This window comes from Paenibacillus sp. CB74 (genome assembly GCF_055687625.1).
Genome location: NZ_CM146009.1, coordinates 4,208,759 through 4,266,429 on the forward strand (window position 1 = coordinate 4,208,759; position 57,671 = coordinate 4,266,429).

General features: G+C 41.5%; 48 protein-coding genes (2 of these 48 running past the window's edge). 14 read left to right on the top strand and 34 right to left on the bottom strand.

Annotated features, from left to right (window positions below):
• On the bottom strand, positions 1–916 hold the 5' portion of the coding sequence (locus tag ACX9NY_RS18715; RefSeq protein WP_472474335.1) for an alpha/beta hydrolase-fold protein. 464 nt of this gene lie to the left of the window's left edge; only the first 916 of its 1,380 coding nucleotides appear in the window; its start codon is at positions 914–916; its stop codon lies off the left edge, out of view.
• 446 nt (positions 917–1,362) lie between these two features.
• Between ACX9NY_RS18715 and ACX9NY_RS18720 the strand changes: the two genes are divergently transcribed.
• Entirely contained in the window at positions 1,363–3,519 is a 2,157-nt protein-coding gene (locus ACX9NY_RS18720; protein ID WP_339259033.1) for an alpha-amylase family glycosyl hydrolase, read from the top strand.
• 188 nt (positions 3,520–3,707) lie between these two features.
• Here ACX9NY_RS18720 and ACX9NY_RS18725 read toward each other — a convergent pair whose 3' ends face one another.
• The 4 genes from ACX9NY_RS18725 to ACX9NY_RS18740 form a co-directional block, all read right to left on the bottom strand.
• Positions 3,708–4,994 carry an MFS transporter gene (locus ACX9NY_RS18725; protein WP_472474337.1) on the bottom strand — a complete coding sequence of 429 codons (1,287 nt, stop codon included), beginning with the start codon at positions 4,992–4,994 and terminating at the stop codon, positions 3,708–3,710.
• A gap of 148 nt (positions 4,995–5,142) precedes the next feature.
• Positions 5,143–5,979: a sugar ABC transporter permease gene (locus tag ACX9NY_RS18730; RefSeq protein WP_091015889.1), complete on the bottom strand. Its 837-nt coding sequence runs from the start codon at positions 5,977–5,979 to the stop codon at positions 5,143–5,145.
• The gene (locus ACX9NY_RS18735; protein WP_339239848.1) at positions 5,976–7,331 is read right to left on the bottom strand and encodes a sugar ABC transporter permease; all 1,356 of its coding nucleotides are present in this window, start codon (positions 7,329–7,331) and stop codon (positions 5,976–5,978) included. Before ACX9NY_RS18735 ends, ACX9NY_RS18730 begins: the two co-directional genes overlap by 4 nt.
• A gap of 138 nt (positions 7,332–7,469) precedes the next feature.
• The gene (locus ACX9NY_RS18740) at positions 7,470–8,756 is read right to left on the bottom strand and encodes a sugar ABC transporter substrate-binding protein (RefSeq protein ID WP_472474340.1); all 1,287 of its coding nucleotides are present in this window, start codon (positions 8,754–8,756) and stop codon (positions 7,470–7,472) included.
• A 445-nt stretch (positions 8,757–9,201) separates the two neighbouring features.
• On the opposite strand from ACX9NY_RS18740, the gene ACX9NY_RS18745 reads away from it, so the two are divergent.
• On the top strand, positions 9,202–10,236 hold the full coding sequence (locus ACX9NY_RS18745) for a LacI family DNA-binding transcriptional regulator (protein ID WP_472474342.1): 1,035 nt from the start codon (positions 9,202–9,204) through the stop codon (positions 10,234–10,236).
• A 167-nt stretch (positions 10,237–10,403) separates the two neighbouring features.
• On the opposite strand, the gene ACX9NY_RS18750 is transcribed toward ACX9NY_RS18745, so the two are convergent.
• Positions 10,404–11,162 (bottom strand): SDR family oxidoreductase, encoded by a 759-nt coding sequence (locus ACX9NY_RS18750; RefSeq protein WP_472474344.1) that lies wholly within the window; start codon positions 11,160–11,162, stop codon positions 10,404–10,406.
• A gap of 192 nt (positions 11,163–11,354) precedes the next feature.
• On the opposite strand from ACX9NY_RS18750, the gene ACX9NY_RS18755 reads away from it, so the two are divergent.
• Both ACX9NY_RS18755 and ACX9NY_RS18760 read left to right on the top strand, forming a co-directional pair.
• Positions 11,355–11,954 carry a TetR/AcrR family transcriptional regulator gene (locus tag ACX9NY_RS18755; protein ID WP_339239843.1) on the top strand — a complete coding sequence of 200 codons (600 nt, stop codon included), beginning with the start codon at positions 11,355–11,357 and terminating at the stop codon, positions 11,952–11,954.
• 141 nt (positions 11,955–12,095) lie between these two features.
• Positions 12,096–12,623, top strand: a complete 528-nt coding sequence (locus ACX9NY_RS18760) for a hypothetical protein (protein ID WP_472474346.1) — start codon at positions 12,096–12,098, stop codon at positions 12,621–12,623.
• 121 nt (positions 12,624–12,744) lie between these two features.
• Here ACX9NY_RS18760 and ACX9NY_RS18765 read toward each other — a convergent pair whose 3' ends face one another.
• The 5 genes from ACX9NY_RS18765 to ACX9NY_RS18785 all read right to left on the bottom strand — a co-directional run bounded on the left by ACX9NY_RS18765 (position 12,745) and on the right by ACX9NY_RS18785 (position 20,025).
• Positions 12,745–13,884: a toxic anion resistance protein gene (locus ACX9NY_RS18765; protein WP_017690481.1), complete on the bottom strand. Its 1,140-nt coding sequence runs from the start codon at positions 13,882–13,884 to the stop codon at positions 12,745–12,747.
• Between the two features lie 19 nt (positions 13,885–13,903).
• Positions 13,904–15,592, bottom strand: coding sequence for a vWA domain-containing protein (locus ACX9NY_RS18770; protein ID WP_339239839.1), 1,689 nt, complete (start codon positions 15,590–15,592; stop codon positions 13,904–13,906).
• A 12-nt stretch (positions 15,593–15,604) separates the two neighbouring features.
• A complete protein-coding gene (locus tag ACX9NY_RS18775; protein ID WP_342573271.1) occupies positions 15,605–16,336 on the bottom strand; it encodes a hypothetical protein in 732 nt (243 codons plus the stop codon).
• Between the two features lie 717 nt (positions 16,337–17,053).
• Positions 17,054–17,620 carry a Uma2 family endonuclease gene (locus tag ACX9NY_RS18780; protein ID WP_339239834.1) on the bottom strand — a complete coding sequence of 189 codons (567 nt, stop codon included), beginning with the start codon at positions 17,618–17,620 and terminating at the stop codon, positions 17,054–17,056.
• Positions 17,621–17,703: 83 nt separating this feature from the next.
• Positions 17,704–20,025, bottom strand: coding sequence for a beta-L-arabinofuranosidase domain-containing protein (locus ACX9NY_RS18785; protein WP_339239832.1), 2,322 nt, complete (start codon positions 20,023–20,025; stop codon positions 17,704–17,706).
• Positions 20,026–20,226: 201 nt separating this feature from the next.
• Between ACX9NY_RS18785 and ACX9NY_RS18790 the strand changes: the two genes are divergently transcribed.
• Both ACX9NY_RS18790 and ACX9NY_RS18795 read left to right on the top strand, forming a co-directional pair.
• Positions 20,227–20,991 (top strand): helix-turn-helix transcriptional regulator, encoded by a 765-nt coding sequence (locus tag ACX9NY_RS18790; protein WP_339259021.1) that lies wholly within the window; start codon positions 20,227–20,229, stop codon positions 20,989–20,991.
• Positions 20,992–21,120: 129 nt separating this feature from the next.
• Entirely contained in the window at positions 21,121–21,633 is a 513-nt protein-coding gene (locus ACX9NY_RS18795) for a GNAT family N-acetyltransferase (protein ID WP_472474349.1), read from the top strand.
• 200 nt (positions 21,634–21,833) lie between these two features.
• Here ACX9NY_RS18795 and ACX9NY_RS18800 read toward each other — a convergent pair whose 3' ends face one another.
• Complete coding sequence (locus ACX9NY_RS18800; RefSeq protein ID WP_472474351.1) at positions 21,834–22,877, bottom strand: 2,3-butanediol dehydrogenase; 1,044 nt, start codon at positions 22,875–22,877, stop codon at positions 21,834–21,836.
• A gap of 116 nt (positions 22,878–22,993) precedes the next feature.
• Here ACX9NY_RS18800 and ACX9NY_RS18805 point away from each other — a divergent pair, with 116 nt between their 5' ends.
• Positions 22,994–23,905: a LysR family transcriptional regulator gene (locus tag ACX9NY_RS18805; protein WP_472474353.1), complete on the top strand. Its 912-nt coding sequence runs from the start codon at positions 22,994–22,996 to the stop codon at positions 23,903–23,905.
• A gap of 176 nt (positions 23,906–24,081) precedes the next feature.
• Here the strand turns inward: ACX9NY_RS18805 and ACX9NY_RS18810 are convergent, their stop codons facing one another.
• Entirely contained in the window at positions 24,082–25,836 is a 1,755-nt protein-coding gene (locus ACX9NY_RS18810) for a methyl-accepting chemotaxis protein (RefSeq protein WP_472474355.1), read from the bottom strand.
• Between the two features lie 295 nt (positions 25,837–26,131).
• On the opposite strand from ACX9NY_RS18810, the gene ACX9NY_RS18815 reads away from it, so the two are divergent.
• The 3 genes from ACX9NY_RS18815 (at position 26,132) to ACX9NY_RS18825 (ending at position 27,935) form a co-directional block, all read left to right on the top strand.
• Positions 26,132–26,479: a winged helix-turn-helix transcriptional regulator gene (locus tag ACX9NY_RS18815; protein ID WP_339239823.1), complete on the top strand. Its 348-nt coding sequence runs from the start codon at positions 26,132–26,134 to the stop codon at positions 26,477–26,479.
• Positions 26,480–26,634: 155 nt separating this feature from the next.
• Complete coding sequence (locus tag ACX9NY_RS18820) at positions 26,635–26,976, top strand: antibiotic biosynthesis monooxygenase (RefSeq protein WP_472474357.1); 342 nt, start codon at positions 26,635–26,637, stop codon at positions 26,974–26,976.
• A 68-nt stretch (positions 26,977–27,044) separates the two neighbouring features.
• Complete coding sequence (locus tag ACX9NY_RS18825) at positions 27,045–27,935, top strand: SDR family oxidoreductase (protein WP_472474359.1); 891 nt, start codon at positions 27,045–27,047, stop codon at positions 27,933–27,935.
• A 274-nt stretch (positions 27,936–28,209) separates the two neighbouring features.
• Here the strand turns inward: ACX9NY_RS18825 and ACX9NY_RS18830 are convergent, their stop codons facing one another.
• Entirely contained in the window at positions 28,210–29,562 is a 1,353-nt protein-coding gene (locus tag ACX9NY_RS18830) for an amino acid permease (protein WP_472474361.1), read from the bottom strand.
• Positions 29,563–29,984: 422 nt separating this feature from the next.
• Positions 29,985–30,440 (bottom strand): GNAT family N-acetyltransferase, encoded by a 456-nt coding sequence (locus tag ACX9NY_RS18835; RefSeq protein WP_472474363.1) that lies wholly within the window; start codon positions 30,438–30,440, stop codon positions 29,985–29,987.
• A gap of 180 nt (positions 30,441–30,620) precedes the next feature.
• Here ACX9NY_RS18835 and ACX9NY_RS18840 point away from each other — a divergent pair, with 180 nt between their 5' ends.
• The gene (locus tag ACX9NY_RS18840; protein WP_472474365.1) at positions 30,621–31,196 is read left to right on the top strand and encodes a GNAT family N-acetyltransferase; all 576 of its coding nucleotides are present in this window, start codon (positions 30,621–30,623) and stop codon (positions 31,194–31,196) included.
• Complete coding sequence (locus ACX9NY_RS18845; protein ID WP_472474367.1) at positions 31,193–31,540, top strand: DUF1801 domain-containing protein; 348 nt, start codon at positions 31,193–31,195, stop codon at positions 31,538–31,540. Before ACX9NY_RS18840 ends, ACX9NY_RS18845 begins: the two co-directional genes overlap by 4 nt.
• Before the next feature lie 631 nt (positions 31,541–32,171).
• Here the strand turns inward: ACX9NY_RS18845 and ACX9NY_RS18850 are convergent.
• From ACX9NY_RS18850 to ACX9NY_RS18880, 7 genes are all read right to left on the bottom strand, one after another.
• Positions 32,172–33,476, bottom strand: coding sequence for a DUF1963 domain-containing protein (locus ACX9NY_RS18850; RefSeq protein WP_472474369.1), 1,305 nt, complete (start codon positions 33,474–33,476; stop codon positions 32,172–32,174).
• Positions 33,477–33,626: 150 nt separating this feature from the next.
• Entirely contained in the window at positions 33,627–34,802 is a 1,176-nt protein-coding gene (locus tag ACX9NY_RS18855; RefSeq protein ID WP_339239805.1) for an alanyl-tRNA editing protein, read from the bottom strand.
• 500 nt (positions 34,803–35,302) lie between these two features.
• Positions 35,303–36,358 (bottom strand): hypothetical protein, encoded by a 1,056-nt coding sequence (locus ACX9NY_RS18860; protein WP_339259001.1) that lies wholly within the window; start codon positions 36,356–36,358, stop codon positions 35,303–35,305.
• 515 nt (positions 36,359–36,873) lie between these two features.
• Entirely contained in the window at positions 36,874–38,748 is a 1,875-nt protein-coding gene (locus ACX9NY_RS18865; RefSeq protein WP_472474372.1) for a TniQ family protein, read from the bottom strand.
• Positions 38,749–38,862: 114 nt separating this feature from the next.
• A complete protein-coding gene (locus ACX9NY_RS18870; RefSeq protein WP_472474374.1) occupies positions 38,863–40,623 on the bottom strand; it encodes a TniQ family protein in 1,761 nt (586 codons plus the stop codon).
• Between the two features lie 44 nt (positions 40,624–40,667).
• Complete coding sequence (locus ACX9NY_RS18875) at positions 40,668–41,660, bottom strand: DGQHR domain-containing protein (protein WP_472474376.1); 993 nt, start codon at positions 41,658–41,660, stop codon at positions 40,668–40,670.
• 38 nt (positions 41,661–41,698) lie between these two features.
• Positions 41,699–42,091 carry a hypothetical protein gene (locus ACX9NY_RS18880; RefSeq protein ID WP_472474378.1) on the bottom strand — a complete coding sequence of 131 codons (393 nt, stop codon included), beginning with the start codon at positions 42,089–42,091 and terminating at the stop codon, positions 41,699–41,701.
• A gap of 128 nt (positions 42,092–42,219) precedes the next feature.
• On the opposite strand from ACX9NY_RS18880, the gene ACX9NY_RS18885 reads away from it, so the two are divergent.
• Positions 42,220–42,546: a helix-turn-helix transcriptional regulator gene (locus tag ACX9NY_RS18885; protein ID WP_472474380.1), complete on the top strand. Its 327-nt coding sequence runs from the start codon at positions 42,220–42,222 to the stop codon at positions 42,544–42,546.
• Positions 42,547–42,590: 44 nt separating this feature from the next.
• Here ACX9NY_RS18885 and ACX9NY_RS18890 read toward each other — a convergent pair whose 3' ends face one another.
• From ACX9NY_RS18890 to ACX9NY_RS18900, 3 genes are read right to left on the bottom strand one after another with little or no spacing between them, the layout of a single operon-like run.
• On the bottom strand, positions 42,591–43,526 hold the full coding sequence (locus ACX9NY_RS18890; RefSeq protein ID WP_472474382.1) for a TniB family NTP-binding protein: 936 nt from the start codon (positions 43,524–43,526) through the stop codon (positions 42,591–42,593).
• Entirely contained in the window at positions 43,513–45,612 is a 2,100-nt protein-coding gene (locus tag ACX9NY_RS18895; protein ID WP_472474384.1) for a transposase, read from the bottom strand. Before ACX9NY_RS18895 ends, ACX9NY_RS18890 begins: the two co-directional genes overlap by 14 nt.
• Positions 45,609–46,370 carry a TnsA endonuclease N-terminal domain-containing protein gene (locus ACX9NY_RS18900; RefSeq protein WP_472474386.1) on the bottom strand — a complete coding sequence of 254 codons (762 nt, stop codon included), beginning with the start codon at positions 46,368–46,370 and terminating at the stop codon, positions 45,609–45,611. Before ACX9NY_RS18900 ends, ACX9NY_RS18895 begins: the two co-directional genes overlap by 4 nt.
• 242 nt (positions 46,371–46,612) lie before the next feature.
• Here ACX9NY_RS18900 and ACX9NY_RS18905 point away from each other — a divergent pair, with 242 nt between their 5' ends.
• Complete coding sequence (locus ACX9NY_RS18905) at positions 46,613–47,107, top strand: helix-turn-helix domain-containing protein (RefSeq protein ID WP_472474388.1); 495 nt, start codon at positions 46,613–46,615, stop codon at positions 47,105–47,107.
• Between the two features lie 47 nt (positions 47,108–47,154).
• Here ACX9NY_RS18905 and ACX9NY_RS18910 read toward each other — a convergent pair whose 3' ends face one another.
• The 9 genes from ACX9NY_RS18910 to ACX9NY_RS18950 all read right to left on the bottom strand — a co-directional run.
• Positions 47,155–47,334, bottom strand: coding sequence for a hypothetical protein (locus tag ACX9NY_RS18910; protein WP_472474390.1), 180 nt, complete (start codon positions 47,332–47,334; stop codon positions 47,155–47,157).
• A gap of 103 nt (positions 47,335–47,437) precedes the next feature.
• A complete protein-coding gene (locus ACX9NY_RS18915; RefSeq protein WP_472474392.1) occupies positions 47,438–48,601 on the bottom strand; it encodes an FRG domain-containing protein in 1,164 nt (387 codons plus the stop codon).
• Positions 48,602–48,651: 50 nt separating this feature from the next.
• Complete coding sequence (locus ACX9NY_RS18920; protein WP_472474394.1) at positions 48,652–50,013, bottom strand: UvrD-helicase domain-containing protein; 1,362 nt, start codon at positions 50,011–50,013, stop codon at positions 48,652–48,654.
• A complete protein-coding gene (locus tag ACX9NY_RS18925) occupies positions 50,004–51,764 on the bottom strand; it encodes an ATP-dependent nuclease (RefSeq protein ID WP_472474396.1) in 1,761 nt (586 codons plus the stop codon). The genes ACX9NY_RS18920 and ACX9NY_RS18925 overlap by 10 nt, the downstream gene beginning before the upstream one ends.
• A 183-nt stretch (positions 51,765–51,947) precedes the next feature.
• Complete coding sequence (locus tag ACX9NY_RS18930) at positions 51,948–53,411, bottom strand: phosphoribosyltransferase-like protein (protein ID WP_472474398.1); 1,464 nt, start codon at positions 53,409–53,411, stop codon at positions 51,948–51,950.
• 180 nt (positions 53,412–53,591) lie between these two features.
• Positions 53,592–54,653, bottom strand: coding sequence for a DUF3298 and DUF4163 domain-containing protein (locus ACX9NY_RS18935; protein WP_472474400.1), 1,062 nt, complete (start codon positions 54,651–54,653; stop codon positions 53,592–53,594).
• Complete coding sequence (locus ACX9NY_RS18940) at positions 54,650–55,828, bottom strand: ATP-binding protein (protein WP_472474402.1); 1,179 nt, start codon at positions 55,826–55,828, stop codon at positions 54,650–54,652. The genes ACX9NY_RS18935 and ACX9NY_RS18940 overlap by 4 nt, the downstream gene beginning before the upstream one ends.
• A 563-nt stretch (positions 55,829–56,391) precedes the next feature.
• Entirely contained in the window at positions 56,392–56,628 is a 237-nt protein-coding gene (locus tag ACX9NY_RS18945) for a PTS sugar transporter subunit IIA (RefSeq protein ID WP_472474404.1), read from the bottom strand.
• A 470-nt stretch (positions 56,629–57,098) separates the two neighbouring features.
• A protein-coding gene (locus ACX9NY_RS18950) for a toll/interleukin-1 receptor domain-containing protein (protein ID WP_472474406.1) crosses the window boundary here: on the bottom strand, positions 57,099–57,671 show its 3' portion. 471 nt of this gene lie beyond the right edge of the window; the window shows 573 of its 1,044 coding nt (coding positions 472–1,044); its start codon lies beyond the right edge, outside the window; it ends in the stop codon at positions 57,099–57,101.

A 57,671-nucleotide genomic window follows, 5' to 3' on the forward strand; every position in this document is an offset into this window, starting at 1 on the left:
GACTCCGAACCCATCCGCTCTCGTAGTGCATTAGTGCATTGATACACACGGTCATTCCACCCTGTAGTCCGATGACATCCCTGCCAAGCAGTTGAAGCGAGGTGGGTTTACCTACGTGGCCGAACATGTATAGTAACGGGAGATGAACGCGTGCTCCCCAGTCACCTTCCTGATGACAGGCATCCGGCTGTTCCAGAAATGCCAATTCCTCATCCGATCTGACTCCGCGTTCAAGTAATTGATGAGCTACCCTTCTGACCTGGGAAGGCAGAAACAGGCCTTCCGTGTCTCCAATATCTATCCACATCCGAACGTCGGGTACCTCTTCTGGCAAGCGATACATGTTTTCTTCCAACAGCCCGCTTTCCGATGTTTCGTCCAGCTGCACATCCACATAGAATGGCGACATCATGATCAGTTTTCCGAAAACATCCGAATTTCGCATCCCCATGTGCAATGTACAAAGTGCCGCAGCAGATGAACCCAACAGCCCGGTATTCTCCTTGTCCGGCAACGTCCGGTACCGATGATCAATGAGCGGCTTGAGTTCATGAATGATAAAATGCTCATAGGTGATGCCTGAGCACCCCACACTCACGGCCTCTCTCTCCGGAGCGATGAAGTGATAGAATTCGTTGTGCGTGACTGGACGGACATGCGTAATGCCGACAATAATCAGTGATTCAATCTGCCCAGAAGAAATAAGACCGTCTGCTGCCTGATCGATATTCCATGTTTCATTGCCTGGCCCGGACGGACCAAAAGCCCGCTGCCCTGCATGAACGTACAGAACCGGATAACGCCGAGCTGTATGCTCATGGTAACCGGGCGGGAGATACACATAAATGTTGCGGATATTGCCCAGCCGTGACGCCTGAATGCCTTCCAAACATTCGATGACAGAATGGGTACTCAACGATCATCAACCGCCTCTCTTCTCCCGATTCGACTGCATAATACAAATAACCCCGCCTCAGAAGAGACGGGGTTGTCCCATAACACACGTGCGTGTCCCGGGATACATAGCCCTTATATTGTGAATCTGCGAATAGTTTAATGCGCGAACGTGCTTTTGTAAACATAAAAATAGAAAATAAATGCTCTCAAAAAAGTTATTGACATAAGATCCAATATTTCTTACGATAACGTTGTGATCATAACTCGAGGGCCATGCTTTTAAACCAGAGCGGTTTAGGACAACCCCGGTAACTCCCGAAGGAGATGCCGGGGTTGTTGGCGTGTCAAAAGGAGGGAAGTCTTCAATCCACTGCGTATCATTCCATTGTATTGAAAGCGCTATTATTCAAAAGCCAGGTTGGTTGTTTATCTAAACTATTACATTCACGAGAAGGGTGGATTACTATGTTTCAAATGGCCAAACGCGTACTCCTCAGCACAACACTGACACTCAGTTTACTTGCAGGAGGCGCACTTCCCTATCTGCCTGCTTCCGCGATCTATGCCGATGCGGATACCGCAGTTACCAACAAGCAGAACTTCAGTACAGACGTCATCTATCAGATCTTTACGGACCGCTTCCTGGACGGCAATCCTTCCAACAATCCCACTGGAGCTGCCTACGATGCCACTTGCAGCAACCTGAAGTTGTATTGCGGAGGCGACTGGCAAGGCCTGATCAACAAAATCAACGATAACTATTTCAGCGATCTGGGCGTTACCGCATTGTGGATCTCCCAGCCGGTTGAGAATATCTTCGCCACGATCAACTATGGCGGCGTAATCAACACAGCATATCATGGCTACTGGGCACGTGATTTCAAGAAGACCAATCCGTATTTCGGAACGATGGCTGACTTTCAGAATCTGATTACGACCGCTCACGCCAAAGGCATCAAGATCGTCATTGACTTTGCACCGAACCATACGTCTCCTGCCATGGAAACCGATACGTCCTTTGCTGAGAATGGCAAGTTGTACGATAACGGTAATCTGGTTGGCGGATACACAAATGATACGAATGGCTATTTCCATCACAACGGCGGCTCCGATTTTTCCTCCCTGGAGAATGGTATCTACAAAAACCTCTATGACCTCGCAGACCTGAATCACAATAACAGTACTATTGACCAATATTTCAAAGATGCAATCAAGCTATGGCTTGATATGGGCGTGGACGGCATTCGTGTTGATGCGGTGAAACATATGCCTCTCGGCTGGCAAAAGAGCTGGATGTCCTCCATCTATGCACATAAACCTGTATTCACCTTCGGTGAATGGTTCCTGGGATCTGCTGCATCCGATGCGGATAACACGGAATTTGCCAATGAATCCGGGATGAGTCTGCTTGATTTCCGCTTTAACTCTGCCGTACGTAACGTCTTCCGGGATAACACATCCAACATGTATGCTCTCGATTCGATGATTACAGGCACAGCGGCAGATTATAATCAGGTAAATGATCAAGTTACGTTTATCGACAACCATGATATGGATCGCTTCAAAACAAGTGCCGTCAATAACCGTCGTCTGGAACAGGCGCTGGCCTTCACGCTGACTTCACGCGGCGTACCTGCCATCTATTATGGTACCGAACAGTATCTGACAGGTAACGGGGACCCTGACAATCGGGCCAAAATGCCTTCTTTCTCCAAAACAACAACGGCCTTCAACGTCATCAGCAAGCTGGCCCCTCTTCGCAAATCCAATCCGGCTATTGCCTACGGCTCCACGCAGCAACGCTGGATCAATAATGATGTGTATATCTATGAACGCAAATTCGGCAAAAGTGTAGCTGTTGTTGCCGTGAACCGTAATCTCTCCACACCAGCGAGCATTGCGAATCTAAGCACTTCACTGCCAACAGGCAACTACACCGATGTACTGGGCGGCGCACTGAACGGTAATAACATCACTTCCACCAATGGTACCGTCTCTTCATTCACGCTTGCTGCCGGGGCAACCGCGGTCTGGCAGTATACAACAAGCGAAACAACACCAACGATTGGACATGTAGGTCCGGTGATGGGCAAACCAGGTAATGTTGTTACCATTAGTGGACGTGGATTTGGCTCCACCAAAGGTACCGTATACTTCGGTACAACAGCCGTTACCGGTGCAGCCATTACATCCTGGGAAGATACACAGATCAAAGTGACGATCCCGGCTGTTGCCGCAGGCAATTATGCTGTGAAAGTAGCTGCGAATGGCGTCAACAGCAATGCCTATAACAACTTCACCATCCTTACAGGTGATCAGGTCACTGTACGATTCGTCATTAACAACGCTTCCACCACACTGGGTCAGAACATCTATCTGACAGGTAATGTGGCAGAACTGGGCAACTGGAGTACGGGCACAACAGCTATTGGGCCTGCATTCAATCAGGTTATCCACGCCTACCCAACTTGGTACTATGATGTGAGCGTTCCTGCCGGTAAACAACTGGAGTTCAAATTCTTCAAGAAAAATGGGGCAACCATTACGTGGGAAGGTGGTTCCAACCACACATTTACTACACCAGCCAGCGGTACAGCGACTGTAAATGTAAACTGGCAATAGAATATTCTGTCCACAAGTTAACCCGGAGTAGTTACGCTAACGCAGCGTGTGCTCCGGGTTTTGTTCTGTTTTGTTTTGCTTAGCCAGAATGCTTAGGTTCTTCATAAACTGCAAGATTACCTCTATCCCACTCTCTGTTGATGTGTACATGTGGTTCAATCCATATCATGGATACTCCCTAATACATTTTATTGATAAATTCGGATCGACTTCAAGGTTGTAGCGGCCAGAATACCTGTCGCCAGCAGCAGTATGCCCACGCCTTGCAGTACAGAAGCTGCCCCCCACTGATCTGCCAATACGGAGACAACCGTCAATCCCAGAATAGGCGCTGTACTGGTGATTGTTCCAACGACACCATAGACCCTTCCTTGCAGCTCGTCCGGTACGGCTGTCCTCAGCATAATTTGGGTGAGCATCGTACAGCAGGCGAACATCGCTCCTCCGCCCACGATTAACGGCAACGCCATGATTGGTGAGGATACATTCGCCAAAAAAATATAGAGTGGGCCTAAAACAATCAGACCGATAAATACCCATCTCCCTCTTCGCTTCAATCGTTTTCCCGAAGCAATCAGCAGTGCAGAGCCCATCATATATCCAAGTGGAATACAGGTCTCAATTAATCCAAACTGTACCGGATTCGCCTCCCATACCTTAACTGCCATCACTTGAACCAGCATCATGGCTGACATGAAAAACAAGATTAGCACCGGATTAAGCAGTACAATGGATCGAATTAGACGATTCCGATAAATGTAGCTGAACGAACTGCGCCATTCCTGAACAAACGTGGCCTGCTGACTAATGGATCGCTGTACTTCAGGAAAACGGCTCGCCATCAGCACACAGACTGCGGACAACAGAAAGGTTGCCCCTGTAATTAATATGGCGACGAACCCTCCAAATGCAGCCACAGCAACGCCCGCTGCGGCCAGACCGCTGATTCGGGCAAGATTATCCACCATATGAATGGTTCCGGTTGCTTGTTGAATATGCTCCCTGCCTACCATACTTGCTACTGAGGCGTGGAATGCAGGTGCCTGAAACAGACTTGAAAACATGGAGAGTGAGAGCAACAGCAGTACCACCGCGAACGGCGCATGCCAACCGAATAAGCTAATCGCAATCAGCACAGCCATTACGCCGCGGAATACATCCGAGGCCAGCATCAGCTTCCTGCGATCCAATCGGTCTGCAACCGTACCCGCCACCGATCCGAATAAAAAACTGACGGCCATATTGCAGATCTGTACGGCCGCCATGCTCTTCGCACTCCCTGTGGTCTGTAACACCCACAGACTGATCGCAATCCCATTAAAGCAATCCCCGAATACGGAGATACCATAGCCGTACAATATCCTCCGAAAGGTAACATTACGCCAAAGCGTTCGCGGAGTCTTGGCATTTTGCAATGCAGCTTGTCCTCCTTGATATCCCATAACCTCGGGCTCACTGGACGGGTTTATGCCCATACATCACGTTCCTCCCTAATCATGATTCAAGCCCATATAGAACCAGGCACTTCCGCAGCAATGGCTGTCGACAAAGACAGGACATTACGGAAGTGCCTGGTTGAAGTGCCGCATTTACCGCGGCTGACTATGCTGTTATGGCACGGCATTACCCTTTGGAAGCACCTGCTGTCAGCCCTTGAACAAGGAATCGCTGGAGGAATACAAACAGCAGGGTAATTGGAATGGCGATCAGTACCGCCCCCGCAGCAAACATCGTAAAGTTACTGTCCTGATACCGGTTGACCAGATCCCACATCCCCACCGCCAGCGTCCAGTTTTCCTTCGTCCGCAGCACCAGCCGGGCGAAGATAAAGTCCATCCACGCACCGGTAAAACTGGTTAGTGCCACATAGGTTAGCATCGGCTTGGATAAGGGCAGGATGATGCTGGTAAATACCCGCAGGTGACTGGCACCATCCATGCGAGCAGCTTCGTCCAGACTGCGAGGAATCGTATCAAAGAAACCTTTGACGATAAATCCACCCAGTACTGCTCCGGATGAATAGACCAGGATGAGAGCAGCGTGGGTGTCGAGCAATTTAACTTGCAGCAAAATGATATAGATCGCAATCATGCTCATAAAGCTTGGGAACATGCCAAGAATCAGCATGGTGGAGAGAATGGTTTTACGTCCACGGAAGCGGAAGCGGGACAGTGCGTACATCCCGAGTGTCACCATCAACGTGGAGAAGATCATCGTGAAAAAGGCAATTTTCAGCGTATTCATATACCATCTTCCGTACATAAAAGACGGGTTATTGAATAACTCACCGTAATGAGTCAGCGTGAATGCTTCGGGCCACAACCGTTCACTGAACAATGCCGCACCCGGTCTCAGGGAAGAGAGAAAGATCCAGAGTACCGGGTAGATGGAGACAATAGCGATAATCACCAATAACACATAACTCAGAGCCAGTCGTAGCGGATTATTACGTGTCTTCATTGAATCATGTCCTCCTCCTTGAATGATTTGGAGCGGCGGAAGTTCCAGATGGAGAATGAAGCGATGATAAGGAAGATAATAATCCCTACCGCTGAAGCCATATTGAACTTGTTATTGTCGAGCGTGAGCTTGTAGAGCCAGGTTACCAAGAGGTCCGTCGCCCCCGCGTACTGATAATCTCCGCGTAGCGGATTTCCGTTCGTCAGCAGGAAGATGACATTGAAGTTGTTGAAGTTTCCGGCGAACTGCATGATGAGTACCGGAGTTGTAGCAAAAAGAATGAATGGCATCGTAATAATTCGGAATTTCTGAAATGCGGATGCTCCATCCACTTCGGCAGCCTCGTAGAGATCGCGAGGGATGGCCGTCAATACACCCAGAATGAGCACCATACTGACGGGAATACCGATCCACATGTTGACAACAATGACGGTGACTTTCGCCCAGAACGGATCTGTCAGCCAAGGTAATCCCTCCAGCCCAAACGCTCGCATGTACGTATTGATTGGTCCAAACTGGCCATTGAACAGATTACGCATGAGCAGCAAAGAAATGATCTGCGGGATCGCATAAGGCAAAATAAAAATCGTGCGCCATAGCTTCTTGAAGCGTATGCCCCGCTGTTCTATCAACAGTGCCACAAGCACACCGCCAAAATAGGTGGTGACTGTCGCCAGAATGGCCCAGATGACCGTCCAGGTCAGTACGCCATAGAAGGTCTGGCTCCAGGATTTCAACTGAATCAGATCACTGAACGTCTTGAAGCCAACCCAGTCCACGAGTTTGGCTGGCGGAATATGATCCGGGGCTGAGTAGTTGGTAAATGCAATCGTGATCGTAAACAGAATCGGCATAACGGTGAAAAACAGAATGCCCAGTGCCGGAATGGACAGAAACAGGTAGGGAAAGTTTTTGTCCATCATGTTTCGAAGCGAAGCCCCTGCACCCAGGGTCTTCTTCCCTTCTTCCCTGGCGACTCCCGTGACGTATGCATCCCGAATATTCAGGATGTAGATCAGAATAAACACAAAAAACACCAGTAGTACGATAATGCCATCCAACAGTAAAAAGATGGAATGGTCTCCCCTTTGAAGTACGGTGGACCCATTCACTTTGACAAAACGCTGTGTATTTTCCCCCAGTGTCCATATGCCCCATACAGCCTGTGACAGACGAGGAAGCAGGTACGCAAGCCCTGCTCCCTCCAGTAACAACAGACAAATTCCCTTAATCCACTGTCGATTGTACAGCTGTCCAAGACCTTGCAGTATGATGGAACATATAGCCGCTGTCATCCGGTGTTGTCTTTCCCTGTTCGGTCCAACGGGCACCGGGACATGCTGCTGCTGCATTTGCTCTCTCCTCCCCGCCTATTGCTAACGTGTATACATTGAACAAAGTGTGCTTACACTGTACCTCTCCGTTGTTGTATAAATATGAAGTTCAATCTATACAATTCTTATGCATATCTTCTGATTCGTCGTTCGTCCCTATTGGACGGTAGCAAGGCTTTCCTGGATCTGTTTCACGGCATTGTCCAGCGATGCCTTCACGTCCTTATCGGTATCCCATATATCCGTAATCGCAGACGTGATTGGTCCCCATACGCTGTCCATGGCAGGAAGGGAAGGCATTGGTGTAGAGTTGTTGAACTGTTCCAAGAACGCCTTATTGATTGGGTCCTCCTGCACCTTCGAATCAGCAGCCACGTTTTTGTTCGCAGGGAGTGTACCGTTTAGATCAAAGTTCTCCATCTGAGCCTCTTCATTGGAAAGGAACGCTGCCAAAAGCTTCGATGCATTCGGGTATTGTGTAAATGCATTTACATAATAGGCTTTAACACCTGAGAAGGAGGTCATCGGTTTGCCATCAATTGCCGGAAGCGGAGCAACGCCAAAATCAATACCGGCATTGCGATAATCGGCAATGGTCCACGGACCGTTAATATCCATAGCCAGCTTGCCGCTGGAGAATAATCCTTTTTTGATATCATAGTTCACGTCACCCATCTTGAGCGGCAGTACTTCCGACTTCAGCTTCTGCAAGAACTGTCCACCCTTCAGGGCTCCTTCGTTATTCAGACCGAGATCCGCGCTATCCATCCCGTTGTCCCCAAAAATATAACCGCCCTGTGAAGCCAGGAATGCATAGTTATAGTAAAATTGCTGCAATTCCCACATCAGCGCATATTGATTGGATTTCACGTTATTGAACGTCTTGGCGAAGCTGATAATCTCATCAAAGTTTTTCGGAGCTTCTGGATACAATGCTTTGTTGTAAAAGAGAGCATACGTCTCCACGCTGTACGGATAGCCGTACAGGATATCCTTGAACGTTACCGCCTTCAGGGCGTTGTCGCTGGTGTTCTCTGCGGTCTCTGCTTCGAATATGTCATTGGGCAGAATAAGTCCCGCCTCTGAAGCGCTACCAATCTTATCATGTGGGAAAACGACAACATCTGCCGCGAGACCCGCCGGGCCATCCGTCGTTAGTTTGGTGACCTGATCGGTTGGAGGTAGCTCCTCCATTTTGACCGTTACCCCGTACTTCTCTTCGAATTTTTTGGCTCTTTGCTCAATAAAACTGCTTTGATTTTTGTCCTCCCAGATCACCAGGGTTGCCCCTTCTTCCGGTTGAAGATTCTCGGCTGTCAGCTCTACCACTTCCTCCGGATTTTCACCTGCCGTAGTTGGAGATGGACTTCCGCCTCTAGCCCCGCATGCAGCCAGTGTGAAAGCCATCATGACGGACAATGTTGCCCCTTGCCATTTTCTCATGTAAAATGTCCCCTTCCCTCTGCTTGGTCCAACAATGTTCGCGCTTTTCACCCTTTTGTCTGCGTATGTTGTCAGGTTTTGCATTCCATGTTCACTTTTGTACAAACGTTTGCTCAAATGGAAGACAAGATGACTCCTTCGTTCAATATGTAGGGGGAAATAAGTCAAGAAGTATGTAAATTCATAGATGTAAGCGCTACAATAACAATCACATCATACAATACCTAACTTTCTTTGCACAAACGTTTGCACAAGCCATATTTGCTCAATTTCAACCAATTTACCTCTTCTACCTACAGTAATTTCCTATTTCCTTGTTCAGACTCTTTCTTCCTTTATTTTACTTCCTGTGCAACTCATATGTGGCAGTTAGCAATTGATTTATCGTATCCTTTGGATTACCATAGGAGAATATTTATACGATTGTTCAGAAGGGATTTTTTACATGATTACGATCAAGGATATTGCCAAATTGGCGGGTGTTTCCCCTTCTACAGTGTCACGAGTGATTTCCAACCATCCCAGAATCAGCACCAAGACGTCTCTCAAAGTGAAGCAAATCATGAAAGAATTAAACTACCATCCCAACATCATGGCAAAGAGCCTGGTTTCCAAAACGACCCATACCCTTGGCATTATGCTTCCGCGTCCTGCTGAAGAGTTGTTTCAGAATTACTTTTTCGGGGAACTGCTGCGGGGTATTATTACACATGCCACCCGTATGAATTATGAATTGCTGCTAACTACTGAAACTTCATCAGACAATGAACTGCACGCGATCTCCCGTCTTGTTCATGGTCGCAGAGTGGATGGCATTCTGTTGCTTGGGTCCAAACGAGACGATCCCATCATCACATTTTTGGAAGCGGAAAAGTTTCCTTTTGTGTTAATCGGTCGTAGCGAAGCTCATCCTAATGCCCCCATGGTGGATAACGATAATGTACAGACTGCTTATGATGCGACACATCATCTGATCGCCCAAGGGCATACGCGAATCGGATTTGTCAGCGGCCCACCGGACATTACGTTATCGCATGATCGCATGCTAGGATACCAAAAAGCGCTTGCCCAAGCCGGGCTGGATGCCGATAGTGACTGGATTGTGGAAGGTGAATTTCTACAGGAAAGTGGATTCAGGGCGATGTCGCTGTTCATGTCCTTGCCGAACAGACCCACCGCAATCGTTGTCATTGATGACAATGTGGCCTTCGGGGTACTGAGAGCTCTTGCTGAGCTTCATTATCTGGTGCCTGAGGATATCAGCGTGGTCAGTTTTAACAATATTGCTTTATCGGAGCTGGCTTCACCACCCTTAAGCTCTATAGACATTGGAACCTATCAGCTGGGCTATACAGCCGTTCAGGTCTTGTTGAAAATTCTAAGCGGGGAACCACAGCCTCATAATCCGGTCATTATTCCCCATCGTCTGATCGTGCGTGAATCCTCACTCTTTTCCAAACCAAAACCACCGTCAAATTGATTCATTTCAAGCATCCGTGTAGAAATGCAAACGTTTGTCCTATACAGGATATGGCGCTGTGATCCACCGTTCTCGGAGTAACACAAAAAAGAAGCCGCATATGGTTATGCGGCTTCCTGACTGTTCGCACTATTTCGGTACTCCATGCTCGACTGCGCTTGAATGGATTAATAGGAACTCCAACCTGCATCAGCTGTAACGACGGTTCCGTTCACGAAGCTGGACTCGTCCGACCCAAGGAACAAGGCCACCTTGGCGATCTCTTCACTCGTCCCGATGCGTGGGTTGATTGCCATGCCCAGCTGTTGCCGTCCTGCACCGTATGGGCTAATGTCGGCCATGGATGCGCTGATGTTGGTTGCCACGGCACCTGGGGCGATCGCATTACAACGAATGCCTTGCTCAGCATACATATACCCTGTATTTTTGGTGAAGCCCACGACCGCATGTTTGGAGGCCGTATAGGCTGCTCCTGCACGTCCGCCGTGCAATCCACCTGCCGAAGCAATGTTCACGATGACGCCTTTTTGTTTTTCTAGGAAGATAGGTAATACCTTACGCGTTGTCCGCATCACACTGGTTGTGTTCACAGCGAACAATCTCTCCCACTTCTCATCCGTTATATCCGCTGCAGGCTCCATGCCATCCATAATGCCCGCATTGTTAATCAGAATATCTACTGTACCGTATGTGCTCACCGTTGTATCAATCAGATTCTGCACATCTTCTTCTTTGGCTACATTGGCCAGAACCACAATCGCCTCCCCGCCCTGTGCCTTAATATCATTCACAACCGCCTGTGCGGGTTCCTCGTTAATATCCGATACGACTACTTTTGCACCCTCTTGGGCGTATAACGTCGCGATCGCTTTCCCCATACCTGAACCAGCACCTGTAACAACTGCCACTTTATCTTGAAGTTTCATTCCATGTATCCTCCTTTGTGTATTCGTTTACAATAAGTTAACAAACAAATGTTCATTAACTCTTATCCTTAGTATAATAAGTCATAGCAATTCACTTCAATCAGTAAAAGCTTGTCCAGTTGTACGTTAAACAACACTACTAAGCCCAAATGTACTTTAATTAATAAAGTGAACTCGCGAGGAGGAAAATAGATGTCTGAAACTCCAAATTCGATGGACCGAAGAATCAAGAAATCCAAAGCTGCGCTGAAGGATGCTCTCATCCATCTAATGCAAAAACATCCCTTTAAAGAAATATCCATTACGGATATTGTCGAGCGCGCCGACCTGAATCGAGGTACTTTCTACAGGCATTATCAGTACAAAGAAGACCTGTTCAACGAAATCATCGATGATGTGATTCAGGATCTGGTGACTTCTTTTCGCAAACCCTATCAAGGGTTGAAAGAGTTCGAGGTAGGTCTGATGCCCTCTTCGGCCATCACCATATTTGAACATGTGCACCAGCATGCACAATTCTACACACTGGTTGTACAGTCCGAGGCTTCGTCCAACTTTCAACGCATGATCTGTGATGTTCTTCGCGATCTCTCCTTACAGGATCTGAACCATATCTTCCCGCAGCACATTAACCATGAACTGTTGGCAAGTTACCAGTCTCATGCGATATTCGGCATGATCATGGAGTGGATCAGGCAGGATTTCAAGCACAGCCCCGCCTACATGGCCGAGGAGTTATTCAAGATCATTCATTACAGACCTGACAATGTCGTGTTAAAAGATGATTATTGAGGGGGATTTTGAAAAAAAGCGGCAACTCTATTTTTATGTAAATGTATTCCTGTAATTTCTGATAATGATATGTTAGGTTATCCAGTGGAATACAACCAAAGGAGGATGACAATACATTTGAAGAAGTCGTGGATTATATCATTGATTACCAGTTTTGTTTTGCTTGGAGGAGTTCTTTTCTCTCCAGCCGCTTCTGCTGATGCAGCCAAAGTAGCAACCTCTACATATTCAGATTCAGATTCAGATTCAGATAAGAGTTATGAAGAATTTAAAGAATACACTACTCAATTATTTGCTCTTGAAACTTATGAGGCCAAAGCGTTTACCGCTCTGGAAAGCATCGACACTCAGGTAACTTCAACGAACCGCAAGTCCATGTATCTTAAACTTACGAATACAGTGATCCCCAATTATACGAAATTGGTATCCAGGGCAAAACAAATCAAGCCTGCCAACCCGCAAATTAAGAAAATTCACGCCACATTTATCAAAGCAAGCTACACTCAGCTCGAAGGGTACCTGTTGTACCAAAAAGCAGTCTCCAAGAACAAAGTGAATTACACATTACTGAAACAGGGAAATGCAAAAGTAAACACCGCTGCTGTTCTAATGGACCAGTGTGAACAACAGTTATATGCTTATGCGAGAAGTTTAGGATATGACAGTTAGTAACTAATTATAGAAAACCAAAAAGCGACCATTCCCCATGCTTAATGAGGAACGATCGCTTTTTCTAATTATACAAATGATAGCCAGCGAACAAGTGACATTGTATTTCTTTCTCTTCTGTTTACAGCCCTAGCTTCTGCCCCTTCTCCAAACGCTGAATCTGTTGCTCTCCAGTATCTGCAAGCTCACGGAACTGGTTAATCGTTTCACGCATTCTTGGCAAGGCTTCCTGCTTATACAGACTGATTGAATCGAGTGCTGACAACACATCGGTGAACGCCTGTTTCATCGTATCCACGGAAATGCTGGCTTCATATGCCTGCTTCTGAATGGCAATCCCCTGATCCTTGAGCATTTTGGATGTACCGGCAATCAAATCATTGGTTGTCTGGTTCAGCAATTCAATCTTCTGCAATACAATCTTCTGATTATACAAAGCACTCGCTACCGTAACGGCAATTTTCAGTGCTGAGATCGTTACATTCTTGGCCCGGTCTACCCCTCGAATTAGCTCCTTGTTGTTACGGATGACCACTTCAATCGCCATGATACCCTGCTGGTTCACGACTAGCATTTGTTGCAGGTCCATGACCCGCTGACGGAGTGGGAACAACACTTCCTCTGTAATAAAGCGGACTTTCTCTGGGTCCTCATTGCGGACCTTGGCTGCTTCAATCTGCGCGTCGATGGACTCATCCATGAGCACGCCAAGCTGAATCTCCTTTTGCAGTCGTTTGGTGAGTTCTCTCAGGTTCTGTTGTTCGATCTCCAGGGTTGTATTATCGTTACGCAGGGTGGATCTGCCTTTATCCAAAGAGGTTACGATGTCAGCGATGACTGCGTCAGCCTTCTGGTATTTCAGGAAATAGGCGCGAAGCGGATTGAACAATTTCCCAAGGAAACCGGTCTTGGCAAAGTCGACCACGCTCGGGTCGAGATCCTTCAGTTGCATATGCAGCTCGGTCAAACCTTTGGCGACCTGACCGCCTTCGTCTCCCGTCTTGGACAGATGTCCAACGGAGACTTGAAGCAAGGCGTTTTTCTCGGAAGAGGATCTCATCGTGTTCATGCCAAAGCCGTCAATGGATTGCAGAATCTCTTTGCGCTTCTCCAGGGATTCGAGATCCAGTGTCATGATCATCTCTACGTTGGCATTCGCCACTTGTTGAAGCTCCGCGACCTCGGCGGGCACGGGTTTCACCTCTTCTTCAATCACCTTCTGAATTTCCTTCTGGCTCGGTATTTCCATTGAAAATGACATCTAAGTTCCCCCTTTAAATTTACATCTGTACGTTAAACAGGTTCCCGATCTTGTACACGACATCGTCGGTATCGGCATTGATGCTTGCCGCTTCGTTAATGCTGGAGATGCTCTCCAGAGCCTTAATGTCCGCGTTGTACCCAATCGTATAGATCGGCACTTGGTACGTCTCGACCAGATCCCGGATATCCTTCAGGGTATGACCTTCATTGGTCTCGCCATCACTCAGGACAAAGATTAACGGCTTCACGTTTGGATTAGCAACCATGTAATCTTCCAACATCTTCATCGCTACCACGATCCCGTCAAACGTCGCCGTCCCTCCGCCAGCTTGCAGACTATCCACTGTTCCGACAAACATGGACTGTTGGTTCGTATCATACTTGGCAATGGGCAGATTCACGGTTACCCCACTGGAGTATGAAACCAAGCCAATACTGTTGTCTGTACCCAGGTACTTCTGACCTTTGCGCAGGGACTCCTTCAGTCGGTTAAGCGGTTCGCCGTCCATGCTTCCGGATACATCCGTCACGAACACAGCGGCAATCGGTTTGCTACCGTTTTTCTTTTCTTTCCATACTTTCTGTGCAGACAACAACGTGCCGCCATCCACGGTGGCCAGTTCGGATTTGTAATCCTGCAACCCGTTGAAACCAAACTCTTCCGCTGATTGTTGATACTTCGCCTGAGTTACAAATTCCGCAAACTTTTGGATAATCTCCTGTTTGTTCTTCGGCAATTGTCCCAGTGCATACAGCGGGCTGTCATGTCTCACGCCAAAAGGTGTAAAGACGTAACCACTCTTCAGATCGGCGGTATTCACATATGTCTGGTATTCGAGTACAAAGGCATCCAGTCTGCCTGACTTGGCCGCTTCCCGCATCTGAATGGTTGTCGAGGCTGTAAACGGTACATTCGTCTGGAATTTCTCAAATCCCTCAATAGCTTTCTCGCCCAGTGGATTGGCGCTATCATACGTATTCAGTGCAGTCACCAGGAAGTTCAGTCCTGTGGAGCTGGCAAATGGATCGGTATATCCCATCGCGAGTTCATTATTGGCAATCGCTTCGGTTACGGTTTTTACATTCACAGAGCCATAGGTATCAACCAGTGCATCATACTTGGCTTTGGAAATGACAATACCAGGGACATTCCCAACCAATCGCTTGGAAACCATCTCTGTTTTCACCCCACTGGCCTCAACCATCTCGCCCCACAGTTCATTGGAAGGCGTGAATGCATCAGGTATATACTTGCCCGACTTGATATAATCGGTAGCCGTTCCGGAGGCAATGTTGCGGATTTTGACGGATACCTGTTTCCCGCCAACGGTAATTTTTGCTTTGTTGAATTCCTCGCCCACTTCAGTTAACCAGCCATCTACCCCGCTGCCTGACTTCTCCGTGGAAGAGAATATTTCGACGTAATCATTCGTTGTATTCTCTACGGCAATTGCGAATTTCGAGATATCCGGCAGCGATTCCGCTACGTCGACCGGATCGAGATCAATCTGTCCTTTGACCGGTTCTGCCGTCGCTGGTGCAATGTTTGCGTACAGTTTGCCCAGTTCCTTACCTGCATTCTCTGTGCTCACCTGTGTGGTCGACTTGCCAAAGTTCGATGTTAATGTTATTCCTGCATAGACCAGACCAAATACGAGTACCAGCATTACAATCGATATGAAAAAAAACTTTCCCTTCTTGGCCATACGAGCAACCCCTCACTGTCTGTATAATTTGGTGTGCTTGATTAACTGATCAATCTCCTGCATACAAGGCATCTGTTCAATATCTCCTGCTTCAAAGCTGTCGAGGCGTGAAATCTCAAGTAACAACTGATCCAGCTTGAGCAAAATTTCCTCATTGGTGTGTAATGCATTCTTCACATAAGACAGATAATCGTTGTATACCTTGGTTTTTTCCTGAAAAAGTTTCTGGGGAAGGTTTGAGGATTTGGATTTCATCATGTTGGCATAGTCGGCTTCATCGAATACATTCAACCGATTCAGTACACTGCGGATATTCAGGTATAACAGCTTCTCCACTTCCATCGTGACTGATGCGAATTTTTTGTAGCTTAGTTCCCCCGGATCAAACCGCTGATGAAGCACATTCAGAAGTGTTTCTTTCTTCTTTTTCATCCGGCTAAGTTGAGACAGCCCCAGCGTAATATCTTCTTCGAGTACTTTGATGCGTCTATAAAAAGATAAAGCTTCCACATAATCTTCATGTGTTTCGATATGCTTCACGGGCAGAACCACCGGCTGTCTGAACAGCATGGTGTAACTGCCATATAAGAGTGCCATTGCACTGCCGAACAACAGGGTAACGGATAGCGAAGTTGTGAATGCACCCTCCCCGAAATTCAGCCCGATAAAGCCGGGTGAGAATGCCAGAACATTCACAGCAACAACAACGAGGATTAATCCCATGAATTGTATGTACTTAATCATGTTCAATCATCCGACCTCCTTTCATGTTATATATTGAAGCTATATGTCGTTATTTTCCTGTTCCACTTTTTCTATTGTACATGATGTTAACGCTCTCAGGTGGATAACATTGGATATTGGGATACTCATAATATACGTGGTTTGGGCTTATCCCATTTCATATTTTCAGGGACAACGTGGAACTCGGCAGGAAATGTTGTGGTCAATCCATACAAAGTGAGTTTTACAAGACAGCAGATTGTGGATAAGAAATGTTATCAGGTAATACGTGGAAAATGGCTATGCGTGTCATTTTTTATATAAGACTTGTCTGAAAATAAGCAATGTAAAACAGGGGTCACAAGAACACTCACACAACATGTTAGAACTACAAACACTACTGAAGCATAAAAAAAGACGAAACGGAGATCATCCAATTTCGCCTCTTATGCGTTGTTTCTTCGTTTAAGGTTGGGTTATCTATAGCTAACGAACTGAGGTAACGTTATTGGGTGCATGTCAGCTCATTTGAAAATGCAACGAACCTGAGACACGTTATATTCGTGTATTAGGTGTAAAAACGTTGTTTATCGCCTATTTCAGATGAAATAGCGTCGCTGAGATTCGTTACATTTTCCACTTTACCCATATTGCTCAATTAAGGCGTGTAGGGTTCGTTAGCATTAGAAAACGGCTACCTTATTGCTTCCTCTGTAGCGGACAGGTTGACGCTTCGCACTACCTTAGCTTGAACAACGAATCCAGCGGAATGTGCAATTCAGGATACAAGACAGATATCATCGTTTCCTGCTCAGTATACAGATGACGGGTCTGATAACTGCCATCCTCCAACGTGTACACATGGACGGTTTGATTCCCGGGGTCAACAATCCAGTATTCGTTCACGCCGTATTTCTGATACAAGTTAAATTTTTCGTTAAAATCCTTTAGCGCAGTCGAAGGCGATAACACCTCGATAATTAAAGAAGGTGCGCCGTGACAGCCATTCTTAGATATCTGGTCTTTGGAGCAAACCACCGATAAATCAGGCTGTACAACTTGATCTGGCAGGTCATATTGTTCATTTTCGCTAAAATACACATCAAAAGGGGCAACAAACACGAAACATTTCCGATTCTGAAAAAAAGTCCGCAAAGAGAAGTGCAGCTCACCCACAATAAACTGGTGCAATGAAGTGGGTGCTGGAGACATATTAAAAGCTTTGCCATTAATTAATTCCCATGCCCCCTCCCAAGTTAACCAATCCTGAAAGTTATACGTACCTTTATTATCGGGTTTTGCCACACTTCCAACCTCCTCTTCCCAACTAACCGTAATTTATTTTCATTATAACATTGTGTTTGCGCCTTTTCACACCATGCCTCTTATCATGCAAAGAGAGATTCGGGTTTGCTTCGCGTAGTGCGTACCTCGACAACTTTCCCGGCACAGCCATTGTCGCCCTCCGCCTGGAACATGACCTTAACGCTGTCTTTACCTGATGTAACGGACTCAGGAATATTATAGGTCACATAGAATACGTCGCCGATTTTGTTCATATGAATTCGCTGCTCTCCAATGCGTGTGCCATCCACGGTAATGGTGAATTGTCTCTCATACAACACACCTTCCCGTTCAAATGTGGAATAATCTCCACCCCAATAGGCCACACATAGATAATTGGTTGCGGCGCGATCCACCGCCAGTTGGTAGCTGAAGTAAGCCCCGCTGACACCAAAAGCCTCTCGCCACATATGCAATTTCTTACGTCCATCTGTGGTTGAACCGTTATAATGCTCACCACGGCAGTTGCTATCCAGTTGATGTCCTATCTCATCCTGTTGACCGTCCGCCTGAACCCTGTCGATCGTGATATCGTTCAACTCTTTTTCGAGCGCATCACCTTCATCGTTAAACGGCCAATACACGGTATAAAATTCATGGTGCACATCATAGAACGGAATCAGCTTCACGGGTTCTCCCGTGGAAGTGACATCCTTGTTAAGTTCAAATGTTAACGTGTCTGCATCTACGACCTTGATCCACTCTCGCACATCCTCCTGCTCCGTCCAGATCACAGGTACAGGTGCGGTCTTGGGATTCAATGCTGTTTCGTCCACAATTGTGTCCTCTGGAAGACCCTCGCTTCCCAGTGCACCGGCGAGCACAATCGGGCCGTACAGAAAGGCTACTTTGTGCGCATCATCCCGGGCAGTGTACTGGCGAAGCGACATCGGCAGGGTGATTGTGATGACATCGCCCGCAGACCATGTGCGGTCGATGGACAGATAGCCGGGTTCCATCCGTGTATACGGATGTTCCGTATCCCCGTTAACCGTTGCCGTCATTGGCTGTTGCAGCCATGAGGGCACGCGTAATCTTAGATGGGCCGAGGCGCTGCCTTCGGTGATCGTCAGGGTCACCTTTTCCGAATAAGGAAAGTCGGTTTCAAGCTTCAGGGATATTCCCTGAGCGATCCAGTCCAGCTGGGAAGCGATATACAGGTTGACGTAAAGGTCTTGCTCGTCTTCGAAATAGATCGCCTCGGCATATTTGCCCGGGTTCTCCATGCCTGATCCTGTGCAGCACCACCAGGCGGTATCGTGAGTTCCATAGATTTTGTAGTGCCCTTGCAGTGTTGAGGCAAAATACGTTTTGTTCCCCGTATCGGGGTCCTGCGTGCCGAGGATGTGATTATAGATGGCGTTTTCATAATAGTCCATGTAGGCGCTATCGTGATTCCAGGCGAAGAGTTGTTTGGTCAAATGCATCATGTTGTGGGTACAACAGCTCTCTCCTGTTTTGATGCCCAGACTCTCCATGCCCTTCGCTTCGTAATGCTCCGAAATGCTCGTCGCGCCAAATACGTAAGAACGATGATGCACTGTCGTGTTCCAGAAAAATTCTGCCGCTGTCTTATAACTCTCATGGCTATGGTCCTGATTGTAGATTTCGGCAGCACCGATCACTTTGGGAATCTGAGTATTGGCGTGTCTGCCTTGAAGATCGTCCTGCTTCTGCTCCAAAGGTCTCAGGATCAATTGATGGGTAAACTTATTGGCAATCTCAAGGTATAAGGCCTTGCCCGTGATCCCATACAAATGTGCAAATACTTCATTCATGCCCCCGTGTTCACTTAGAAGCATCGTCTGCATCTGTTCTTCTGTCATCGGGAGTAAACCTTCTACCGCCCAGTCTGCAAATCGAGTAACCACCTCAAGTGCCTGTCCGTTACCAGTGAGTTTATACGCATCAATCAGACCGCGATAGATTTTGTGCACACTGTACCAGGGAACCCAGTATTCACCGATATTGAATCCACCGATATTCTCTGCTCGAAAAGCCATGTGGAAAGGTTCTTCGGACAAACCACCGATATACCCGCTCCCCGTGGTCTCTTGGATTCTCGCCAGTTCGGTGACAGCATAATCCAGTCTTTCTTTTAACGTCATATTCCCGGTTGCCTGATACGTCACAGCCAGGGCAGACAGATAATGTCCAAGGGAATGTCCGCTGATGGTACGTGCCTCCCAACCCGCGTAGCGTTCTTTTCGAGCAGGTAAACCATGAGCCTCGAAGCATGGAGCCAGGAACCGATCCATATCCAGCGATAACAGGTAACGCTCTCCCACCTCTTGTGATGTTTGGAACACACCATGTAACAGCTCTACATGTTCCGGTCCCAGAAATCCTTTTTTCGTATCAATCATGACACTCACTCCTTCACGGTATGTACTAGACAGATATGCACTTGTATTTTCATTGATACATCCAGAGGGGTAAAATCCGTGTTCCGTTCCATATGTCCTATACTCAACAATCCACCCCACCGCTTGAATAACCCCATGTTATCAAATAAAATGTAATAACATCAGACTCATAATCCAAGAAAAGGTGGATAAATCCGTCCTATGCAAAAGCCACTGAAACATTACCTTTGCGGCAAGTTCATATCCGACGGCAACTGGAGCCACATGAGACGCAGCATGCCTGTTCACGAGATCATTTTGATGCTGGAAGGTGAGATGTACATCGCGGAGGACGACGAAAAGTACGTAGTTCGTGCCAACGATCTGTTGTTTCTGCGCGCGGGTCGCACCCACTATGGCTATCAGGTCAGTGACACACCCGTCAGCTTCTACTGGGTTCACTATGATGCCATCCAGCCAGAATTCAACCAATTCAGGACACATGCCACCATCCAGGTACCTTCCATGGCCAATCAGTTATTCAAGCAGCTGCTGCATGTGTCATCCTTCTCACCGGAGGAAGCCGACGCTGCACTACTATTGTTGTTCAGAGAACTGGAGCGTAATATAGAGGCCGATTATCGCCCGCACAATGCGATTGTGGACCATATCTGCAAGTGGGTCGATATTCATCTGCATACGAACATCACCGTGAGTCAGATTGCAGAGAATTTTAATTTTAACAAAGACTATATCTCCAAGATGGTGAAGCGCGAGAAAGGTACCGGGCTCAAAACCTATATCCTCACCGAACGTATTCGCCGGGCGAAACAACTGCTGCTCAATACCAATGCAAGTGTCAAAGAAATTGCCGGACAGTGCGGATTCTCCGATTACAAGCTGTTCCTGCGCATGTTCAAACAATACGAAGGCAATACGCCAACCGAATATCGCAATCATCTGTATTCCACACAGCTCAATCGCTAATATGCTTTGACCTATAGAAATGACTGTGTGAACTATAGAAAATTTGAATGAATCGGATGGAATCCGTTATGGTAAAATGCAAGAAAACTCTATATCATACTTAACCCATAAGAGAAGAGGAATTAAAAGATGACAACGGCTGCAGTTACTATTCATCCTGCCACAGAAGCAGACCATCCAGAGATCGTAGATATCCTTGTTGCAAGTTATGCCGAGTATCGGGAGACATTTGAGCAAAATGAACGTTGGGAGGCCTACTTAAAAGACATTAAAGAGTCTGTAGTTAATCCGTACCTGACACAATTGTGGGTCGCCAGGATTGATGACCAGATTGTCGGTACCGTGCAATTGTTCGAAACAGCGCATAAGGCCTATCCAAACTTTGAATTGCCCATCGATTATCCGTTTATTCGGCTGTTAGGTGTTGATCCAAAATGGAGAGGTCATGGGATCGCCAGAGCATTGCTCCAGCAATGTGTGGAATCTGCCAAAGAGATGGGTAAAAATACGGTGTATTTATATACGGGCGGTCAGATGGTGAATGCCATCCGTTTATATGAGCGTTTTGGTTTCTATGAGGATAAGGAATTCAGCTCCGAGAGTAGCGGGGGTAAGGCGATTTGCTACCGCTATGATTCCTAGTTTTGGGTAGTAGCTTAACGAACCGCGATCAGCAGAATTGATTCATAAAGAGTAGCTAGTGAAAGATGACTGTTCTACTTGAATAACGTGGAAAAGACCATTCATGCGGATGAACGGTCTTTTCCACGATTTATAATTTATACTTCAATTACGTTGATATGAAAATCTATCCTTGTTAGTGAGAAGTTAGCGAAAATTCTTTAGCCGCCAATCTCCACCAAAATCTTCGCATGGCTCTTGTCGCTCATCAACAGCTCGAGCCCTTCCTGCACGATGTCGTCCAGTTTAATTTTCTTGGTGATGACCTGTTTCACATCAAGCGATCCTTCCGCAATCAATGAAATCACTTCAGGGAAAATGTGGCGATAGGCCAGCGTTGCTGTCAGGTTCGCTTCCTTCACCAAAAGATCGAAGAAGTTCACTTGAAGCGGGTTCGGAATTGCTGCAATGACGACAACTTCTCCACCTTTTTTGACAACTGCAACGGCACTGTCCATGGTTGGTTGTACTCCCGCTGCTTCATAAGCCACATCGATGCCACCCGATTGTTGCAAAATCACTTCGGTTGCATTAACTTTGGTACTATTCACCGGAATCGCTCCCAGCTTGGCTGCCAAGGCCAAACGTTCCTCAAATACATCGACTGCATAGATTTCAGAAGCGCCTGCCGCTTTGGCAGACAGTATGGTCAATAATCCAATTGGACCGGCTCCGTACACGGCAACCTTGTTGCCCACTTTCAATTTGCTGTGTCGAACCGCATGAAAAGCTACTGCCGTAGGCTCTACGAGGGCCCCTTCTTCGAATGTTACGTTATCCGGGATGGGATGAACCATGTAAGCTTCAACAATAACATACTCCGCAAAACCACCATCACCATTCAGTCCAACGAATCCAAATTGAGTACATTGGTTGTAACGACCCTGGATACAGTACTCACAAGTTCCACAGTGGTACAATGGCTCTACCACGACTCGATCCCCTACATTGATACCGCTTACATTACTCCCCAATTCACTCACGGTTCCTGCAAATTCATGACCCAATGTCAGCGGTGCTTTCTGTCCTGAGAGCGGATGATTCTCGCCTTCTTGAATGCCCACACCATGATGATAAGCATGCAAGTCACTGCCGCAGATCCCCGCATATTCCACTTTGATTTGGACTTGTCCTGCTCCAGCAACCGGAACCTCGCGATCTTCAACACGAACATCTTTATGGGCGTACCATACTGCTGCTTTCATGAAGTTCATCCCCTTTATATGATTGTCTATATATTATATCGCTGTTCATGTATTATTCATATTTATAGATACTAATGTTAACATTAGTTGTATTAATGCTAAACGGAGATGAACTCATGAATCTTGAACAGCTCGAATATGTCGTTGAAATTGCGAAAACCCAATCCTTCTCCGCCGCCTCGGAGCATCTGCATGTCACACAATCGGCGATCAGCCAATCGGTTCATCGTCTGGAGAAAGAAATGGGGATCATCCTGTTCGAACGCTCGCGGCAGGGAACTCATCCCACGCCTGAAGGCAAACAATTCATAGCCAAGGCACTGGACATTTTACAGCGGATTGATGAATTGAAATCCCTGAACGCAGAAGCCTCCTCTCTTAGCGGTGAGCTTCATGTGGCTACTTTTCCAAGTGTCATGCCCTATCTTGTCCAGTCTGCTGCAGATATGAAGCGTGAGCACCCGCAACTTAACATCTCCATTGAAGAGAAAGGGTCCATGGAAATTATCGAGGATATTCGGAATAACAAAACCCATCTGGGCTTTATCGCGATCTATGCCAAGCAATTGCGGGAATTCGATGGGCTTCACTTCAGTCCCATGTACTCGGGCAAGCTTGTGCTATGTACCCATCACCTGTCTGAACTTGCCAAGCACAGCCGTGTTTCACCTGATCAATTAAAAGAATACAAGCTGGCACTCTATCGAGACGGTTTCATCGAAGACTTTATCAAGGAATTCACCTATGATCATGGATCTCTGTCCATTCTGTTCAAAACAAATAATTCAGAAGCCATCAACATGGTGTTACGTAACGATATTGCCGCCACGATTGGTCACGACTTCTCCTTTCACCAACATCCACTGTGGAAAGAAGGCATCGTGAAGATGGTGGAGATCGCGGGAATTGATCAACCGAAAATGCAAATTGGCTTCGTACAGACGGAATCCAAGGAGGCCGCCGTAGCTGCAGAACGATTCGCCCGACGCTTCAGACAGGCGATAGAGCTGGATCATCTATCAAAGTGATATGAAAAACAAAAAGTGCTCCACGCCTCTGAAGGAAGTTTGGGATACACACCAACTTCTCCAGGAACGGAGCACTTTTTTATACCTTACATCGTTACACTGACTATACAACAGACCAGTTTTTTTCTGCTGCCTCTTACGTAAACTATGGCTACAGCATACTCCAACTACAAAAACTATACTTTTACTTTACGCACGGCTTCGCTCATCTCGTTGGTCTGCTGCTCCAGCATGGTGGAAGTCTGCGCCACCCTGTTGAACATGGCCGACTGTTCACGCATCAAGCGATAGATTTCATCCGAATGATCCGAGACCCCGGCTGAGATCTGCGAGATCGTATTGACGGAGGCTGCGGCCTCTTCCGATCCTGCCGAGATTTCCTCTGCCGCAGCGGAGACTTCTTGAATGCGATGAGTCACCAGTTGGAATGCATCAACCACATGGGCGAAGGCTTGCTCCGCTTCTGCGGTAATCGTAACACCTTGTCCAATCTCCTGCGCGGTAACCCCCATCTGTGAGCCAATCTGCTGTGATTCTTGTTGAATGCGAAGCAGCAAGTCGGAGATCCGTTCCATAGATGTGCTTGAGGCTTCAGCCAGCTTGCGAACTTCATCCGCCACAACCGCAAAACCTTTGCCATGTTCTCCTGCATGAGCTGCCTCAATGGATGCATTAAGTGCAAGCAGCTTCGTCTGACTCGCAAAATCACGAACCGTGTGCAAGGCACCACCAATCTCCTGGGAATAGTTGTTCAGCACCTGAACCATCGTTACAACTTCACCTGAGACATGTGAGATGCTCTCCATCTGTGTTTTCATCAATGTCATGCTCTGTTTACCGGACTCTGCTGTAGCAAGCGCACTTGTTGCTGCATCCGATACGATCATGGAGGATTCGGAAATGTCCGTTATGCCTTTGGCAATCTCCTCCATCGCATTCGCACTATCGCTCGCGCCCTGCTTCTGCGTATACGCCCCTTGCCTGATCTGTTCGACTGACTGATCAACCGTCTTGCTCATCTCAATCATCTCTTCGGTACTGCGATTAAATTCCTTCGTTGATTCCGATAAAATATTGGTGGTTACTGCCACGCCTTCAACCATGTTACTCACGATCTTGTTCAAGTTGCCGGACATATGTATCATTGCTTGATATGTGGTTCCAATCTCATCTTTGCTTTTCAGACGGTAAGACGTCAAAATTTGGTTGGCTTCTGCAAGCTCACCCTGCGCCATTTTTTCCACACTCGCCTTCAGCGGTTGAAGTGGTCGCAGCCCCCTTACGATAAACGTCATGACAACAGCAATACCTATAAGGGTAATTAGTAGCAATAAGGCATAGAAGGGAATACTGGATTTCATGATATCCGATTCAATGTTTCCGATCACCGATACCGCCGTATCGATACCAATTACACCTGTTACAGTGCCATTACTATCGAGCATAGGAGCGTAAGAGGAAATATAGTTGCCATAATCCTCATTATTAATAATTGAAGAACTGGCTGGTTGCCCCTGCAACAGCTTCTGGACAGCCTCCTGAGGGACATCCGTGACTTCATTAATCGGTGAAGCTTTATCCGCATCCTTCATACCGTCCACCATAATAAGTGGGGTACCTTTGTCATCTATTTTGACGAAATAGACATACATTGCACCAATCCTTACACGAAAATCATCCAGTTCATCACGAATCTTCAAGAATGCGTCATTCTCTTTGGGATCCTTGGCAAACTCGGCATAAGATGCTGTATCCAGCTGATTCACATAACTCTGAGCAATTTGGATATTGTAACTCGAAATGGCCTCCTGTGCAGCCAGTTTCATATTGGCCACCTGTAACAGCATGCTGCCAACAGCTATAATCGTCATGGCCAGTGTAACGACTGCAACAATGCGTACAACCAAACGTTTTCTAAAAAAACCGATCATCCGCTCCTCTTCCTCTCCCGTGAACCCAAGCCTTTTTGACTAGACGCTACCCAAAAAACGCATGCTTGAAGCACTAAGTATGGGAAAATAGTAAACGAATATGTCGAATTAGGCAAGAAAATATTGGGTTGAAATAAAAACGCTATCATGGTTGTGGTAGCTTTGGTCGATGGAACTGCATTTAGGCTTAAATGAGTTATGTTTATTCAGTATTAGGAGTGTTGTGTAGGAAGGTTGATTGAATCAACACATGTACTATAATAATCGAAACTAAAAGAGGGATGGTGTTTCTCAATTGAAAACTTTTTATTGTGATCTGGAAATTACCTTGGATGTCATTGGCGGAAAGTGGAGACCTCTTATTCTGTATTATTTATTAAAAGGTCCTAAACGGACCGGTGAATTGAAAAGACTCATGCCAACCATTTCTCAGAAAATGTTAGTCCAGTCATTACGGGAGTTGGAGGGTGATAATCTAGTTATAAGAACAATGTACAATCAGGTACCACCAAAAGTGGAATATTCAATATCAGAAATGGGTATGTCACTTGAACCCACTCTGCGAGCTCTTTGTGAATGGGGTCAGAATTATGCAGAGAAGACATTGAGCAAGGATGAATATCAGAGAATAAATGTAGAATAGAGTAATTTCAAAATCAATTTATGATCTGATTCATCACAATTATCACTTTTTGGTTACTATATAACCAAAAAGTACGTACTATTTTAAAAGTGCTACATGGTACATAATGAGCCTTGTAATATAAAGAAAATAAAAGAATTGAGGAGTGTGTAACGATGTCAACAACCAACAAACAAGTTGTTCTCAATATCCGTTTCAAAATTAAGCCCGGTAAGAAAGAAACTTTCCGCGACAATCTATTCGCGATGATTAGCCATTTCAAAAGTGAACCCACTTTTGTTAATGCGATCGTCTCCGATGATCTTGATCATTCTGATGATCTGGTGATCTATGAAATCTGGCAAGGAACAAGAGAAAGTTGGATTCAAGATGAACTTACTAAACCTTATCGTGCTGAGTATGAAGGTGCGCTTACCAACCTCATTGATGATAGAATCGTAAGCTGGCTTGAACCAGTCGGTGAATGGGGTAGTACACTGACGAATGTAAGACGGTAAGTTTTCAAGATGAGCATGTGAAACAAAATATTTTCATGTATTTATAGACGTTCAAAGGAGTTGTAAATATGGGGAAAATACTTATTACTGGAGCAACAGGTAATCTTGGTAGCAGAACGCTAGAACTTCTTCTCAAAAAAGTTCCGTCAAATCAGGTCGCTATGTTAGTCCGTAATCCGGAATCTGATAAAGTGGCAAGATTGATTAAAGAAGGTGTGGAAGCCCACCAAGGCGACTATTTTGATTATAACTCTCTTCTACGAGCTTTCGATGGTGTTGAAAAAGTGATGCTCATTTCCGCGGTAGCATTTACCGATCGCAATACACAACATTTCAACGTCATCACTGCTGCAAAGCAGGCTGGGGTTAAGCAAGTGATCTTCACGTCGATCATACGAAAAGAAAATTCAAATCTAATTTTGCCCGAAGTAACGATGTCAGATTTATTCGCTGAACAAACGCTTAAAGCATCCGGATTAGACTATACAATCCTGCGGAATCCACCATATCTTGAAGTCATAAATTCGTTCTCTGGAGATGCACTTAAATTTGGAAGTGTGCGAGTACCAAAGGGTTCCGGTAAAGTATCCGCTGCATCTCTGGATGATTTGGCGGCAGCCAACGTAGCCGTTCTCACCGAAAACGGGCACGAAAATAAGTCATATACTCTAAGTGGCAGTGAGGGAAGCTCTTTCGAAGATATCGCTGCAGCCCTCTCGGAGATTAGTGAAATCAATATCCCTTATGAGGCAATTAGCGAAACCGACTATATAGACACTATGGTAGCGAATGGCTTACCTGTGCATATGACTGATTTCTTATTAGGTTGGATGCGGGCAATCAACACTGGAGAATTCTCGGAAACGTCTGGAGATCTTGAACGTCTGATTGGCCGAAAACCAATGTCATATAAGGAATTCTTTAAAATCAAATCTCCGTTTTCTAAAGTTGAAGATTGAAAGCTGACATATTATGGTACTTAAACAAAAAGGGCGAAGCATAATCTAGTACGCTTTGGTGAAATCGCCGCAAAGTACTCCCCCCCTTGGGAAAAGCTACCCAAAGATTAGATATATGTCTAATGAGTAATAGGAAAGTGTTAATGTCCATTCTAGCAATCGGTTCTGGTTATAGAACAATATATTCGCTCAAAGTGTATAAAATAGGGACTGCTAAAAGCAGTCCCTATTTTACTTATAAAGTTTTCTCATTAATGATGACTACCCATTCATACTAAACTGTTCGTCCATTCGTCCTCCTGAATCGAATCAGGGACCAGATGATTAGCAACGCAAGCACGGCAAGACAGATGCTAATGCTGAACCGGTTACCTTCATCGAACACAAACATCACCGCAATCACACTGAGACATAGTACCACCACTCCGGTGACGTAAGGGAAACCCCAAACTTTGAAGGTCGGTTCAACCGGATATCTCTTCCGCAGTTTTAACTGTGATGAGGCAATACAGATCCACACAAGGATGACCACAAAGCCCGGAACTGCGAGCAATACGCGGAACAGTTGATCCTGCGCGAACAGACCAAGCATGGAACCTCCGAGCAAGACAACCGCGCACACCAGCAAGGTATTAACCGGGCTTCCGTTACGATTTGTCTGTGATAATGCCTTCGGAGCTTCACCACCCACTGCCATGGAATGCATCATCCGGGATGCACCGTAGATCCCTGAATTCGCAGCGGACAGAACTGCCGTCACCAAAATAAAGTTCATAATGTGTGCTGCTCCTGGTAGTCCCGTTGAGGCGAGCACCTGTACAAACGGACTGCTCTCCGGCCCAATCTCATTCCATGGGATGAGACCACAGATGATGAGAATCGGCAAGGTGAAGAACAGAATAATTCGAAGCATGAAATTGCCCACGATTTTTGGCATCACTTTTTCTGCATTTTCCGTCTCCGTCAGAGTCAGACCAATCAGCTCCGATCCCCCATAAGAGAACATGACCACAAGCAGTGCCGAGAAGATCGATGACCAATCGTTGGGGAAGAACCCGCCTGCTTGTGTATAATTTTGCAGATAAGGGGTGTTATCACTTGGAATAATGCCAAAGATCAACCCTGCACCCAGGAAGATAAAAATGATAATCATGGCAATTTTGATCCCGGCCAGCCAGAACTCAAATTCCCCGAACACACCCACACTGAGCAGATTAACAAGTATAATGAACGCCGCACACGCCAGACTCAGCATCCACAGCGGTACTTCTGTAAACCAATACTGCAAAAAGCTCCCGGCGGCAATCACCTCAATAACACATACCGATAACCATAGGAAGCAATACATCCATCCCATAACAAAGGAAACTCTGCTACCGAATGCTTCCTGCACGAAGTCTTTCATATTCTTGTTTTTATACACCGTAGCCATCTCCGCCATCGCGGCCATAACCACTAGCAGCAATAATCCGGCAAAAATGTACGTGACAATAACGCCCGGACCTGCGAGTCCGATCGTCTCTGCGCTGCCTTTGAAAATCCCTGTACCAATCACACCGCCCATAGCCATAAAACTGATGTGTCTTGGTTTAAGCTTCTTCTGTAGTGTTCCTTCTGTCTGAGCCAATTCAAATCCTCCTGATGTAAAAAACGTCTGTAATACTGTCTTGTTCCATAGACATAATGTCCAGTATACCCTATTGTCCAGCAATCAGCCCAGAAGTTCCTTATGGCCAATTCATCCCAAGCATATTTGGACATAACCTATGTTTTATACCCCACAATGGCACAAAGCAATCTGTATACAATCTAGGTAAGCACCACAGCAATTATAGGACATAACACCAAGACGGCAAACAGCGGATTCATCTAATCTAGCCACCAATATATCATCCACAGCTCCCTCCACCCTTTTCATAGCATGGTCTATGTTACATCATTGCGTGTATTCTACTCTTTTTCCAACTTTAAAAATGTACGATATGTTGCAAAATAAATAAAAACCAGCATCCTGTACAAACAGAATGCTGATTTCTCATGCGAATCCATTTAGATTGTTTTCGTCATAAATGCGCTGTTCGGGTCCAATATATAGTCCGCGAATGGTTCGCAATATTCGAATCCGAAATCTTCATACAGCTTCCTTGCCGGGATAAATGAATCCATTGAACCCGTCTCCAGACTAATTCGTTTATAGCCACGTTCTGTGGCAACCTCCATAATGTGAGCCAAAATTTTTCTCGCTACGCCTTTTCTCAAGTGGGCCGAAGCCGTACGCATCGACTTCAATTCGGCATGTTCCGAATTAAGTTCCTTGATAGCCCCGCAACCGAGCAAGTCGTCGCCTTCCCATGCACACCAGAATGTAATTTCAGGCTTCTTGAGTCCATCCAGATTCAACGCATGAATACTCTCTGGAGGCGAATCCGCTGCCATCCCTTGCAAGTGCTCCGCGATTAATGCCTTCACTTGTACTCCACTCAAATCATCCACTTTGATCTCCAAAACATATCACTCCTGCTGACATTTTTATTGGTTCTATCACTGAATGCATTTCGATTAATTCATCTTACTACCGTGTTAGGTTTCATGACAAGAGGCCACTTATATGCAATAAAATGTTCTATTGTGATCCATCTGTAATTTCCAGTATGATGAGGCTATCAGATGTAAAAGGAGAACCCTATGACACTAACAACGGATAACCTGTTTTATAGCACACGATTGAAAATGACACCCCCACGTGCTGAAGATGTGCAGACCATGCTGCAATGGAACGAAGACCCGGAATATCTACGGAATGTGGATACTGATCTTGCCATTCCCTATTCAGAGAAACAGTTGGAAGATGAGGGCGAGACTAAGAACAAGGAAGTGTACTTCAGACTTCGCACGCATGAAGAGGATACGCTGATTGGTTTTGTCGTCATTCATAGCATTGAATGGAACAACCGCTGCGGACAGCTTGCCATTGGCATCGGACTTGCGGAACATCGCAACAAGGGATATGGCACGGAAGCGTTGAATCTTATTTTACGATATGCATTCCACGAGATGAATCTGGACCGGGTTGGTCTCGATGTCATCGCCTACAATGCCAAAGCGATTCGCTCCTATGAGAAGGTTGGTTTTCAATTGGAAGGTCGGGCACGTTCAGCAGTATATCGTGATGGCAAACGTTACGACCGCTTAATGATGGGAATCCTGAGAGCAGAATGGGAAACACACAATCAGATCCATACGGAGGGTGAACATGCATGACCAAGAATGTAGAAGTTACTGCGTTTATTGAACAGATTCAGATCCCCTGGCAAGTACAGGTCGCTGAACAATTGCGACAAATGGTGCATGATACCATCCCAGACGTGCAGGAACGCGTGCAATACAAGAAACCTCATTTTTTGAAAAACGGAAGTTACGCTGCGGTCATCTCTCCATCCAAACAAGCCGTATCCTTCACGATCTTTCATGCAACCGGACTTGATCTACCCGATGGCATATTTGAAGGCCCGGAAGAACGCAAAACGATCAAGCTCAAGGAAAAAGATACGCCGGATTATGAGTGGTTGTCTGGTTTGTTAAAGCAGGCATCTGCGGAATTGTAGACGGATGTATTGAACAGGAGCATACGCTCGCAGTAGGAGTAACTTAGGTGTTATTATGCTGGCGGCTAGTGTGGGGCTAGTGTGTATGAGTAGTAATTGCGCGGGCGGTGTGTATGAGGTGAGTTTAGGTTCGGGTTCGGGTTCGGGTTCGGGTTCGGGCCAAGCGCTAACGAATCGGACACACCTTATATCGCAGTTATACAGCCATATGAAATTCTAACGAATCTCAGCAGTCTTATTACAGACAAAACCTCTGATTTGCTTCGAAAACACCTGGCATAAGAAGCAATAACGTGGCTACGATTCGTTAGAATTCTACAGTGCTGCAAAATCGCCTAATAAGACGTGCTGGGTTCGTTACATTGTGTGCGTACGACAAAGCTGCCCAAGCACGCAGAAAAACCGCCCATTCTCTCACTGCTGACTAAATAACTAACATAAAAAAGGCTAATTGGAGCAGATAGCCCCCTTGTATCCTGGGCAGAGCAAGCAAAAAGGCATCCATGAAGTTCAAGAACTTACGGGATGCCTTATATAGTCATAGTATGATTGCAACTGTCCACTCTCTTACAACCGAATCGGTCCTGTAGTACTATAGATGTGTTAATGGCTTATAATCATAGCTTCCACCTCAAGATTGCTGGTACGATACGGCGGTCATCTGACACGGCTCACATATGAACATGTAATACATGCCCTCACCATATTCCTCAACCTCGCCCCAATCCAGTTGTGCGACAGCCTTCATTCTCGCGGAACAGCATGGACATGGTGGATACTCCGCATCCTGAACCCAACCCGGATGGCCCCCGATCTGAGATAGCGACGGCTCCATCCCCCACTCACTGGCATGGAAGGCATGACGCGATGCATTCGCAATCCTAAACTGCCGGCCGACATCCGGTGCAAGTTCACCATAGTCTTCCAGGTCAATCTCATCCATTCCCATAGGCATGACATTATGTGAACTCCATAACGGTTCCCCGGCTGCGTCCAGTTCCATGTAAACCACGCCATAACTGCTGCATATCACACAAGTCTGGATCTGAAGTCGCTCAGCATGCCAAGACACATCCCGCAGTGCCGGATGCTTAACATCCAGATTAATTAAGGACGTTAATGCACTACCACACCATGGACAACCTTGAGCGCTCGGGGTCAGCATCAATAGCGAATCTTCGGATATTGCCATTTTAGTTGCTTCATTTACTGTTGCTTTATAGAGTGAATAACTTGGGGTGGTGAATAATTCTCTGCGCTGCCCGTCATTCGTAAGCTCCCATCCTGCTTCAGTGGTGTAATTCTCAGGTGCCACGTACAATTCGCTCGCCCAGGATGGCGGAGATTGTCTCCATTGCCGGAACTGCTGCACGACAACATCATCCCCGATATGGGCCAGCATGAGCAATATGTGGTTCCGATTCTCATCATCGGTATTCACCTGCTGCAAGAGTCGATCTCGCACTGCTACCGGAGCACTCTTATACAAAATCGCAGGATAATAGATCTCCTGCTCCAGCAGCTCAGGAATTTCGTTGGTCAACGATATATCATGGTAACAAACGAGATATATCAGAATGTCTTTGCCGTTATCTTCATCACCTGTACGAATCCGTTGCATCGCGTAATCCTTCATCTGATCCTGTTGCTCTGCAGACAAGGACAGATATACCTCTTCCTTGGATTTTTCATAGGGCACATAACGAATTAATGGGTCGCGAACCTGAGGTTCATGCATGATTTTCAATACTTCGACCGGGTCTGTGATACCTGCATACACGTTCACGTCACGTCGATTCGCTTCAATGTATCTCTGGCGCTCCTCGCGCTCCATCTCCTGCTTGCAAGGCATGCAAAACCCACCTGTTCTGGCAGCCGTTGTTGGCAAAATGGTGTTTGCACATGCCTCCCGTATACACGGAATTCGTTCTGTCATCTTCCAACCTCCTTCAACGATTGCCAATCGTTCAACTCATGTAACCAGTAACCCATGTCCCTTCGATATCCATGGAAAACACGCCACAATGTGACGTGCTTGTCCCACTCATATTTCAATACTGCCTGTTTCGTATCTGCAAAATACAGATCAGTGATGTCCCAACTGGTCCTTGGTGAATTCGTAAAAGGCAAGCGCGTCTTCACTGCTGGCAAAGCCGGCCTGAGCCATTTTCTCACTGCCGCCACCTTTGCCCTGGTAGGCACCAAGATTGCCTTTGAAGAAAGGTCCGCAAGCCCATTCAGGCGGCTGTCCGTTCTGTGCCAGAACAACTTTCGCCTCGGAGATACTGGCAAAGAGTACGAGGCCTTCATGGTCTGTCGTCAATTTGGTAGCCAGGCTCTGCATATCCTTGAGCGATTTGTCTTCAAAGACCTGAGCAATCACCAGCCCTTCGCGAGCAGCCAGAAGTTGCTCCGCATAGTAGGCATCATTGGTTGTTTTCACTGCATTCAGCTCAGTTTGCAGCTGTTTTTGCTCCAGTTCCATTTTCTCAATGCGCTCCAATAATTCGTCCTTGCTGGTCTTTAATTTAACCATAATGCTATTGAGCACATGTTGTGTGGATGTGAATTCATTCAGCGCCCTTGTTCCACATTTGAAATAAATACGGGTACCGCCCTTCACTTTTTCGGTCTTTAACAGTTTGATGATGCCGATCTCACCTGTCGCCGACACATGGGTTCCACCGCAGGCGTTATACTCCACACCTTCGATCTCGACGATACGAATGTCTTCCGTTACCGTAGGTTGCTTCACCAGCGGCAATTGTGCAGCCTCTTCTGCCGTAACCCAGGACGTGTTGATGCGAGCATTACGATAGATCTGACGATTCACCTCTTGTTCAATGATGGTCAATTGATCCGCTCCCAACTCAGCAGCCACATCAATCGTGTCATACTCCGTACCGAGATGGAAACTGAGCGTCATCGCTTCAGCCACTTTCAACGTCATTGCCGATAACAAATGCTGCCCCGTATGCTGCTGCATATGATCGAATCTTCGCGCCCAATCCAGCTCGCACTGTACCTCGCTCTGTTCAGGAGCACGTTCCAGCTTATGCCATACCTCTCCGTCTTCGATGTTTACATCCAGTACAGCAATGCCGCCAATTTGTCCCACATCACAAGGTTGTCCACCCCCATGCGGGTAAAAAGCAGTCTCCGCCAGCGTGACATATACTCCATCTTCCTTGTCTACTTTGCCAGTAATTGTTGTATGCCACTCTCTTGTATAAGCAGAGTCATAATAGATTTTTTGAGTCATTGAATCATCCAGATCCCTTCTCATTCATATAGATACCACTTTTGTTGCCCGTTTGACATATCGCATTACGCATCATTAGAACCCTTATATCTGCTCTCAAGCTTACACTATTTAACATTATCAAGCCAATAACACTAGAGTAACAGTGAGATACAGCTCATAAGCCTATTCAGCATGCTGAGCGTTGTCCTAGCCATTGTCTAGGGAAGTGTAGTCTTAGGATTGGAAGCGGGCTGTACTCGGTTTATTAAACATGGTTATGTATGGGGTATTCAAGCGTGTAGAGAACAGGACATTCGGAAGGAAATTGGAGGCTCATTAGTTGATACGAAGGGGAGCTAAGTCCGCTTTCTCTGACTCCCCCTTTAGTTGTAGCTAATAAATCGCTAGCTGTGTATTGTCTACATTAAACATTAAATCAGACAACTTTTTTAAAGGTTTATGGCTATACTTTACACGCATCACAGATCCCTATACCTCATACTGCACCTCTGTATACATTATAGATAATAATGACTCAGGAGCTTTTCATCGATCTCCACACTTTCCAACTTTGAAATTAAGTCGCTTAACGCATCCTCTTCTATAGTCTTGATTTTTTTCAGTTTTTCAATGATAGAAGTTATACTGGTGGCGTTCTCATTTTTGTTATATATTATAGCCAAATTTCTTAAAATTTTTGAATCCGATTCGATTTCAGAATATATTTTTATAAGCTCGTCAGCATCGTCCAAATAATGATGTTCTTTCAAATAATCTAATCTATCCAACATCACACGCTTATGCTCCCACATGGTATGAAAGATTCGTATATCAATCTTTTCCCTTGATGTACTAACTTGATCACTTAAATATTGAACAATATGATCATAGATGGATAATCCAAAGATCCAATTAGAAGGAGTGCTCATAGAACGATAATGATAAGATGAATTGAGACTAAACCTTAGCTCCTTCAAAGATCTAATAATCAATTTTAGATCAAAATGATAATTATGCTCTGGGTTATACGATAATAAACATACATATTCTCTATTTTTTGTTTTATCACAATTGTTAAAAGCGACTAGAAGCTCTTCAAAGCCTACCTCATATTCTCCGAATATAACATCTGAATTATAGCCTGATACATAAAATTTTAAAGTCTCTTTGTTATAACCGAAAATTAACATTTCATGCGGCAAAGCATATTTTTTATACGCCTTTTTATGGGCAATATAACTTTCATCCACATACAAATGAATATATTGATTTTGATCAATAGAATCACAAATAAAGCTGATGATGCCCCCCATATATTTTTCCAAAAAACGTTGGTTGATCTTTTGATAGTTAATGAGAGGACAACTCATAAAGAAATCATACCAAGGCAAGTTAGATGTATAAAACGAAAAGAATTTCCCTTCTGGAAAGTTTCCAGCACAAATCAATTGAATATAATTACTGTAAAACCAAGCCTCCGATTGTTTATGCTGCATTACAATTGAGAGTGGATAGGCATTACATAGGTAACCATGTACAGAAGGTCTTATCATTGGCAGTTTTATATCGCTCATAACTTCTACCTCCGTATTATTTTTTTTCAAAAACTATAAGCTTCCTCCGTCAGATACGGATGTGAGAAATCTGATCACTTGTGCAGACTCCATACTCCTATAAGTATATGAATTATCACCTGTAATTTCCAGATAGAGTTTATTATAGAAGTTTTCAATAAGCTCATTTAGGTTGACTATGTACTCTTTACAACGGAGGAGCTGTCTCAAAAGGAATTCACCCTCGCTCCAATTGCTAACGAACCCAACACAGATTCATTACCACAAAAAAACACAGCAAAGAGGATGTCCCCCGTCATATTCATGACTTATGGACATCCTCTTCGTAGAAACACTCTATAATTGTTAATTTTATTTTATTGTGGCGGTAAAAATCATTAATATGATGAATATTTTATAGTCTTTTTGTCGGTAACTTTATAGTATAATGTCGTTTTTCATCACTAGTCTTCTTTAGCTTAATAAAAGAACAAATAAGCAGCTCGTTAATAAATTGCCGCAATATCTTGAAGAAATTATTTTCTCCTATATCTTTTCTTTAACTCATTAAATACGTTGCTTACCTTTTTATGAGTTCTAATGTATTTCTTGGGAACTCCGCTTATTTCAACAACATTTTCATAGGTTGGATAATCCCCATGATTTGTTATAAGAATTACGGCTTCTTTAATGCGCTCTATTCGCTCCTCCTCTACTTTGTCATTCATTCGCGCTTTCTGTAACTGTTTCTGTTCCTCAATCCATTCCAATAGCTCAGGAAACAACTTTTTAACAGTTTTTTTAGTAGTCTCTAAATACTTGTAAAGATAGATGTCTGCTATAATCTCATCTTTGGCAATTTGATTGTTAATATAAGCCTCTGCTCTTTGTCTTATCACAGCAACATCCGATATTCCTTTTCTCACCTGATTATGATTAATAGCTATTTCTTTATTCTTGAATTTCCCCTTCTTATAATTCACTCGCGACCTTTTCTCATTTTTCATTGTGAACATATACAATTGAACTTCGGGATTAAAGAAATTCCGAAAAAAATCTTTTTGGCCCCAACCAAACATTTTTCGTGCTCTAGCAATATCTGACTTATTATTATCTCTATTTAGGGCCATGAAATAGTCTATTGGTTTTTCTATAATCATTTTAGGCTCCTTATTCCTCTGAGGTAAAATACCTTGGGAAGAAAAATACATGCTGTACTTGAGAACTGTGTATTGTGTGGTATTTAGAAGAGAAGCAATATCTTTCGCATATTCCCCTTTAATCAACAACGGCAGAATCTGATCCCCTGCACGTAAAAAGGATTCACTGCACTCTGTCCATTTGTTTTCTTCTTTAATGAAACCATATTTCACAAAACAAACAGAACACAAATGCACATGAAGATATCGCACACCATTCCATGTTACAGGCGGTTTGTTAGAACGGATCATTGTAGTACTTGTTTGATATGAACTACACCAAGGTGACTGACATAAAGGTGTTTTTTTTGATTGAGCTTGGTATTTTTGGACCGAATCTATGAACTTCTCTGGCAGCTCGGTACTAATAAATTCCGAGAGAGTCACTCCACTCTCATCAATTACTTTCAGTATTTGAGGAAGAGTTGCTTTATAGCCCTCTCCCTTTTGTATATAAGATAAAAATCTGCTTTTAGCGTCATTACTCAGTGTTTTAAGCCTAAACATATAGAAATCGTCTTCTCTTTGATTATAATAATAAAGTAAAAGCAGAGTGAGATATTTGCTTTTATCCTCAACGCCACTTGGATTTAGTTTGGTTTCTAATGTTAAGAGAGTACGCCAGATTTCATACTTCTTTTTTTGATCATTGTAGTAGTTTGTATCGAGAACAAAGTCAGATGATTTCTGCTTAAATAGTTTTTCGCCGCAAGAATAGCATTGCACTTCAACTAAAGATGGATTTATATAAGGCTGATTTTGTTGGCAAGACGGACATTGAGAAGTCAACGGAATACCATGCTTATCACATACTTTTAACTCTTTAATTTGCCAAAGTAAATGATAGCAATTTTTCTCCTTTAAACACATCGGGCAAAAGCAACGATAGGTATGATTGAAAACATTTAAAATAAAACTCCGATAATAATTAGAACTCTGATCTTCTTCATCTAAGAATGTTTCAATTATATTTTCGAGCGAAGCACCTTTGAAATATTTTCTGTCTATTTGAAGCAGAAATGATAATTTTCGTAGATCAGTCACAACTTGAGGATTTAAATCAATATGAGGGCTTCCTGAGTTTTTGATTTGTGCAATCTTTAACAATTGCTCATATCTTATTTTATTTCGGACAGCTGTGCGTAATAAAAAGGATGAGAATGCTTCTCCCTCATATGGTATTGTCTTAATTGTTAATGTCTCTTCTTCCATAAAACACCTCTTTTGAAAATATAATATTTCTAATAATAAACACATCGCTCAAGATGCACAAAGAACCCCTATAAATGAATCGACCTTTACGTCAGTTCATTTATAGGGGTTCTCTCAATTATAGAAGCGTTTTTGTCTGATATAGGTATTGATTTCTGGCGCATAGCTACATAACTGGCTCTGACTATATCCAAGAAGTTGATACACTTCATTCATCTTCATGTGGACGTGCCATTTATCTTCAAAAAAAGTATCTATCTCTGCTTTAAGTGCTCTTATTTTATGCTCATAGAGTAGCTTTTTCTGATGTTGTTTCATGGCATCAATATATTCTTTCAATCCCCATTTGGCTAAGGTTTGCATCGATACTCCAACAGCTTTTAGTAGAACAGGATTAGTTATTTTCTGATTTTTATCCAATAGTTCTTCGCACACTGACATTAATAAACGTACGGTTTCAATTTTATTTTTTCTGGGAGGCCTTGCATTCACTTTCTCTAATATAGCGCGCATGACATGTATATGATATCTATAACAAAAATAATGTTCTTCGGTTTCCCAACAGCCCCACTCTTTTATTTTTGCAATTTTAATCCCATCTTGGATTCCCTTGAGAAAAGCATCTATACGTTCTTGTTCATAGATATAACTACGATCACTTCCTATACCTCTAACTGTAAAATAAGCTCTTACTCTTTTATTTTTAGCTAATGAAAAACCCGTGTAAGTAGCAATTTCTTTCCAAGTTAAATCTTGTATAGGTTGGTCCACCAGTGTCGAATATCCACGGACAAAATCAGAACGTTCTCTAAGTTTGCCTCCATTTATAGCGTATTCACAGCCACATTCATGACAATATACATAGAAATCTAATGCTCGATTTTGATTGTATTTAAATCCACTCTTTGTGGAACGTAATGACCCTGTTTGGGCATATGAACTACACCATAAAGCACTACATGAATAAAGGTTGATATCCGGTTCAACGTTTCGATGACTAATTCGTTCTTTGTAGTCCACTGGCACTTCTAAATTAGAAAGCTCGTTTATTGAAATTTCAGTATGATACAAAAAGTTAAGAATAACGTTAAGATGAATAGATCTTTTGGTGGACATTGTACCTCGAGCATGCTGAAGTAAATTTTTATAGGATATTCCGATTATGTCCCGTTCTAACAACTCAGTAACCTTGGGGTTAAGCGAAGCCACATAGATTATTTTTCGGGCTAAGTCTTTGCTACACATGATTGCCGAATTGAAACGGATGAGTTCCTTCATGATTTTAACTTTGCCAAAACTTTCGTTTATGCACGGCTCTTGGATAATTTTTCCTTCTGCCACCTGACTCGCCAATCTGCTTTTGCAATATGGGCAGAAACCCAGGAGATATATTGAAGAATACATTAGCTGCTTTTTGCATTTCATGCAAGACTGTAATAAAGCTGTTCGATGTTTCTGACAATAATCCATTTCTTGAAATCTCCACAACAATGGATATGTCGCTCTTTCCTCTAGACACTGGGGACAATAAGCTAATGTTTTGCGGATTAACCCTCTCATCACACGACTATCTTCAGGCTTACTACCATCTGAAAACTGTGTCAGTATATTGATAAAACTCATCTGACGCAATACACCCTTGGCTAGAGAAAGATGTTTCTCGAGAAGATTTAAATTGAGTATGTTTTCTGGGACATAATCTAATTTTGAAATATCAGATAAGTGAATGATGGTTGAGGCGCTTCTCCGATAGTGCTTCATGAACCATTCTACTCTTGCTCCATTACCGTGTGCAACACGTATAATGAAGCTACTAAGTGCCTCACCCTCATAAGGTATGACCTTCACAGTTAATGTAAGTTCCAGTCTAACCATGTCTTTCTCCGTTCATTACGTGTAGATTTCAATCGTGTAGAGACTTAAACCAACATCCGATCTGTAAGATCTTCTGCAAGGGCTTTAGACCCCGAAATACCTTTGATATACCTTAGAGGACCATCTGTTGACCAATCTATACCCTTCAATTTTTCAATCCTTTTGGGTATCATCTTATAATCGATACTTCCGTCTTCATTGATACAACTTTCAATGAGATCCGAGCCCGCCATAGATAAAGCATCCAAACAAACTATATGTGTTAATCGCTGTCCCTTATAGTCAATCCACTGCTGATAAAACTTCTCTTTGATTGAATTAAAATATAGCAAAGACAAATGTAATTTGACCTCTTTGGTCAAAGCTGAACATTGAGGTTTCTTTGTCATATACTTCAAGGTCCGATACAAATTCTGAAGCGTAATATGTCTTCCCTTATTTCGTTTACCAACGATACTGCCAATATGATGGAATGGACTATCTCCTCTTACGAGTAATTCCGTTGCAATCCAACTAATATCATCCGATGCTCTAGTCAGATACTTACTTAGAGAGGGAGCAATTCCTTTAGCTTTGGTATTTATAATATTAAACAATTGGATTTCTTCGTCATCATCTAAATAATGAAACGCAACAAATGGAACAGACATATCAGAATTTGTTTCCTGTATATAGCGTTTTATTCCTCCTAATCGATGTTGCCCATCCATTAGTGACGCTTTAGCTTTACAGATGAGACGACCAAACGTTGGGCGTTGCTTATCATATGGTGTAAACTCCCAATTTGAGGATGCATTTAATAATAAAGAGGTGAATAAAGCCTCGTCTCCCTTAGATAAATAAAAAGCAAAGTCATTACATCTTCTAATATCTACTGGACGTTGATATCCCTTCCCTGATGGATCATCATATGACTTCACGTAAGTTAACAAAAAAGAATCATGTGCAGAAAGAGAACTTTGATATGTTATTTTCCCACGTATTTTATTTAAAAGAACATTCTCTATCACGATAGGTCTAGCTAAACTGGAATTCATAGTTGTCATCATACTCCTTGTTGTTTATCCAGGTTCTCCTATAAATTTGAATCAATGATATGTCGGAGATAGGGGATTACATCAATATTTTCGTCATCGCCTGCTACCTTGAACTGATACGATCTAGCAACATTAGCTTCTAAATCCTCCGTATACATAAGACCTACGGTTCTATATCTCTTACGTGAGTTTACGATTGGTAAGGTTAGTTGATCCACGGCAGATATGGCTATGATCTCTTCATGGACCGCACTGATCCACTCATCTCCTCTTAGGTTATGCTCTGCACGCAGCAATTCAAACTGCTCCTCATCCGTTATCAGAATGAAATAAAAATTTTGATAGAAGATGTACTTTTCAATTCTATACACCCTTCGGCAGTTATGCTCATCTATCAAAACAAGGATATTCGCCTTATTGTTATTACTCATATATGGCTACTCCTTTACCGTAAGGAATGAGAAGATCCGTTATTGATTATACCTATATAATAGGTATTTTGTATACCCTTCTTGTTTCATTTTAATTTGGCTATTATTGGGCAAGGGGTGATCATCACATGAATTTCAAAGATACAGGAAACCGAATACAAGAACTTCGAAAGACACGATTTCATAACCGTGTATCTTTTGCTCAAGCTCTTCAAACTTCGGATGAGAATATTAAACGAATTGAGAGTGGTAAAGGTCTACCTAGTATTGACCTCCTTATTAAAATGGCTCTGACTCTAGAAGTAAGTACTGATTATATTTTATTTGGCAATCTTATGAATCCAGATGATGAAGCAAGTACTTCTCTTATCCGTTTACAACAAGAATTAAGCCCTGCCGGCAAAAAAGCCTTACATAAAATTGCTATGGAAATCTATATTCTTGAAAAAGGATAAACAAAAAAACCGCCCCTAAGGCGATCTTTCTGTTAACAAACTTTTTATTTCCGTCTATCTTTTAAAATTTTTCGAATATCATCCTCTGTGATATCCCCTACAACATTCCTCCGAGCCTCAATTAATACAGAACCATTCAAACGCTTTAAGATTTCAAAATCATCAAAATCAGGTTCAAAGACACCAATTAGTTCGAATGCATTCTGTAGTATGGGAACAAGCCAACCTATAAAGCCCAAAGATAGTTTATGTAGTATTTGAGGATACTTCATATTCATATCCGATAGTCCCATGTTTTGATCTAGCCCAAGTTGTTTTTCAATCTCTCGGAGTAAATCTATAAACTGTTCATCGCATGTCTCAAATCTCGGTATATTCCGTGGTGCATACCTTCCAATATGTTGTTCATTTAAGGTGCGCAGCCCTTCGATATCAGGCGTACCTACACAGACCAAACAAACTCCCGCTTGGTTGGACACTCCCTTCACTAGCTCCATACCTTGAGTTCTAGTCGTTAAAGGATACGGTAGTAAATAATCCAACTCATCTAAAATAAGCATCTCTGTTCGATGTTTATGTAATAGATGAAAGGCTCTGTCTTTCACTTCACCTACATCTATATTTTTGCCATACAATTTCACGGCACCCAACCCTTTAATAATATTGTTATAGAGCTCTTTGGGTGTAAATTTATCGGGCATTTCCGTATATACAACAGGTATGATTTCAACTTTGGAACCTTCTTCATCAAAGTAGTGACTTTTTTCTTGTCGTTTAGTGTATCGCTTCACTGACTGCGTCTTTCCGACTCTCGATTTACCCATGAGAAACACGTGCATGGGTGCATTGCTGTTTTCCATCCCGCGCCGCCTAAACATTCTTTTTGAATCAAGTACACTCCATATTCTTTTTACTTCTGGATGTTCAATATATAAATTGATGATGCGATCCTGAAATGCTAAAAATTCATTCGTTTTCAATGACTAGCTCCCCCTTTTCTAATCTAGTATCCAGTTCTTTTACCAATCCTAAAAGTTCATCATCTTCACTCAGTGTGAAATTTTTTCGAGGTTTGATTTTCTTCTTCTCTTGTTCCATACCTAATTTAAGAACTCTAATTTTGCCTTTGTTCGTTTTCTTCATTTCTTCTATTTTCATCAGTAATTCATCTTTAGCTGCTGTCAGGTCCGAATCGCTTGGTATATTACCTCGTAATTTCTTCTTCTTCCGTGCCATACTTGTGAGTAACTTGTATGTTCTTTTTTTCATTCCTATTAGTGTTTCGTAAGTAGGATTAACTGCAAGTACTTTGATGTACTCTTTAGTAAGAACATCCAAGATATAAACATGCGATATATCATCAATATCATATTTCATTTTGTATTTTGTACCGTCATTACGTATTAATCGCTTTAATTCAACATCATTGTAGTACACATTTCCAAAACGTATTCCCTGCCTCGAAAACTGAACTTCTTTATAAGGTAACAATTCAATATGAAAAGTTTCCTCATCTTCTTTATTTATAAAGTCATTCTGCCCCCCGATATCTAACCCCCTCTGATACTGTTTATATGGGGTACAATAGTCATAAGGAAGGGAAGCGTGTACATCATGATGATAAATATCCGTTATATATCGCGTCATAAGTTCAGTAATATCTGACAAGGTGTAAATTGCTTCTTTTGTCGAATCATATTCCCCTCTTGCTTTGGTATTACTTTTGGTTGTTCCCGCCAGACGATGGATAAGTTTTGTGTTCAACGTGCCAAACAATCTTTCTATCGTTCCACCCCAGCGTGGATTAGCCACTGGACGATACATCACTTGAGATTCAAGCGTTTCATTAATGAGTTGCTTGATTTGGTTATTATCAAATTCTTTACCATTATCAAAATATATGATATCTGGTATCCCATAAACTTCCCACTCATGTACAGTTCCGTATGTTTCTTTGACCTGTTTTCTTAAAACTCCGTGCTCAATGGCCTTCCTGACCTTATCCCCCGATGGACTATCAAATGAAATGTGCATACACCAAACACAACGACTGTACACGTCTATCCCTAAAGTGATCCATGGTCTGCCTAAGACCTCGAGTGTACTCTCATCCAGAAGGATAATATCTAACTCTGTATGGTCTATCTCAATGATATGAAGTGATGATTTGGCTTCCGTATTGGAGAAGTTTCCTACAATGGGGTCATAGAGTTGAGCAGCTGCAGTTCCGTCACGCATCCGTAATACAATTTCTTTATCTAATCGATGTATGATGCTATAGACCGTATCGTAACTTAGTACGGGAAGTTTGGCTCGTGCACACCTTATTTCTACAGTGTCTGTAATTTCTCGAATACTTGCTTTCTTTTTCGTAAGATAATCTTGTTCTATGACTAGTTTTAAAATAGCTAAATAACGCTCATCCAAATAGGATTGTATCGTGCATAACACCATTTCCTTCTTCTTTGGATGACAAATCTGAAGAACTTTCATGTCTTTTCTTAGATGTGGGTACCTTACTTTTTCAGATACTAGACCTGACATGCCTAATTGATTAATTTGTTCTTCTTTTTTAAATTTGCTCAAATCTCTTTGCAAGGTACGGGTGGATACTTGAAATTGTGCTGCTATACGACTAATTAATTCTTTCTGGGTAACTCCGTCTAAACTCATTTCTTCATCTTTAAAGTATTTATTGAAATACCTTTCTTGAAATTGAATGACCGCTCTTGGATCATTTCTTTTTACTTTCTCCAGTAATAATAAGGGTTTAATCATTTCATTCTTCCGTCTTATTTTCTCACTTTGTTCATTGGATAATGAATCTATAAACCCTTGAAACTGCATTCTAGATTGAAACTTTTTGCTATCAGAGGGCATTTCAGTATTTTTATGAATCTGCATAAAGCCTTTATCTGTAACCAAACCATAGTAATTCAGCTCCTGGGCTTTTAATTCGCCTGTAAGTGGCTGAACAATGACATTGGGATATTGGATATCTAAAACAATATGTTTTTTCCCATACAACTCAAACTCCTCATTTAACTTTAGCGCTGATCGTTTCACAACTTGTCCCTTTCCTCTGTGGTCATTGATTCCTCTAGTTGTTGGTACGTGCTACCAACTTTAAGTTCACTTTTAATGTTTATTGGCTTAAAAAGATCTACCCAAATTTGATTGGCTGCAATTAAATAATAGATATGAGGAATGATATACCTTCGTTCGCAGATACTCTCAAAACTGTTTGCCAATCGATCCATTGTACAATTCTCCATAAATCGAAGTTTATAAAGTATTTGAGGAATGAGTTCTGCGTAGTGTTTTCTCTTTTTAGTATAGCGAATGATGTTTTTTATATTTTCCGTTACAATCTTATCTGTTGATCTGGGATATATAACAACATAATTCCATTCACGATCTCTGGCATATGCTTTACAAGCTTTATTATGTCTATCGAATCGAGCATAATTTTGGTCATGCACAGTAAGCTCTTTAGCCTTGATTTGATATAGCGTTGGATCATGACCTTGGCGGTATACTAAGACATCAGGAACGTGATGATATACTTTTAATTCCCCATGATCCGTCACTAAAATAGGGACCTCGACAGGTTGAACATAGTATTTAATCGTTTTCGGATCTAGTTCCAAGAAATAGTAAAACAAGCATTCGGTAAGCGATTCATACTCCACTGTTTTATTCATCTTCTGGCTCCGGATGGAACCAATATTAAACGGTACATATCTACTTAAGGTATTATCAACTTTACGTTTCGGGTAATATAGCTGATCAAGCTTGCTCCATTCCTCGTTTGTCCAATCCATTACTTCACCTCACACTTTTATCGTTTTAATTATATAAATATTAGTTTTACTGATTTTTTGCACCAAAATAATAATATAATTAAATTACCTATTTTGTCCATAAAAACTATTTTTTGAACATTCAATTGAATATTCAAATTTCATATCGTATCATTCATATCAATTGAGCGTTATAATAGATCTTATAAAGAAAGGATAATTAAGAAGAATTTGTAGTCTGGCCCATGGAGGTGAGTTTTGTATTGGAAATCGGAGATAGAATAAAGCAACTGAGGAAGAGCCTTAACCTGACGCAGTCCCAGTTTGCAATCCTAATTAATATTTCTCAAAGTGCTTTAAGTGAAATTGAGAATAATAGGTTTAACCCTTCATTAGAAACTTTACTTTCTATAAAAGATAAGTTTGGCATCAACGTGGATTGGATGATAAATTCAAACAACATAACCCATCCAGATATGGAAACAGTTCCAGAGGTATACAAGAACAACCTAGTATTAAAAGTATTTAAACTGATCACCGAGGAAGCTCAACAGGTATCCAAAGAAGCTAATTGTGAAATTCAACCTGCGGAGATCTCTCGCGCGCTGAGTAAACACATTAATTCCCTCTTCGCATCCGTTTCTGTTGATGCTGAAGAAAAAATGATATTCAATAAGTACCATCTCCTTCCTGCTAAAGACAAAAAAGAGATACATGCCATAATAGATATGAAATATATTGCAAACTATCAAGTATAAAAAAAAAGAACCAGTTTCACATTAAAGTTCACTGGTTCTTTTGTGTTTTAAAAATCATTAAATGAAATTTTTCTTTTACATACGTCGCACTCTACTTCAATAACCAGACCAATCCCCGTAGGAATGAATGTATAAGAGAACTTAGCTCCTGATACATCTAATGGTATACACGAGTCCCATTGTTTAATTTCTTTTTCCATTTGATTTGTTATTACAAATTCTAACACTCAATCCCTCCTTTATAAAATGTATCTTCATATGAATTCAGGCTTTTATTAACAATTGCTTTTAAGTAATATAGTAAAGCTTTTCACATAAAGCACCCTAGAATTATTGTTTAAAAGTATAATCATGATTGAATTTGACTGATTTAGCTATGTTGTCAAAATCTCCGTATATACTCTCCAAATTTATTCCTAAAAAGTTAAGTTCATTTAGTATCTCATGATGATTTCGAATCCTTAAAGTATAATCTGGATTTATGGATTGATAACTTAAAACTGAAAATTGATATTGTTCATCCGTTTTCGATAAATAGGGTTGATAAATAAAAAGCCCTTTTTGATTAACAATTCTATCGAAGAGGTCAGGCGGTTGATAAGTAAAATACATATCGAAGTCTAGATTAAGCTGCTGATCTCCACAATCAAATTGAATTTGAAGCAAATTAATTAATAGAGCAAGGTAAACTCTTGCAATCACTTCTTCAGTCGAATAATAAATAAAACTCTCAAGACGATAAGTTTCACCATATGTGATGCTTTCATCATCAATTTCATTGAGTAAGTAGTCATATAATTCTGAAATTTCATTTTTATTCTTGAAATCACTAAGTTTATTAAGATAATAATCTCCTTCCTCTACAATTTCTCTTGCCTCTTCATCTAATTCCGTTAAACTTTCACCATGTATATTAATGTTATTATTTTCATAGCAATCAATTAATCTATTAAGATAGATAAGAGCAATATCGCTTTGAGTCGTAAACAATTGTTCTAGTTTAAAAAGTGTTTTCTTTCGAATCTCTTCATTCTCTAATAATGATTCAAAAAAATCCTTATTATTAAATTCAGCGATCATATCCGTGATATCGAGTAATTTTTCTTTTTTTATTAGATATATCTCTGCATCATCAATTAGAATATTCTCCTTAGGTTTTTCCTTACCATAACATGCAAAAAATAAAGCAATTAGAGGTGAAGTTGTAAAATCCACTAAATTTGTTGGTAAACCATGGTGTTGACAAAATGCTAAGAAAAATTTTTTCTCATCGTTTGATATCTTTCTAACTACTTTATTGAAAAATTGTCGTTTCATTTCTTTAATATCATAAAATTGGTTTGTCCCCCATCCCCCCTTATAGGTTCTAAAACCGCTTGCTTGAATTCCAGTGAAAGCTTGGTTTTGTCCACGAAAAATATAGTTATGAAATTTCTTTTCTCTGATTAGTTCCAGATATTCAGAAATGTTATCTATTATGTACTCCTTAACCAAGTTACCATCTCCCAATATAATCATTAAGGTATTAGCTATCCCATTTCTCTTTAATTCAACTCATATCTATCAACTTGAGAATCAGAAAAAAATTGAACAATCTCTTGCTCATTGTATTTCTCTTGGACTTCAAGAGAAATGAATAAAACAAGCTCCTTCTTAGATCTTGTTAAAGCTACATATAAATAATTCAGCATTTTGTTTTCTGCTCTCTTTTTACTGAATAAATACTCTGCAATATCTGTTGTTACAATGAATAGGCACCTTTCTCCTTCCAATCCTTTTATAGCATCAATAGAGTTTACTAATATACCTGGCGAAAGAATTTTTTCGCGTGACGAGTCAAAAGCTTCTCGCAATCTCCCTTTATCTCTAGGAGTTAACTTTATATTTAATTTTTTTTCTATATCAGAGAACACTCTAAAATTACTAACTTCGTTTATCTTAGATAAAATCTCTTTAAATAATTCATATTGAATTATTTTCTTTTTTGTGTCTTCAGTTTCAATTCTTTTTATCAGTATTTCTAGTTCATAGGTTAAATTTCGGTTTGAAATTTTTCTCTCTTCGTGAGTGTTAAATCGTTTATTTTTTTGATATATGAATACCATGTCCCAGTTACTATTTTTTACAAATTCTTCACTTGATTCAATTTCTGTTTCAAATACATAGCTAATCTCACCCTCTATCTCAGATTCGGGATTTTGTTTTTGGTCTGAAGGAACATATAAATTTGAAAAAGTAACATGTGATAAAGGGCATCTTTGATTTTTCAATTCATAGATAACGGATTCCTTACGTCTACTTAATATGCTTTTGAAATTATTACGACCACGTAAATCTTGCTTTGGATCTCCTATTAAAAATACATTAAATCCTTTATTGTCTAATAACTCAATTATTTGAGTCATATGTTCATCAATATCTTGAGCCTCATCAATAAATACGTAATCTAAGTACTTTGACATAATTTTCAATACTCTTTCGCGCTTTTCTCTAATTGATTTGTTGTCCTTTGTCTTCTTACACAAAATCCATTTTGCTGTTTCTGTTACTTTTTCTACATGGATCAATTTATTATTATTCAATTCTTTTAGTTTGTTGGCCTTAAATGCTCTATTTAAAGGTAATTTAACATTTGAAACACTTCTAAATTGCTCTTCAAAAAGTAAGTGATGGAATGGAAAAATAACTTCATGAAGTAAAAAAACATGGATAGTTTCAATCCGTAGTTGCTTCGGAATGACTCCTATACGTTTAATAATCAATTCTCTAATCCTATTTCTTGCAGCATTAGTGTAAGTTATAACATAAAGTATCTTACCATCATGGACTTGTTCTAACCTGCTTAGAATACGCTTGGCCATAGAAGTAGTTTTTCCAGCTCCTGCTCCAGCAACAATTATTTCCATTCTTTATCACCGCTCTTAAGAAATTTTAGAACGTTTGCAATATGTTTTGGCAATTCAATATTGGATAACTCCTCTTTGCCAAAATCTCTACAGAACTTCAGCATAGTTGAAGCCTTAGCATCTCTCCAACATCCAGCTAACTCTTCAGAACTCTCGCATGTTTTCCATCCATGCTTTTGAGAGAAATATTCATTCAGTTTGTTGAAATTTTCTCCGGTCTTCACAAACTCTGGTTCAAGAGTATATTCGGTTGTTGTCGTTACAAAGATGTTCGAGTACACATTATACTTTTCATGATTTTTTTGTGCATTTGGCTGCTCATCATAATCTCTAATAATACCAATTCTATTGGTAGTGTTTTGATTTACTTTAAGCCAGATATCTAACATCTTTGTAAACCCTTTATGCAAAGCAATAACTTCAACGTCATGCAATGAATTCGAACTTGAAGCCAGGTATGACTTAATAAGCATCTCTTCAGTTGGTCCCTCTACTAAAATGCAATTTCTTGAAAATAGAAATTTCAAAAAATCTAAGTTCGGCTTTTTTGCTAAGTAATTCAATTCATCTGGAATTAAGGCGGTCTTTAGGGAAAAAGCAACTCCACCCGATAGAACAACAACATTTTCTAAATCTAGTTTGTTTATGAATTCGGTACTATGTGTTGAGATCAATAGTTGCAGACTCTTACTGGTATTTATAATTGAATTAAAGAAACTTGCAAGAAGGTGTTCATTACTTACACATAAATGTGCTTCAGGCTCCTCTATTGTTAAGAGATTTAAAGCGATGTCTGTATGTACTTTTAGAGAATTCATCATTACAAGTAAATAAATTAAATTTCGGTATCCTAACCCCTGGGTATTCAAATATTCTTCACCAAATCCGAGTCGTACATTGTTTAACAAAGAACTCATACTCGGCATATTTGGGAGCAAAGTTATTTCTTCGAAGAAATCTTTTGCGTTATCCAGAGAAGAATCTTCTTGCCAATTGAATATTCCTTCTAGTTTGCTAATTTTTTTTAAATCAGAAAAGAAAAGTTCATAAGATTTTTCAACGGCTACTTTCTGTTCATTATTAAGTTTGTTATGTAAAAGATTGACCAAAGCTTTAGATCCAAGTTGGTTGTTCTTTGTAGAAAAATCATCTCTCTCTGCAGCTAGGGAATTATATTTGAAATTGAGTAAATCACTAAATGAAACTGACTCCTGTGTTGAAGGAACCTGTATTGTATATTTATAAAACTCCATTGGCAAAAGATTCATTTTAATATTATCAATAGAAGAGTTGATTTTTAGAATATTGGTGACTAATTCTAATAATTTCAGAGGATTCTGAACAGCATACTTATATTGGATACTATACTGTGGATCATCCGTATCCACTGATGCAATCCATTTATGAACATAATATTCGTCTGCTCCGTCAGGACTAAAAGTAACCTCTACTGATACTACAGGAATAAACTTAATGAACTCTTGTAGTTCTATTTCATTTTTTTTAAGCTTTTCCATGTTAGAGCGTAAAAAGTTGAAATATGACTCCTTAGCTGAGTTATTTATATCATGCCACCCTAGGTTTTTATTAAGGTTTCCAACTTCATCATTCATAAAAGGTAATGTTAGTGCTTTCAATACATTACTCTTACCACTATTGTTTTCTCCAATTAAAATAGTTATTCTATTCAAACTGATATTAACTTCTTTTAAATTACGGTAATTGAGAATTTTAACTTCCGATAACTTCATATGTATCACTCCTATTATGGATTAACGAAAAGTAGATGGTCTCTATATTTTGTATTCATTATTAGTTAATCGCACTGATTACACGTACCTTTTTAATATAAAGGGACTCCAGAGCATAACTTAAAGCTTTAAGAGTCCTTTATATAATTTTTATAAATTTAAATTTTAAATTAAAGTATAGCTTTATGATTGATCATGAATTTTAGTATTAACTTCATTGATAAATAATTCAACTTTTTCATGATCTAAAAACTTTTCAAATGTCTCTTTCATTCTATTCCTATACTTCATTCTCAAGTGTTTTTCAATTTCGTATAAATATTTTGGATCTGTGTACAACTGATCGTTTACCATATCCTCACCCATAATTCTTTCTAATCCAGGCCCATATTTCGGATCTTTTAGCATTTCGTTAATTTTTATAAAATACATTATGGAAGGTTCAAGATATACTATAGGTAGATCAGGAAACTTCTCTTTTATAATACTTCCTGGGCTTTTAGCGCGAGGATAAAACACATCATCATTTTCAAATATAAAGAGACTTTTCTCTCCCAAATCAGATAATATTTTTATAAGATTTTCAGACAAAATGGCACCGCCAAGGGCAATCACGTTAATTTCATCTAGATTTAATCTACGCGATAAACCAAATTTTTCATTTAACATACTGAAAAACTCTTCATCTATCTTACCTTCAACATACAAATTCAAGTTTTTTGAAGCAGACTTCTGGTCTGATTGAGACTGTTCCTGGCCCACCTTTTTTTCAATTGCTGCATCCATTTTTCTATAAAATGAAGATATTCCATTTACACGCTTCACTCTTTTAAAGAGTGGAATCCAGCCATTTTTATCACTCCAAATGATTGGTAGTGTTGTATTTGGAGTGTTGTACGGAAACACAATTAGTCCTCCTACACCACCAAAACCCATTCCATTTTCACCATTAATACTTATTTTACCGTAATATTCAATTCGTTCACGCATTTCTTTTCTATTATCGTGAAGGACTCCTTCATAGAATCTTGAATCCAAAGAATTAATAGTATCTTCATTACCATATTGGAATGCTGAAAAAGTAAGTGCTTTTGTTTCATCCGTTATTTTTGTAATTCCTTCGTTCATACCACAAACAGTAAGAAGAAAAATATTCCTTACTTTAAATGGTGTAACTTTCTCAGTTAAAATATTAATTTCTTGAGTTGCCTGTCTGCCTGTAGAAATAATATCATCAAGTAAAACAATATTTTCTACCCGTTCTTTTTCAATATGATGAAATGAATCATCATCTAAAAAGTTTTCTTCAGATATATCATTAATTAATCTAAAATGATAACTAATCATTGAACCACTTTTTCCTGCATCTCCTATTCCTGCAAAAACTGTGTTCTCACCTTTTATTACTGTATTTTTGTCTTTAGCCATTCTAAGTAGTCGACTATACGCCACTTGTAAAGCACTATTTAGATCATCATAACCTATTACATTCAGGTTATTAATTATCCTTAATGCTATATGGTAATCAGATGGATCAAATTGCAGTATCCATTTAATAACATGGTCAATCTCTATATTAATAGGCCAAGTAGAAACAATATGCTCAATCTCGGTAAGTCTACCGTGAATAGAAGACGGGTATTTCATGCCGTTAACCTCACTTTATTATTATCGTAATCCTTGTACATTTTATTTTTACAAATCCGTACTGCTGAAGGCATATCAATGAAGTTCCCAGATAATACTGTTCACTCTAGAATGGCATTCTATTATATATCCTCTATTTCAATAAAGCTCACTCTACATAGCAAATCAGCTTAAACCAATTTATCTTTTTGAAATCTTAATTGCATTAACGGACACTTTAGGAGATTCAGATGTGAATTCAAGATATACATTATCAAATTGATACATTAGGACAAATTCTCCTTCATACTCTGTACTTTCAAACCTTGTGCCTTTGCCCAAGATCTTCTCGATATCATCGAACCCTTTCATAGGAAAAGCTCTAGAACTTAAATATACATAGGCTAGTCGCCCAGATTCTTCACTGAAATTGAATGAAGCATAGTCCCATCCTTCAAAAATCCAAAATAGTCCTCCACTCTCATAATAGGATTCTCTCACTTTGCTATTCAGTGCCTCAGATACTTGTTTTATGGTTTTTCCAAAGCTTATTTCTTTGAACCCAGGTAATTTTCCTTGCTTTAGATATTTAACCGAGTCTTTTGTTAAATCTAAAAATGGCATGGTATTGTTGGACTGGATTTTTGTATAGGGTACTTTTACTTCTATAAACCCAGCTACATAAGGGCCTACTTGATACGGGTCAAAGATTATGACAATCCCATCATTGTAATAATAAAAACTAGACTTTTTACTTAGAGGAAAGTTCCTAATCTTATCGTCGAACACTTCCTTCTTAACCCTTAACCCCGACTCAACACCATCGAAAAGGTTAACACTTTGTTTGTTCGTCTTAGCGATATTGTTTAAAAAAAGCTGTGATCCGGTTTTTAAATCAAAATTGTATGTAGTCGCTTCTTCATATCCATGTACTCCACCCTTGTAATAATAATCTTTGAATACAATGGATAATCGTTGATTATTATTATATTTCGTCTCAGATGTAGTTTGTCTGTAAAAGTAATTTTGCTGTTTCTTTAATTCTACGTTTTCTTGGGATGCTTTTACAGCATGACCCTTTAATATCTTATTGATTTTATCTTTTACTTGTTGATTTCCATCGGTGATTTGGACATATTCTTGACCCTTGTACATATGGGTCTTCGTGTTTACAGTATGCGGTTTGGCTGATACTGCGTTAATAGGTATGAATAGAACAAACATAATACTCAAAATCAATATTGTAGCTAATACTTTCTTCAATTGAAACTTCCCCTTTGTTTTTTATAGTCACGGTACTCTTCCAGCATACGTTTCAGCACTTTCGATATTTCAATTCTCTTTGAATCAACATCTTCTGTTCTAGTCTCATTGAAAACATCATCGTTGATATCTAAATTTAAATATTGAAATAAGACCTTTTTATTACTTGAAACATATTTTTCAAATTGGATTCTTTCATTTTCATCAGAATAGATTAAAATCACCTCTAGAAATCTTCTTCTGGCTATGCATGCCTCATGTTGATCCTCTTTAAACAAAAATTGATGTAGTAGATGGTTAATATCTTGGTTAATAAAGTATCTATAAGAAATGCTCTCTTGATGGTATTTATCAAAGTCAATAAATCCCCATTCAGGAGTCGTCGTCACATATCTCGCTCCATCTAAATAAACGATCTCTTTACTATTAAGAGTAGTACCGTAGTAATTAGCTGTAATTAATCCATATGAAACTGAACGATTTGTCATGGTGTACGCATAAAACTCGGGGGCATTATCCAATTCATTCTCACCGGTAACTACAGACAACGTAAACTCAGGATTGTCCCTATTGTAAAAATTTTGTTCTTTCCCCACCCATGTCTCCTTAGATTTCAATTTGTACATTAGCTTCTCATAGGGGGACAGGTGAAGGCCGAATCTCTTCTTCCACAAGTACTCGATATCGTTGATATCAGCACTCTTATCAATATCCGTATTTGTATCCCCTACCCTTGTATAAATGTGATTAGCCCTAACACATCTCTTTGTTTTCTTATCTTCATAACTTTCAGTAAGGTAATACGGCGTCTCCATTGTATTCAATATAATCAGAACATCTATCTCATGTTTATCAATGAACAAAGTACGTATTTCAACTCTCGGTCTTACACCACCTGCAAACTTTTTGCTTTTCAATTGATTAATGAGTTCTTGTTGATTTCTACGCTGTTCATCGTGCTCAACACCTATAATTTCTCCAGTTTGATCCATTACACCAAAGATAATATAAGCATCGCGATCAGCCTTGTTGTTAGCCATACAGATAACGTCATGTAATAAGTCTGCTGTATTCGAATGATGTGCTTGCTTAAAATCCCAATATTCGTCTTCGCGTTTACTCATGATCAACTGCTTTATTTCAGTCAAAAGTACATCTTCCGAATTTCTTATCATCTAAACCTCCGCTAAGACATTATCTCAATATTTTAAATTAAATCTATTCCATTAGTAATACCTTCAGCTACGCGGCGACGCGATATATCTTATTGATTATTTTCTATGTATGAAATCGATACTCATTTAACAAATCCCCCCTTAATTGTATCACACTCAGCAAAAAAACCGCTCTCAAAGATTAGATAATAGCCTTGAGCTAATAAATTATATTTTAAACATATCTCAGTGTGTTTAAGTAGTTCTAAAGATTTGATAATTAACTCAAAAAAATATTTGAACCATTGAATTCTTCAATAAACTAATGTTGTATCCTCAAACTATTATCGCATCAAAAATCCAATTCGTTAGTCTACAACTTACAGATTAACGGATTTGAAGCCTGGTTTTTTTCAGAAAAGTTTCATATTTATTCATAGTTTAGTTAAGGGTGACTAACATTCCAACCACTTATGGTGTTTATGACCACATTGATTGATTGTCTTGTCCAGTATAACCTTCCTGAACAGATGAGTACCGACTACGTCGACTCGGTACTCGCATAAGTCAGAACAATTCGATCATTACCGTTCTACATTAACAACTGAGTTACCTACCTCAACTTGACCGAATTTCAGCAGAATGATGACGCGATATTTACTTGAATTTGTAATTATCATAGGTACAACTACTTGGTATCCAGCTGCTTCAATGACATCAATATCAAATTCGAGTAACAATTCCCCTTGGCGAACTGTAGCATTCTCCTGAATAGCAGCTTTAAAATGTTTCCCTTTCAATTTCACCGTGTTCAAACCCACATGCGATAAAAGAACCGGTCTCCCCTTACTCTACAAGAATCCGGTTTTCGTATTCACAGCTGAGCGAAGTTCAACTAACGTTTCCCATTAGTTCAATATCACGATACGTAAATATGGTCAGTATCAATATCAATGGCGAAATCTGGCATTACCCCTCCCCATACTGTAAGGGCTATCACTCATAGTGAAAACATTCTACAAAAAACACCTCTATAATCCGCTATGTTAGTACAATGGGTTCTGGCTATTTCAACCCTTTTCCTTAATTCGAATATAGAACATGTCTTGCCGATAATAAGTGTAATCTGTAAATAACCATCAATTTCAACTGCCATATTCACCACCGCTGGTTGCTAACCAGCTCTAATTTCCCTTTAGATGAATGATTTGTGATAGGGTTCCCCTCGACGGGTGTTTCGGCAACGGGAAAGAAAAAAAGAGTCTGTATAAAAAACAGACTCTACAGCAATTTATGTAGAAGTTTGTATCTTTTGCTCTAATACCTTCTCCCAGAATGGTCGATAGTTCAAATTCATACGTACAAATTCGTACTCTGTTGCAAATCTTTCTTCGATATCAGGTCCTATCTCTCTAATAAAAGCTGCTAATTTGTCTAACGCATCGTCTGCGCTAGAAATTCTAGGATGTTCATAATCGGGTTCCCATCCATCTTCCCATTTAATGTAGCCATCGCTCTCGTAAGCGTTCAGCTCTGGCCTATCTTCACGGCTAGTAAAACCACCAACGCTTGGACGACGAGCATTAAATAAGATACTAACCACTAATGCCGGTAGAGGACGAAGTTGATTTTTTACTGCCTCTACTTTTTCCATGAATGTATCCCACTCGCTCATTTCAGCATTATCCATTTCTTTAATTTCTGCAGCATCCTTCATTTGCCTTAGTTTTTCATTCTGCTTTTTCAGCTTCTCTACTTCTGCTTCCACCTCTGAGTAAGCTTCCTGGTAGGTGTTAAGCTCTTTTTTCAATGCGTCAAAATCAGCTTCTGCAAGTGGCTTAATTTTTTTCAGTTCTTCAATAAA

Bases quoted from the DNA above. Each gene is read 5' to 3' on its own strand.
- ACX9NY_RS18870 (WP_472474374.1), bottom strand. From the start codon at position 40,623: ATGGTTAGACTGGAACTTACATTAACTGTGAAGGTCATACCTTATGAG.
- ACX9NY_RS18820 (WP_472474357.1), top strand. From the start codon at position 26,635: ATGTCAACAACCAACAAACAAGTTGTTCTCAATATCCGTTTCAAAATT.
- ACX9NY_RS18885 (WP_472474380.1), top strand. From the start codon at position 42,220: ATGAATTTCAAAGATACAGGAAACCGAATACAAGAACTTCGAAAGACA.
- ACX9NY_RS18925 (WP_472474396.1), bottom strand. From the start codon at position 51,764: ATGAAGTTATCGGAAGTTAAAATTCTCAATTACCGTAATTTAAAAGAA.
- ACX9NY_RS18840 (WP_472474365.1), top strand. From the start codon at position 30,621: ATGACACTAACAACGGATAACCTGTTTTATAGCACACGATTGAAAATG.
- ACX9NY_RS18720 (WP_339259033.1), top strand. From the start codon at position 1,363: ATGTTTCAAATGGCCAAACGCGTACTCCTCAGCACAACACTGACACTC.
- ACX9NY_RS18800 (WP_472474351.1), bottom strand. From the start codon at position 22,877: ATGAAAGCAGCAGTATGGTACGCCCATAAAGATGTTCGTGTTGAAGAT.
- ACX9NY_RS18755 (WP_339239843.1), top strand. From the start codon at position 11,355: ATGTCTGAAACTCCAAATTCGATGGACCGAAGAATCAAGAAATCCAAA.
- ACX9NY_RS18740 (WP_472474340.1), bottom strand. From the start codon at position 8,756: ATGAGAAAATGGCAAGGGGCAACATTGTCCGTCATGATGGCTTTCACA.
- ACX9NY_RS18855 (WP_339239805.1), bottom strand. From the start codon at position 34,802: ATGACTCAAAAAATCTATTATGACTCTGCTTATACAAGAGAGTGGCAT.
- ACX9NY_RS18930 (WP_472474398.1), bottom strand. From the start codon at position 53,411: ATGAAATACCCGTCTTCTATTCACGGTAGACTTACCGAGATTGAGCAT.
- ACX9NY_RS18775 (WP_342573271.1), bottom strand. From the start codon at position 16,336: ATGATTAAGTACATACAATTCATGGGATTAATCCTCGTTGTTGTTGCT.
- ACX9NY_RS18750 (WP_472474344.1), bottom strand. From the start codon at position 11,162: ATGAAACTTCAAGATAAAGTGGCAGTTGTTACAGGTGCTGGTTCAGGT.
- ACX9NY_RS18920 (WP_472474394.1), bottom strand. From the start codon at position 50,013: ATGGAAATAATTGTTGCTGGAGCAGGAGCTGGAAAAACTACTTCTATG.
- ACX9NY_RS18790 (WP_339259021.1), top strand. From the start codon at position 20,227: ATGCAAAAGCCACTGAAACATTACCTTTGCGGCAAGTTCATATCCGAC.
- ACX9NY_RS18795 (WP_472474349.1), top strand. From the start codon at position 21,121: ATGACAACGGCTGCAGTTACTATTCATCCTGCCACAGAAGCAGACCAT.
- ACX9NY_RS18875 (WP_472474376.1), bottom strand. From the start codon at position 41,660: ATGAATTCCAGTTTAGCTAGACCTATCGTGATAGAGAATGTTCTTTTA.
- ACX9NY_RS18860 (WP_339259001.1), bottom strand. From the start codon at position 36,358: ATGAGCGATATAAAACTGCCAATGATAAGACCTTCTGTACATGGTTAC.
- ACX9NY_RS18850 (WP_472474369.1), bottom strand. From the start codon at position 33,476: ATGACAGAACGAATTCCGTGTATACGGGAGGCATGTGCAAACACCATT.
- ACX9NY_RS18900 (WP_472474386.1), bottom strand. From the start codon at position 46,370: ATGGATTGGACAAACGAGGAATGGAGCAAGCTTGATCAGCTATATTAC.
- ACX9NY_RS18785 (WP_339239832.1), bottom strand. From the start codon at position 20,025: ATGATTGATACGAAAAAAGGATTTCTGGGACCGGAACATGTAGAGCTG.
- ACX9NY_RS18865 (WP_472474372.1), bottom strand. From the start codon at position 38,748: ATGGAAGAAGAGACATTAACAATTAAGACAATACCATATGAGGGAGAA.
- ACX9NY_RS18805 (WP_472474353.1), top strand. From the start codon at position 22,994: ATGAATCTTGAACAGCTCGAATATGTCGTTGAAATTGCGAAAACCCAA.
- ACX9NY_RS18940 (WP_472474402.1), bottom strand. From the start codon at position 55,828: ATGATAAGAAATTCGGAAGATGTACTTTTGACTGAAATAAAGCAGTTG.
- ACX9NY_RS18745 (WP_472474342.1), top strand. From the start codon at position 9,202: ATGATTACGATCAAGGATATTGCCAAATTGGCGGGTGTTTCCCCTTCT.
- ACX9NY_RS18765 (WP_017690481.1), bottom strand. From the start codon at position 13,884: ATGTCATTTTCAATGGAAATACCGAGCCAGAAGGAAATTCAGAAGGTG.
- ACX9NY_RS18730 (WP_091015889.1), bottom strand. From the start codon at position 5,979: ATGAAGACACGTAATAATCCGCTACGACTGGCTCTGAGTTATGTGTTA.
- ACX9NY_RS18735 (WP_339239848.1), bottom strand. From the start codon at position 7,331: ATGCAGCAGCAGCATGTCCCGGTGCCCGTTGGACCGAACAGGGAAAGA.
- ACX9NY_RS18810 (WP_472474355.1), bottom strand. From the start codon at position 25,836: ATGATCGGTTTTTTTAGAAAACGTTTGGTTGTACGCATTGTTGCAGTC.
- ACX9NY_RS18845 (WP_472474367.1), top strand. From the start codon at position 31,193: ATGACCAAGAATGTAGAAGTTACTGCGTTTATTGAACAGATTCAGATC.
- ACX9NY_RS18770 (WP_339239839.1), bottom strand. From the start codon at position 15,592: ATGGCCAAGAAGGGAAAGTTTTTTTTCATATCGATTGTAATGCTGGTA.
- ACX9NY_RS18725 (WP_472474337.1), bottom strand. From the start codon at position 4,994: ATGGGCATAAACCCGTCCAGTGAGCCCGAGGTTATGGGATATCAAGGA.
- ACX9NY_RS18880 (WP_472474378.1), bottom strand. From the start codon at position 42,091: ATGAGTAATAACAATAAGGCGAATATCCTTGTTTTGATAGATGAGCAT.
- ACX9NY_RS18825 (WP_472474359.1), top strand. From the start codon at position 27,045: ATGGGGAAAATACTTATTACTGGAGCAACAGGTAATCTTGGTAGCAGA.